The following is a 57671-nucleotide window of genomic DNA, read 5'->3' on the forward strand; positions in this document are numbered from 1 at the left end:
TTAATCTAGTAATGTACCCATTTTTTTTGTCCATACCAGTTAATAATTGTCAGCACTAACAAGAACAATAAGAGAAAAATGGATAGGGCTGCTGCATAAGCGGAGTTTAAGTTTAGAAATGCCCGCTCATAAATATAATAGACAAGAGTAGAAGTGGCATAATTAGGCCCTCCCCCTGTTAAAACAACGATTAACTCAAAGGACTTAAAACTTCCAATGATACCCATCATAAATAGAAAGAAGGATGTTGGGGTAATCATAGGAACGGTAATACGGCGGAATTTACCCCAGAAATTTGCCCCATCCATATCCGCTGCTTCGTATAACTCTTTAGGAATATTTTGTAATGCTGCTAAATAAATAATTAAATTAAACCCTAAACCGGTCCAGATTTGAATAATAATTATTGTTGCCAATGCCCATCTTGTGTCTGCTAACCAGCGTGGCGGATCAGAAATCCCCAACCACATTAAAAACTCATTAATAGGGCCAAAGGAAGGATGAAACAATAATTGAAATACAACTGCAATCGCAACAATACTCGAGATAAAAGGCATAAAATAGATCACTCGAAACAATGATTTAAAGTATACATATTTATTAATTATCGTAGCTAATAATAGAGCAATACCCATGGACACGGGGATGGCACATAATAATATAAGATTATTTACAAGTGACTTTATAAATTGAGCATCTGTCAGCATTCGGGTATAGTTCTTAAGCCCCGTAAAGGTCATCTCCCCCATACCCCTTATAAACACATAATCTGTAAAACTAACAATAAGTGCCATGAATATAGGAATAATAACTAAAATACTTGTTCCGATGATTAAAGGAGAAACAAATAGAATTCCAGCCCATGTTTCCTTTGTTTTGTCTTTCATTTTAGGTCTTTTCTTAACAACCGTAGACGTTTCTCCTATTTCTACTTTTCCAGCCATGGTATCACTCCCAACTTTTATCAAATTATTAGAAATTAAATGGATGCGAGAAAATGCGCACCCATTTAATTTTTTATATTTATCTTCTCAACAAACTAACTTTTAATTATTCTCATCAATAACCTGTTGCACACGCTGATGGACTTTTTCTATCGTTGTATCCATATCTTCTGACCCAAGTAAAAACTCATCCGTTAAATTTTGAACAACACTATCTAGCTCTGGTTGATATGGTACAATTAAAGGTCTCATAACATTGGTTACTTCAAGGGTATGAACAAGAGAGTCAATATCTACTTTTTCTGGTGCTGGCGAATCTTCTAATAATCGTTGAACTATATCTTTATAATCCGTTCCAGCAGTGGCTGGAATATATTTCCCTTGAAGGTGAATCCCTTTTGTCGTATACCAGTAAATAAACTCGAAAGCTTCATCTTTATGTTCTGAACCAGAATAGATACTTATCGTTTCTACGCCTCCGCCTGATGTTATAGGGTCACCCTTTACCGATGTAGGGATAGGGGCAAAGGCTGTTGTGAATTCAGACGGACTACCTGGTACACCGCCGGCTTCAGCAACCATAAAACTACCTGTAACAAGCATGGCGGCTCTTTGATTAAAATACTCTGTACGATAATTAAGACCTGCACCAATAACATCTGCGTGTGGCGTTGCCCATCCTTCTTGCTCTCCACGCTCACGAATTTCTAATGACTTCCTAAACATAGGATGATCCATATTCGATGTTTTTCCATCCGGTTTCACATATCCTGCATCCTCATGATTAGTTAGAGCAAGCGTTCGATAAAAAGGCCACCACTCAAAATAGGTTCCATAACGTTTATTAGATCCTTCCCCTTGTGTTAATGCAGCTGCATATTCCATAAATTCATCCCATGTCCACTCTTTCGGGATATCCAACCCAGCCTCATCAAGAGCATCTTTGTTCAACATGACAAACATCATTGAGTATTTGGCAGGAAGGGAATAATAAACACCGTCTATACTTTGATCAACGAGAAATGTCTCTTCCATGTTGAGCCCTACTTTTTCGATATAATCATTAAGTGGCTCAAACATACCATAGGCCACTCGTTGGTTTAAATCAGCCTCATTGGAAAGCATAATCACATCTAGCTTCCCACCAGAAGCAGCCGTAATGTCTACTTGCTCTCTATTCTCCTGTGAATTATTGTTACCTGTTGTGATTGTATTTACTTTTATATGGGGATGCTCTTCCTCAAAAGCTTCAATTACTGCATGCCAATTATCTTGTTCTTCATTGTACCAATGGTGGAGATTAATGGTGACAGGATCTTTATTACCTTCCCCTGCATTAGAGTCTCCTTCATTGCTTGCATCACTTGCCCCATTGTTACCGCAAGCTGCTAGTAACGCTATAAATCCGACAAATAACAATAGCAAAACAAGTTTCTTTTTCATATGACCCCTCCTGTTTTTTTAATAGTCTGAATATTTATTTCTCTTTTATTTTAGCAATTATAGTAAACGCTTACATAACACTATTTTGATGTCAAATGAAACTATTATGACTATTTATCCAGGAAGGGATTTTTTATATTTTTTCTGTTTTTAAAAGATTGCTCCTCCGATTACTCGTCGGATGAAATGATTTGTTGTTTTTAGTAAATTTTGATATAGCTTGGATACGCTACAGACGGCGAATTACACCTAAAGGCAGCCCACGTCCTGTGGGCAACGGCGTAATGTCACCGTCTTCCGTTGCTCCAAGCCCTTCCCAAAAAGCAACAAAGTTTGCGAAAACAGTCTATATTTTTTAAATTCTTTAATGTTTTTTTCTATACTTTACTGGTGTCATATGATAATACTTTTTAAAGATTTTTATAAAGTAGCTTGTACTATCATAGCCAAGTTTGACGGCAATATCCTCGATTGTTGCGTTAGATTTAGTTAAATGTTGAATCGCTTTATCCATTTTAAATCGGTTGACATATTCTATGAATGATTCTCCTGTTTCCTTTTTAAACAATCTGCTAAAATAACTTGGATTGAGATAAAGATGTTGAGATACCCCTTCTAAGGTTATTTTTTGATCGACGTTGTTCTCTACGTATTGGATGGCTTTCCATATACATTGTTTTTCTGTTTTTTTACGAGTTTCTTTACTTTGGATTAACTTTAATAGAAACCTATAAACATATTCCTGTAATTGCTCTATGGTTTGTGCCTCCATAATCTCTTGATGAATATTTTCAACCTTATCGGAGACTGAATTGTAGCTGTAATCAAGGTCAGTCATTACTTTATATATTAAAAATTTGATGGAGTCAGGATCATATTTTTTTAGGGACATAGAACCTCCCCAATGATTAATCCATTGGATGACTTTTTCTGTTTCCTCATTATCATCAATAAAGGTCTTTAGTGTATGAAAAGTGTTAGTATAATCTTCGTGTACCGGACTCGTTGTAAGGTTAGTGGACAATTCGTGATATCCTTTAACAGCCATTTCATCCATGTAGAACCACTCTTGCTTCAAACAGCATAGTTTTTGAGTTACTTTTTTCAAGTCGTGTATGTTTTGAACTGTTTTCTCATAAACAAATGCCATCTTAACATCGATATATTCAGTTAACGCAACCTGTAATTGAGAAAGTATTTTTTTAACTTCATCATACTGGTTGTTTTTTATTGAAGGTCGAATAGGGAAGAATAAAAAGAAACCGAATTCCTCATAAGCAAAACATTCCACTTTTTCTCCAGAAAGTTCGTTCGTAATATTATCTATGGCATACATTAATAGCTCCGGGGATTCAAACTGCTCCAAAGCTAATCGCAAGTTCATTACTCTCCCAAAGACCGGTATATAACTATAGGTTGATAAGTCAAATCCGTAATCGTTACACTTATCCATCCATACGTTTTCCTCCACCATTGGAGAATGCAACATGCTTTTAAACCATTGTTTTTTTATAGTAAATTTATTTTGTTCAATGATTGATTTCCATTGATTGATATCATTTAACTTACGGGATTCTTGCTTAATTTTATTGGATAACCTATCAATTGCATCCAGTAACGTATCCGGTTCAATGGATTCCTTTAACATATAATCATTTACTAACAAACGAACAGCTTGTTGAGCGTAATGAAAGTCATCATAACTGGATATAATCAGTGAATGAACCTCAGGATGTAATTCCTTTATCTTTCTAATAAGCTCCAAACCATTCATTCCTGGCATATCAATATCCGTAATCAAAATGTCTGGTTTTTTCTGGCGAACTACTTGTAATGCCTGCTCCCCATTTTCACACATTCCGATCACTCGTATATCACTTTTGGCCTCTTGAATACAATTGTTCATAAACTGGAGCATTTGATAATTATCATCCACAAGTAATACATTCATTTCAAATCCCTCCATTTTATATAGGAAATACCAATGTAATTTTCGTTCCCTTGTTAATTCCACTTTCGATGATCATATCCGCCTCTTCACCGTATGTTAAAATCATTCTTTCATAGACATTTTTGAGTCCAATACCAAACATATCGCTAGGATTTGTCTGAAATTGATTAACAATCATTTTTTTATTCATTTTAATACTCTCTTTCAAGGTTGAAAGTGTCTCCTCGTCCATTCCTATTCCGTTATCATAAATAGATAAATAGATGAAATCATTTTCTTTTTTAGATTCCATTGTGATCCGTCCATCACGTCCACGAAATCCATGCTTACAACTATTTTCTACAATTGGTTGAGTGATAAGACGAGGGATTTTTATATCAAAAGTTTCTGGAACAATAAGTTGTTTCATTTCAACCGGGTTTTTCCGCATGGCATTTACCAGATTTAAGTAAACAACTGTATCATTAACTTCTTCCTGAAGTGTGATCAGTTCCTTCCCCTGGTATATACTTCTCAAAAATTGTATGAAAGATTGTGTGATTTTCGCTGCTTCCATATCATGATTTTTTATAAATTGTAAACGTATTGTATTTAATAAATTAAAAATAAAATGAGGCTTAATTTTCGCTTGTAATGCTGCTATTTCCGCTTTCCTCTTTATTTTTTGCTCCATTTTAATTTCTTCAATCATACTTTCGATACGTTCTAACATTAGGTCAAACGCAATAGATAATCTACCAATCTCATCATTCCGTTTAATATTCGAACGAATTTCCAAATTTCCATGTTCAACCATACCTGCTACTTGCGCCAATTTTGTAATGGGCTGTGTAAATTTATTTATAAGATATAACAAGATTATAGCCATGAATATAAAGGCTACCACCTGTAAAAACACATTAAAGGTATACGCTTGATCAAGTTGTTCAGCAGCTTCTTGGTATGGAGTAACACTAACAAGTTTCCAATCGGAAATGGGCAGAGGACGATCCACCACGATATAGTTTTCCCCTTCATATTCCATGATTGGAGTTTCTTGTTCGGTGTTCTTCCAATAGTTATCTAGTAAACTCAATCTTTTATTATAAGGATGCGTGCTGAATATAATGTTATTACTCCCATTAACAAGTAAAAGTTCTCGACTTACGTTATATTCATCGCTACCTAAAATAGGTGTAATATTCCTTTCCGTAATACCTGCAAACATATAACCCGTTGTTTTACCACTGTAATTGGTTAATTTCCTTCCTACTACTATCATCTGTTCATTGATACCTTCAGGGGACCGTATCTCATGTAACAAATCGTCTTGGGAATCAAACCAGTGAATATAGAATGCTGGTTTCTCAGCTAAAACTGGAGTATGTTTTTGCAATTTTTGTATATCAAAGTAATTGTCATAATTTTTATTTGAAAAAAAATGATCATTATTTGGAATCATAATCATAATAAAAATATTATTATTTAGCGTAAATAGATTTAATCTAGCATTTATATCAACAAACATTTGTGGATTTGAATTTCCATGTAAATTCCGATTTAGAATGCTATTGATTTCATTATCAAAGAGGACTAAGTTCATAGTAGCGATTAACTCATATGCTCTGTTAGTAAAATATTGGTGGGACAAGTCAAGCATATATTTTTCATTCTTTACTGTCTGATTCTGTACGTATTGAATACTTGTATAACTCATGTTAGCGACACTGACCATCATGGGTATTACCATGAAAATGAGTACAACTAGAATTAATTTTTGTCTAAATGATAATTGTCTTGTTATATATTTCCTACTCTTCCTAAACCATCCCATAAATGTCACATCCTATAAGGTTTGTCTAGATTAACGGACAAGAAATTTACAATACCAAAAAAAACAAACACCATATATTATAAATATTATAAATTTTCGGACTATGGAAAGGGGATAGAATTAATTTGTTGGCGCAATATATTAATTCTAATATATTTCTTGTACTAATAATAGTCTATAAGTTTATAAAAGTGGATGGAAATAACCAGCGAATTACCCGCTGGTATTTATTGAATCCTCCTTTTTTGTAAGATACTCATTCCATCGCAAGACGTAGACGCCGATATTCCTTTGCTGTAACCCCGACTTTTTCACGAAAGTAACGACTAAAATGGGCAACACTTTCAAATCCGCATTCGTATGCAATATCTTTTAACGGTTTATCAGGCTCCATTTCAAGCAAATATTTTACTTGCGTTAATCGACATTTCATTAAATATTCCATCACTGTAAATCCTGTGATTTCCTTAAATACATGTGATAGATAGGATTTACTTACATTAAGCTCTTCTGCAATGAAATCTAAAGTTAATTTTTTCATATAATTCAATTGAATATAGCTGGCTATTTTTTCCGCTTGCTCTGTCTTAGCTTCTTTTTTATCAGGAATTTCCAAACGCGCTTCTTTAACTAATTGATTCACTATAATTAAAACTTGTAATAATAAGACCTTCCTTTCTGTCTCTACCTGTATATTGTTATCTTCGATGTTGAGTGTTGGGTTTGACAACTGAGAGAGACGTCTACAGACGTCTTCTAAATACTTTGATTTATCATTTTCATTGGTTCGAATTAAGCAATGTTGTAAATTCTGAAACGGATCTAATAAATACATACTTCCCATCTCTTGTAAGACACCTTTAATCCAAAGTGGTGAAAAATGAACAACACTACGGATATATTCATAATTTGGTTGAACATTCGGTCTATGAAGTGTCATACCATCCATTAACAAAATATCACCTGGCTTAAGGTCATAAATATGGTTATTTATTAAATATCGACAGGAACCGGAATGAAAGAAATAAATTTCATATTCTTGATGAGAGTGGTAATCAAACGAATAGTCACCTGTGCCTGATAAGCGATAAAAAGTAATTAAATTCTCATTCATCATTATCCATTCCCTATAATGATTCTTCTCCCGTTATGACTCTAAGTACATTAGGGTGTTTTTTAAAGGTTTTTGTTCCTGCTCCATAGCCTACACCAGTTACTCTCATAGAAGGCAGAGTACAAAATTCATTAGCAAGGACTGCTACAATAGCCGCTCCAGTTGGTGTAGCTAGTTCACCTTTTATGTCACTGTGCTGAACAGGCACTCCCTTTAAAATTTCTAGGGTAGCAGGTGCGGGAACAGGGTAAATACCATGATCAATATGAATTTTTCCTGACCCTACAGCCACTGGTGATGATTTAATATCTTTTATATTTAATTGGTGGAGTAATATGGCGGTACCAACAATATCAACGATGGAATCTACAGCCCCCACTTCATGAAAATGAACCTTATCTAAGGGCATTCCATGAATGTGACCTTCTGCTTCACCTATTTTCTTAAATATTCTAAGTGCAATATCTTTTACTTCATCATGAAATTCAGCCTCTTCAATCATCTTTACAATATCCTTATAAGAACGGTGAGAATGGTGATGATGATGATCGTGACTATGCGTATGTATGTGATCATGCTCATGATGATGATCATGCCCATGGTGGTGATCATGCTCATGATGATGATCATGCTCATGGTCGTGTCCATGGTCATGATGATGTGAGTGGTGTTCATGAGTGTTTAGTAGTACATCAAATTTAGTACTAGTAATTCCATTTTTTACAATTTTATTCCACCTTAGTTGGTACTCTTCCTCAATTTGGAGTTTCTTAAGTTCTTGCTCTAGATAAACAGGATCAGCTCCTAAATCAAGCAAAGCACCTATCACCATGTCACCACTAATTCCAGAAAAGCAATCAAAGTATAATGTTGTCATTTTTTACATCTCCTTTTATAAATACTCACTATCCGTTCTTCATGAAGTCAATGTAGCAGTTTAAGTTTTTACCTTTTGAAAAAAACCACACAATATAGTGGCTAGATACAGTTGTTAATTACAGGATATTGATTTATGATAATAAAGACAAGATTTAATTTGGGTACTTTACAAATTAATCTAACCTCTTTGACATGACCCCATTCTTGCTATTTTAGAAACTAATACTTAAAGAGCGTGTTCAAGTGGGAAAAATACCCCTTTGTGAACAGACTCTTAAAATATTTTTATCACACAAACAGGAGGATATTTATGATAACAGGTGATGGAGCTTATATAAAAAAATTAAATCGTAGCCTACTCCTTGAAAAAATTATCGAGCATGGAATGATATCCAGGGCAGAATTATCAAAGCTCACAGGATTAAATAAGGCTACCATTTCTGTACAAATTAATGATTTATTAGATGAAGAGTTGATTTACGAAACGAGACAAGAGCATCACAATATTGGTAGAAGACCAATTATGCTTTCTCTGAATCGAAAAACTGGGTTCGTACTAGGTATTGATTTAGATTATAAAGCTATAACTTATACCTTATCTGATTTATTAGGTTTCCCAGTGTATTCAAATACTTTTGAACTAACCACATCAGACTACGATGTAGTTGTAAAGGAATTAATTAAGCAAATCAAGGATTATGATGCTAAATCCTCCCATACCCGCTACGGTTTAGTAGGTGTAGTTATCGGTATCCATGGTACAGTAGGGAAAGATGAGGTCATTAATTTCGTTCCTCAACATCAGTGGCACAATAAAAAATTAAAAGAGGACCTCCAAAAAGAATTAGATATTAACATTTCCATTGATAATAATGCCAACTTAGTTGCTTTTGCGGAAAAAGTGTTTCAACACCACCATACTCAAAATCTGTTAAGTTTAACAATGTATTCAGGTATTGGTACAGGGTTAATTATGGACGGTACTATTCAGAAAGGCTTTCATGGTTACGCTGGTGAAATTGGCCACATGATTATTTACCCTGAAGGTAAGCAATGCAAATGTGGTAATAAAGGATGCTGGGAATTATATGCCTCAGAAGCGAAACTGTTTGAAGCCTTATCAGAGAAGAAGAAACTTCCTAATGTCAAGTATGAGGACTTAGAACAATGGATTGACACTGGTGACCCCGAAGCATATGAACTTCTAGAGGAATTCATTAAGTACATTTCTATCGGTCTAAATAACGTCATTAATTTATGTAACCCTGAAACCATTGTTCTGAATAGTAATGTGCTAAGGATCTATCCTAATGTTATTGAAAAAATTAAAGGTTATCTCACCTCATCCGTTACTCAATATGGTGAGCTTGTTATCTCACAATTAGGAACAAAAGCCTGTGTCATGGGTGCTTGTGCACACGCTTCCAAAAACTTCTTAGAAATCTCTGAAATAAGCTTAGAACTTACGGAAGAAAAAATCCCTTCCACAAAAGTGGATACGATCGTTTAACCTTGGATTCTTTAAGCATTTATAAATCTGTCATTTTTTTGAGGGTATGTCAACGTTCTATTTACAGCTGACACACCCTCATTCTATTTATTTAGAACCATTTTGTATGGAATATACCTTCTTTGTCTTTACGTTCATACGTATGGGCACCAAAGTAATCCCGTTGTGCTTGAATAAGGTTTGCTGGTAAATCTTCGGAGCGATAGCTATCATAGTAGGCAATAGCACTAGCGAAGGTAGGGACAGCAATACCATGTTTAATGGCTACAGATACTACTTCTCGTAAAGAAGCTTGATAGCCTTCCACAATCTCTTTAAAATAAGGATCTAGTAATAAATTCTCTAGTCCTGGATTATTATCATAAGCCTCTTTGATTTTTTGCAGGAATTGTGCACGAATAATACATCCTCCACGCCAAATCATAGCAATATCACCATATTGAAGGTCCCAACCTTCTTCCTCTGATGCTGCTCTCATTTGAGCAAAGCCTTGGGCGTAGGAACAAATTTTACTCATGTATAACGCCTTTCTAACTGCTTCAATTAACTCGCTTTTATCCCCTGTATATTGTTCCCCTTGAGGACCAGCTAACACCTTACTGGCTTTTACTCGCTCCTCTTTCATAGCAGAGATGAATCTAGCAAATACGGATTCAGTTATCAAAGGTAGGGGTACACCTAAATCTAATGCATTTTTACTTGTCCACTTTCCTGTACCTTTTTGACCAGCCTTATCTAAAATTACATCCACCAATGGTTTCCCTGTCTCATCATCTACTTTTGTAAAAATATCGGCTGTGATTTCAATGAGATAACTATCAAGTTCCCCTTTATTCCATTCCTTAAATATTTCATGAAGTTCCTCTACACCTATTCCTAAAACATGCTTCATAATAAAGTAGGCTTCTGAAATTAATTGCATATCTCCATACTCAATTCCGTTATGAACCATTTTAACAAAATGACCTGCTCCGTTAGGTCCAATATAGGTTACACATGGCTCCCCATCTACCTTTGCAGAAATGGCTTCAAAAATAGGTGCCACTAGCTCATAGGCTTCCTTTTGACCTCCTGGCATAATAGAAGGACCGTTTAAAGCACCTTCTTCTCCACCAGAAACTCCTGTACCAATGAAGTGAATCCCTGTTTCATCAAGCATTTTATTTCGTCGAATCGTATCTTCAAAAAGGGTATTTCCCCCATCAATAAGGATATCTCCCTCTTCTAAATAAGGCTGTAAGGATTCTATTGTTGCATCAGTTGGAGCTCCTGCTTTTACCATTAACAAAATCTTACGTGGTTTTTCTAATGAATTTACGAATTCTTCTATACTATATGTTCCTACAAAGTTCTTATCTACAGCTTCTGTTTTGAGAAACTCCTCTGTCTTTTCGGAAGACCGGTTAAACACAGAAACGGAATAACCTCGACTTTCTATATTTAGTGCCAAATTCTTCCCCATTACCGCTAGACCAACAACACCGATTTGTTGTTTTGACATATTTCCTAACCCCCTGTTATTTTTTAAGAGTACTGAACTAGTATATAATAAAATTGCTTTACCTTATAGATTAAAATAGCGCTTTGCATTGTAATAACAAATGTTAGATACGTATTTTTCTAATAAATTCATGTCTTTTGGTACCTTCCCCTGCTCTGCCCAACTTCCAATTAAATTACATAAAATTCTTCTAAAATACTCATGTCGAGAGAAGGAGAGGAAACTTCTAGAATCGGTTAACATCCCTATAAAGTTGCTAATTAGCCCTATATTTGCCAATGTCTTCATTTGGTCTTCCATACCATCAATCGTGTCATTAAACCACCAGGCTGTCCCAAATTGCACCTTTCCTGGTATCTCTGAGCTCTGGTAATTACCAGCCATAGCAGCAAGAACATTATTATCATTAGCATTCAAACTATATAATACGGTCTTGGGTAAATTCTCCCCTACCTCAAGTGCATCCAAGAACTTAGATAATTTATCAGCAATTAAGCGATCTCCTATGGAGTCAAAACCACTATCGGCTCCAAGCTTGTTAAACATTTTCGTATTGTTATTACGTAGTGCTCCAATATGAAGCTGCATAACCCAACCTTTGTGTTTATATAATTCACCTAGAGTTAGTAAGGTATACGTTTTAAATTTTTCTGCTTCTTCCGTTGTTAATGTTTGACCATTCATTCTCTTTTGAAAAATATCTGCTACTTCTCCTTTGGATGCTTCTTCAAAGAACATCACACTTATTCCATGATCTGCACTTTTACACCCATTTTCATGGAAGTAATCTACTCTACTGGAGATGGCTCCTAAGAATGCCTCGTAATCTTCAATTGGTCGATTGGATACTTGTGCTAATTTTTCAACCCAAGGAAGGAACTCTTCCTTCTCAATATTTAAACCTTTATCAGGTCGGAAGGAAGGAGAAACAGTTACGGAAAAGGTATCCTCTTCAGCCAATTTAATATGACTAGCTAAATCATCTGTCGGGTCATCCGTTGTACCTACAAATTCTACCTTATCCTTTTGTAAAATAGACCTAACAGACAATTGTGGTGAAGCTAGTTTAGCATTTGCCTCTTCCCAAATAGCTGGTGCTGTTTGTTCTTCTAGTAGATCTTCAATATCAAAATATCTCAGTAGCTCTAAATGGGTCCAGTGATATAAAGGATTCCCCAATGTATTAGGTACTGTTTTCGCCCATGCTAAAAACTTTTCGTAATCATCCTTTTCCCCTGTTATAAAATCTTCACTTATTCCATTCGCTCTCATGCCACGCCACTTATAGTGGTCACCAGCAAGCCAAATTTCCGATAAGTTGGAGTAATTTTTATTGGTTAATATATCTACCTGACTCAAATGGTTATGATAATCAATGATAGGTAATTTCTTAGCTGTGTTATGGTATAGCTCTTTTCCTGTCTCGTTGTATAATAGAAAGTCATCAGTAATAAATGATTTCACCTTAAATCTCACCTTTCTAATAAAATTGATAGAAGCTCTAAATAATCTAGTGCACGTATTCTCCTCGTAAGTAACATTCCTCCCCTATTTTATTTTAACATTTTAAATTAATAAATATTGTATTATAACTTCAATATTTTTATTTGTTTATCAAACAAACTATTTGTTGTATACTATGATATATGTAAAGGCTTTATATTTCAAGCATTCTTTTAAGAATAATTATTTCCTCCTCTGAAATGTGGTAGGTATACTGGGATGCTTGCACTTCTAGGAGGTATGAAATTTGAATACAGGTGACGCAAGTTATATAAAGAAGATGAACAGAAGGATTTTAATAGAAGAAACGATACAGAACGTTTCTTTATCAAGGAGTGATTTAGCTAGAATCACTGGATTGAATAAAGCAACCGTATCTACGCAGATTAGCGATCTATTAAATGATCATATCGTGACGGAAATAAGGGAAAGGGAATCCAATACCCGAGGCAGAAAACCCATTTTGCTTGAAATCAATGGACAAGCTGGTTATAGCATTGGTATTGATATTGATGATAATAGCATTAATGTTATTTTTATAAACCTCAAAGGAAATCCCATAAAAAAAATGCAGATACCAGTTATATCCAATAATCTAGAACAAGTTATAGATTCAATAATCAAGAGGTTATCCCCCTCTATTTTGAAGCATAATTCAATGTACCAACCTATTGGTCTAATAGGGATTGGAATAGGTATACATGGCATTGTTAATAATGATGATGAAATCATTTTTACACCAAAGCACAATTGGTCAAATGTAGAAATTACATCTAAATTAGAAAAGGCATTTCAAACGAAGGTATTTGTAGACAATAATGCTAACCTTTGCGCATTTGCCGAACAAGTATATGACGAACATATCCCCGATTTATTCTGTGTTACCTTATACTCTGGTATAGGATTAGGGATCATTAGTAAAAATGAAATTTATCGAGGATATCATGGGTTTGCAGGTGAAATTGGCCATATGATAGTTGAAACAGATGGTTTGCATTGTTCCTGTGGGAACAAAGGTTGTTGGGAATTGTACGCTTCAGAGAAGGCTCTAAAAAATAGAATCTCTAATAGTTTTCCTACCGCTACTTCTTGTAATGGATTTGAAGAACTTTTACGGGATCATAAATTTGATAGTATTATCGATCACTATATTCATTACTTAGCAGCAGGCTTAAATAATATAATAAATATTTTTAATCCTGAGGAACTTATATTAAATGGAACGATGATTAAGAGCGGTTCCCCAATTACGGAAAGAATTCATCAAAAACTCAAATCAAAGATAAATAATTATCGGGAAATTAGGGCCTCAAACATTCGAGGGAATGCCTGTGCCCTAGGTGGAGCAGTATTTGCCCTGAAGCAGTTTTTTCAGATCGATACAATGAACCTCGTACCTTACGATTATTTAAACTCTAAGGTATTAACTTAGTTAATGCCCTTAGATAAAGTAAGGGTGTCTCAAAAGGGGTACGAGGAGGCTGAAGCGTAAATCAACTCCTTACTTTTAATCTGTAAGCTTTAACCTATATGCTTTTACAATAATTCCATCATCAGCAGGTTCGAAATCGTACTGGGGCTGGCGCTCAAATCCAAACCGTTCATATAGTTTCAAAGCCCCTTTCATAAACTCGCCTGTATGTAAGCCAATGGAATCATAGCCTTTCTCTTTCGTTCGCCGAATACATTCAGTAATCAAGTGGGAAGCTACCCCTTTTCCTTGAGCAAAAGGTACAACGGCAAGCAGTCTAATTTCAGGATAATCCAACTCTTCCACATGGCCTTCATAGGCATCTGTTTTTGCAGGGAATAAAGCTACACTTCCCAAAAGATCCCCTTCCTCTTCTGCCACAATCAATTCCACACCAGGTAGATTGTCAGCCTCGGAAGTGATGACTTGTTTTAGTGCTTCCCAATGGGCTTCAGGTATTTTATCTGCATGCTCTTTGTAAGCATCCACCCTCTGCCTTCGTATTTCCTCTCTTTCTTCTTTTGATGCATCCCTAATCTTCATTTTTCCCCCTGCCCTTTTCATTATTTTGAATGAAAAAATACTGTAAAATCTTTAAATTCATAGTAACTGGCAACAAGGTATTACTCAAGTTTTCCAGCTTATAAAACGTCTATAGTAAATACTCTACAAATCTAGTAATCCATGATAACACTCTAGTACCTCCCCTTTTTACTAGGGAGACATCCTCTTCCACTACATAGAGACTTTCCTTATAGCTCCCGTCGCTCTTTACTTGGAGACTTCCTTCATTTTTAAGGGTATTGACTTTGTTTTTTAAATGACTGGCAAACGCTTCGCTGTCAATAACAACCATAACTTCCGTACTTAAGAAGGTACTCCTTGGATCTAGGTTAAAGGCACCAATGGCAGTAATTCGCTCGTCAAAAATATAGGTTTTCCCATGTAAGGATTCCGTTGGGCCTTGGAATTCATAAACATCTATCCCGGAACGAACTAATTCTTCACGGTATCTCATATATCCCGAATAAGCTAGAACATTAGGACTTGCTGCTAAGGAATTGGTCAAAACTTTTATTTCAGATGCAGTTACCTTGTCTTTATCTATAAATTGAACCATTTTATCCGTTGGAATAACATAAGGACTTTGGATAAAAATAGAGTCCTCCGCTTTTTCCATTAGACCGGTAAGCTCATACCAAACCCAAGGTTCCTTGTTCAATCGCTCAATGGGGTTATGAATAAAGGTTACTTTATTTGCAGGAAATGATTTTTCTAACCAATCATATTCATTCTGAAATAGATCCGAATGGGAAGCCTGGTATCCTTGAAAAAGCTCCCTTAAGTAATAAAGCTCTTCCTGAGCCCTTCTCTCCTGACGATTGGATAAGATTGTTGCAGGATTATGCGTGAACTCATGATCCCAAACATACTGGAAATAATTATTAATCTCTTCTATCACACTAGTATTTGTTTCCGGGGCATTCGTATTTATTACTAATACATCCCGATCGTTAGAAGCCCCTTCATACCCCTCGGGAGCATAATATTTGTCCCCAATATTTCTCCCCCCAATCATGGCCAGTTTATTATCCACCACAATCATTTTATCGTGGAGTCGGTTGTTCCATGTCCAAGGACGAAGGAAATCTAAAGGCTCGTAGAACTTCAAATCGATATTAGGATGATAGGAATAGGCATAGATAATATCCCTTAAATCCCCTCTTAAATTATGAAATATTCCATCTAAGAGAAAACGAACCTTTACTCCCCTATCAGCTGCATCTACAATACTTGAAAATAAAACATCACTTGCAATACCTTTATGGATCGTAAAGTAAGCTAAATCGATCGTTTCCTCTGCATTTTCTATTAAATTTATACGGACAAGTCCCGCTTCCATTCTATCTTCCACAAGGACAACCCTGTCAGAAACTTCCTTATCACCAAAAAAACGTTCCGGATCGTGAGCCTCTCGGTAATTACTGGAATCGGGTGTATGGAATTGAAATAACAAAACTCCGGCCAATAGAACATAGATAATGTAGGTACTTAATAAGAGGGTAATTATCTTTATTACATTTATTCCATGTTTTTTCAATGGTCACTCACCCTTTTCATCACTGACATTTCCATTAATTGTTCTTTTACTATAATTTATTAATATGAACAGGTGATGAATAGGTAGAACAAGGAATAAAAATTGTACGGGACCCGGTCCCTGAAATTTAAAATAGGACACGTAGGATAGCGATAATTAGTGCGACGCTACTGATGGTTGTACCTACTACCCATTTTAAGATGGTTATGTGCATTTCTTTTGTTATCGTCTTCACATCATTTTCTGTCATGTATCTTTTTTCATTTAGAATTTTATCAACTGTGACAATTGCCTCCTCCTCCGTCAGTACCTTTTTCAGTTTTGCGTATTCATCAAGCATAACCTTTACATCATTTTCTGTCGTTTTTGATTTTATATCAGATTCCAGTTGATCTAACTCGTGACGAATCTCATCTAGCTTAACTTCTAACTCCCTTAGTTTTTCTTCTTTCATCACTGTCACCCTTTCCAAGCAACCTTTTATATTCTATTTTTATTTCATTTAGAAGGTGTGGACGAAGGTCATTGGAGACTGTCATGTGATCTCCCCTATTTCTGACAGGGATGGAAATACTATATAATGAAAAGGGGAACAATAAATTGCAAATACGATTTAAACAAATGAGGTAATCAATATGAATAAAGGAAGCTTTCAGGCATTTCAACTAAGTAAAGAAATCAAATTAGCTCTTCATGACTTAAAATATATTCACCCAACTGAAGTTCAAAAAAGAGTCGTTCCCGTTGCACTAGAAAGGAAAGACCATATCGTAAAATCTCAGACAGGTAGTGGGAAAACGGCTGCCTTTTCTATCCCCATCTGTGAATTAATAGATTGGGAAGAAAACAAACCACAAGCCCTTATCCTTACTCCAACACGGGAGCTTGCTGCACAAATTAAAGACGATATTATCAATATTGGGAGATTTAAGCGGGTAAATGCAGAAGCCATTTATGGTAAACAATCCTTTGATAAACAAAAGCTAGCCTTAAAACAAAAGACACATGTGGTCGTAGGTACTCCTGGAAGAGTACTAGACCATATTCAAAAAGGAACTTTAAATGTAAGCCAAATAAATTATTTAGTCATAGACGAAGCTGATGAAATGTTTAATATGGGTTTTATCGATCAGGTGGAAGGGATCATTCAAAAACTCCCCACAGAAAACAGAGTTACTTCTCTTTTCTCTGCGACACTTCCTGTTGATGTGGAAAGTCTATGCCAAAAGTATATGAACACCCCTCAGGAAATTGAAATTGCAAGTACGGAATTTACTAAACCGAAAATAGAGCACTACTTGATAGAAGTATCGGAGGAAAAGAAATTTTCTCTCCTTAAAGATATTTCCATTGTTGAAAACCCTGACAGCTGTATTCTCTTTTGCGGAACTCAAGAAAAGGTAGATCAACTATACCGTAAAATAAAGGGTGCCAACTACTCCTGTGAAAAAATCCATGGCTCACTTGCTCAAAAGGATCGTTTTTCCGTCATGAATCGATTTAAGCGTGGAGAGTTTCGTTATTTAGTTGCAACAGATGTGGCAGCACGGGGAATTGATATTGAAAACATTAGCCTCGTCATAAATTATGACTTTCCTTTAGAAAAAGAAAGCTATGTACACCGTACTGGTCGAACTGGACGTGCAGGTAAAACAGGACAAGCTATTACCTTTATAACTCCTTATGAGAAAAAATATTTGGACGAATTAGAAGACTATTTAGGGTTTTCCATTACTAGAAAGGCCCCACCGTCCAAAGAAGACGTGGAAAAAGGAAAGAAAACCTTTGAAGAGAAAATGCAACGTAAAGCTGCTATTAAAAAAGATAAAGGGTCTCAACTAAATAAAAATATTATGAAGCTATATTTTAATGGGGGAAAGAAGAAGAAGCTTCGACCAGTTGATTTTGTTGGAACACTCACTAGTATCCAAGGAGTACAGGCAGAAGACATTGGTATCATCTCCATCGAAGAAAATTCCACCTATGTGGACATTCTAAATGGTAAAGGGTCCCTTGTGCTGCAAGAAATGAAAACAAAAACAATAAAAGGAAAACAACTAAAGGTTCATAAAGCGAGGTAAGTCAAAAGGTAAATATCCCCTTTTGACTTACCTCTTCTTTCCTCTCTCACAACATAAATCTATAAATTACCACGAACTCTTAGTAGCTAGCCATAAAAAACTATGTTAGTATATAAAACTATCATCACACTTTACTGCATTAACGCTTTTAACTAAAGTTGTAAAACAAAGGAGTATTTTTTATGTCAGAAAAAAATAGCAGCTCTCTTGAACCGAGAGAACAATGGGGAACACGATTAGGCTTCATGCTTGCTGCAGCAGGATCAGCCATTGGACTAGGGAATATATGGAGATTTCCCTTTGTTGTTGGAGAAGGTGGCGGAGCCGCCTTTGTACTTATTTATTTAGGATTTGTCCTGCTCATAGGATTGCCATTACTAATTGGTGAAATTAGTATTGGACGGAAAGGCCAAGCAAACGCCATGGACAGCTATAAAGCAATTCAACCTAGAACGAAGTGGTACTTAAACGGTTTTATTGGTATTCTTATCAGTTTTATGATTTTATCCTTTTATTCTGTTGTCTCTGGTTGGGCTTTTTATTACTTTATTCAAGCATTAACGGGACAGTTGATTGCCCCTAATAGGGATTACGGAAGTACTTTCGGTGGTTTTATCACAGATCCAATCATGCCAATCGTATTTCAAGTTCTTCTAATGACCATCGTTGTAATTATCGTGATGGGAGGAGTAAAGAAAGGTATTGAAAAGTGGAATAATATTTTAATGCCAACCCTTTTCCTTCTTCTCATTGTTTTAGTTGTTAGAAGCCTAAGTCTAGAAAACGCTCATATTGGTTTAAGCTTCTTTCTAAAACCTGATTTTTCTGTTATCGATTCTACTATTATTCTCGCAGCATTAGGGCAAGCTTTCTTTAGCTTAAGCTTGGCATCAGGGTTATATGTTACTTACGGCAGTTATATTAACAAAAAAAATAGCATCCCTGCCAATGCAGGTGGGATTGTATTTCTTGATTTATTAGTTGCCATAATGGCTGGGTTAATTATTTTTCCTGCAGTGTTTCACTATGGGATTGATCCTGGTAGGGGTCCGGACTTAGTGTTCGTTACATTTCCTACGATTTTTACAGATATGCCATTTGGTGCATTATTCGCCGTTCTTTTCTTCTTCTTTATTTTCGTGGCGGCATTAACTTCTGCTATTTCTCTACTGGAAGTGGTAGTGGCATTTATTAAAGAAAAATTCCATTTATCACGTAAGATAGCAGCACCTATTACTGGAGCGATTATTACCGTAGTGGGAATGTTCTGTGCCTTATCCTTTGGGTCATTATCACACGTTACCCTATTTGACCGTACCATTTTTGATATACTGGATTTTCTTACTGCAGAAATCCTCCTTCCATTTGCAGGACTTATTTTAAGTATTTTCTTAGGATGGATTTGGAAGCCTGCTGGTGTAAGGGAAGAAGTAGAGAAGGAAGGAAATTCCCTTCCCCTGTATTCTATTTGGAGCTTTTTAATTCGCTACGTTATACCAGTTGTCATCTTAATTGTTTTTATCGATTCCTTAGGAATTATTTAAATGTAATAAAGAGGATGTTTCACATGCTGTGACATCCTCTTTATTGTCCTATGCTCCTTTTTCTTTATTGGCTGCGGATATTAATCTTTTTTTGAAAAGATGTGTGTTTGAGCCTAAAAGGACGCCTGATAAAATAAAAAATCCACCTAGTATTTGGGTTAGTAGAAGTGTTTCTCCCCCAAATACAACGGCTAAAATAGTAGTAAACAGTACGATTAAATGGAGGTAGTTAGAGGCTTTCCCTGGTCCTACCTGCATCACACCCTCATTCCAGCAAAGGAAGGAAATAATACTTGGAAAAATTCCAAGATAAAGGACACCTAACAATGCTGGTAATGGTACCGTTCCTAAAGAAACAGCTTCATATGTCCTCTCAAATAATGCAAAGGGTATTAATACAAGAATAGCAATATACATCGTGATGATAAAGGTGGCTTTCTTCGGTAAATGAACACCAAATTTTTTCATTAAAACAGAATAGGCAGACCAAAACAGTACCGCAACTAGTACGATTAAGTCCCCAGGATTAACTGTTAACGTTAATAGTGTTTCTAGCCTCCCACCTGTAATTACAATGATTACCCCAACTAAGGATACTACTACCCCAAAATATTGGATACCAACAAGCTTTTCCCTTAGAAAGAAAACAGAAAGAAGAACAATTATCAATGGAGCCATGGAATTAACTAAGGACGCATTGATAGAAGTAGTGTACTGGATGGCTATGTAAAGGGTTGTATTGAAACCAGCTACTCCTGTTAACGCTAAAAGGAAAAGAGCTTTCCAATTCCTTTTCATACTATCAAAATTGTCCCTTAATTCTTTCCAAACAAACGGAAAAAAAACAAGACTCGCAATCGTCCACCTAAGTACCGAGAATTGAAAGGGGGGAATTTCTTCTACAATCATTCGGCTAAATACAAAATTTGTTCCCCAAAAAAAGGTGGCAAAAACAAGCAGCAAATAAGGAAAGCTTTGAAGCTTTTCTATCATTCTAGTCATCCTATCACCTACAAAAAATTACTAAATAATAATATTTTATTCCATTAATCATGAAAAAGAAAGGTTCCTGTTTCCCAGTACAGGAACAGGAACCTTGCCTAACATCTATAAATATATTGTAAATTTCGTTTCCTTTTTATTGGACTGACAGATGATATCCCCATTATGCTTCTGAATAATTTTTTTGCATACAAATAATCCAATCCCTGTCCCTAATTCCTTTGTAGTATAAAAAGGCTCAAAGATTGTTTCCTGAACACTTACAGGGATTTCAGGTCCATTATTTGTAATACTGACATTGATTTTCCCAGACTCCTCTATACAGCTTACATAAATTTCCCGAGAGTGATCATTATGCTTTACAGCATCAATAGAGTTAAAAAGAATATTCAAAAACACTTGCCTTAACTCTGATTCATTTGCATGAACTACAATGCTTGAATCAACATCAGTTAAAACGCTTACATCTTCATCTACAATGCTAGGATACAAGAATTTTAAAATATCTTCTAACAATTCACCTAGATTGACCTCAGTCACTTTATTGTCCATGACTTCCATTTTAGAAGTGTGCAAAAATTGAGTAATGCTGTAGCTTAATTGATCCAACTCATGATCAATTATATTTAAATAATTATGGTCCGGTAATTCTTTCCGTAATAATTTTGAAAAGCCAATTACCGAAGTTAATGGATTTCTAAATTCGTGGACAAAACTAGAAGAAATTTGCCCAAGAATGGATAATCGGTCTTTATGAGATTGTTGTATGAAATGGTTTTTTTCTTGAATTTCCTTTTCTTTTATTAACGTATATCTCGTAACAGCCTGATGACTGAAGTTGTCAAACTGTTTGTTTATTTTATCAATAATTTTCTCTAAGTCATCAATAGGGATGTTTGATTGAATGATATATTTTAAAATAATACTTCTTCCTAGATTAACATTATAGACCAAATCCCCAATGTTAGATTTAGCATCAATTCGTTCTTCCGCTAATTTAAATGCTAATTGTTTAATTCTCTCTTCATCTAAAAGATCTTTTAATGTTTGCAGAACGAGCTTGTACATTAGCAATCCATTTTCCTGAATACATTCCTTACTTACATTACCCTCCATAATAATTTTCTCTTCCCACGTTTGAATAAGATTAGTTTCGTTCCTCTCTAAAAACTCAATAACAGTATCAACTGATGACTGCATAACTTTCTCGGAAAACGACATAATTGACCCCCTAAAACACTTATACAAATATATATATGTAGTATGAATTTTCGGAATTTTAATCTGATTATGTATTTATATTACTCGTTTTATCTATTCGCTAAATATTTTAATTCTCCTTCTAAAAAGAACTAATTTAATAAGAATGAATATAAACATATTATAATTGGAAAGGCAGAAAACTTGAGACTATTGTTCAAACAAGGACATGGACCTAGCTTCATCATTACCTGCTCATAACCATGCACAACTGCATGATGCTAGACCCTAATTACATCCCCCCTTTTTAGATCTACATATAAGATAGTGAAACCTTCTCCCCCTCTTATCGTCTATTAAAATAAAAGGGAGGTATTTTTTTTATGAAAAAAATTTGTTTTTTAGGATTGATAATAGGCTTTAGTTTCTTATACAATACCACGGTGTTTTCTGAGGAAGGAGAAAAAGTCAGATTAGAAGAACGAATACTTGAGTGGGAAGAGGCTGGGATTGATCCTAACCATACAGAGACTATCGAAGAAATCCGCAGCTACCTGGAGAGACACATAGCACCTGGTATCTTCGCCAGCCTTCATATTGACCGTGATGAAAGGGATCTTGGAGTTATTGTTTTATCCTTTACAGAAGACATTTCAGGTGAAACAAAAAGGGAGATTGAAGCATTAGTGGAAGAGCCCTCTGAAGTGGCATTCCGAGTAGTAAAATTCACAGAGGAACAACTAAGGGAAAAACAACGGGAGATTGACTCCACAGTTTTTGAACAGAATGTTTTTGAAAGTGAAGGGATTACCGTCCACCATACTAGCCCTGATATTATAAACAGTAAAGTGGAAATCGGTATCTCTCCATTCAACGATGGAACTGCCCAGTTCGTGTACGATTACTTTGGTGACGAAATGATAAATGTAGTTCAAGGGTATGAAGTGCAGCTTCTAATAAGGGAAGGAAAACCTGCTGGAGATGCTGTTGAGACCGAGGAAGCAATGACGGTGACAGTAGCTGCTTCAAATGAAAGTACAGGATTTTTCACACGAATTTGGAATTGGTTCCTCGGATTATTCGGATAAACCCAATGTGTAAAAATTCCCACCAAGGACAATGAAAATTTTAGTCTGCATTGGAATGAGCGAAGGTCCACGACACTCCTGCGGAAGAACGAGCAAGCCAAGACCACACAGGGCAAAGCCCGTGGGGGCTTGACAGGTCGTCCGCGGAAAGGGAGTGGACCGTAGCGAATGACAACCAGATTCGAATGTTCAGGGGAGCCTTACTCCTATTTTCTTTGAAAAAAGCTTATATGCTTCCTTCCATACCATCTAGCACTAATTCCCTCAGTCGATTTTTCTTCGCATCTAAATAAGGTAAATCCATTTCATGGAGATGATTTACATCGAAATTTTCATAAATATATTTACTACAATCCCAGACTTTTTTTCGAATAGAAGGTCCGTTTTCTTCTGCAATGATGATAAGTGCTTCGTAAATAGCCAATAGTACGGAAATGTCCTTTCGCCCATAATGGCAGATTTGATAAAAAGTAGCATAGAGAACATCATCGAAGCACGATTGTACCGCAACGATCCTTCCTTTGTCATTATCATAGTAACTAATGTAATTCCCATCTAATTTACTAGCCTCAGCAAGAAGTTTTCCTAAATGAAAAATGCAATCAATTGCCGTATTGGGATCATTAATTCCCGGTGAAATGGCCCGTAGTGTGACCTCGACAATTTTTCGAACCCCAAATTCTACATCCTGTAGTATCGTTCGATCATTACCGATCTTAATATACTTTTTTGATTTAAATGGGGGGGCTGAATCACTTTCGTAGTATACAGTTATTAGAATATCACCGGGTTTCACAAAGGTACCGATAGGCATTTTAACCTCAATTACAAGATCCTTTTCCTTGGCCAGCTTAAACAAATGATGAAATTCAATTAGTTGGATGTAGCCAAGCTCCTTATTCTTCACATGAAAAAAAGCAGTTTTGCCTGCTGGAAAATTTGGTTTTTCTGAAGTGATTTTAATTTCTTCCCCTTTTTTAGCGGTAATTCTATCCTTCACTGTTTTCAAAGTAGTCATGGTTACATCATTAATTAGGGTACTAACCTGTATATTTGTTGCCACATGATGAATGAAGTAAGCGAAAAAGGCAAGACAGATAATCGCTATCAAAACACCAATCGGCCCAGCAATTACTTCATGAGTTAAATCCTCCCGCATGAAAAGCAAGGTAAGAATGGAATACATGATGCCACCCATATAAACCCCTAGCACTCGCATCGTTACTTTGTTGGAAATGAAATCAGATAATGTTCGAGGTGAAAACTGGGTGGAGTATGTTGTTAGAACGACCATGATCGTAGAGAATGTAATGGTAATCATCGTCAATAATGCTGCTGCAATAGTCCCCAAAATGGTTTGAGCCAAATCCACACTGATGAGAATAATGGCTGGAATAATGTCCACAATCGTTTCCCCGTGAACCGTATCTAAATAAATCACCCCAAAAGCCAATAGGGATGCTGCAACACAATATAAACTAGGGACTAACCATATATTTTGCTTAATTTGTAGAAGATAATATTTCACTGATGATCACCCTTGTTAATAAGATGCTACCTACCAAGTATTGCCTTATGAAATGCTTTTTAAAAGAGCAGCACAAAAAAAACACCTGACCCAACGTTTGATAGATAGTTGGATAGGTGCTTTTTTTAATGGCTCTATTAAAGGATATTGTTGATATTTAAACAAAGTTGATTGAAGTGGAAGATGCGAGAACTGTCTCTTCCTCTGCAAGCATTGCTCTGGAGCATTATGCGTCGAGACAAATCGAAGATTATTCGACGAAGCAACGCTCTTTCCTACGGGAAAAGCAACGGCTGAAGCGAAAATCAACATCAAAGTTTAACAGAGCTTTTAAAATAGAATCATCCCTAGCTTCCTATTCTTTTTCTAAATGCCATAACATTGCTAGTGTTCCTTCTCCTGCGTGTACTGCTAAGGAGGAGCTTATTTCTCCTACAACGATATCCAACTCAGGAATGGCTTCCTGAATTTTTTCCTTTAATGCATTGGCCTTTTCCGGCACATTTCCGTGCATAATTTGAACTTCCTTCACGTTATTCTCTGCACACGATTGTTTTAATAAGTCCACTATTCTATTGGTAGCCTTTTTTTCTGAACGAACTCGCTCCGAAAGTCCGAGTTCCCCTTCCGAATTGATTGTTAAAATGGGTTTGATTTGCAGCACATTCCCTAATAAGAATTGAGCACCCGACATTCTTCCACCTTTATACAACTGCTCTAAGCTGCCCAGTAAAATTAAATTTCTGGATCTAGTGGCTTCGTCTCTTAATTCATTTGCGATTTCCTTTACATCGACACCTTTTTCCGCCATTGAAAGCCCTTTTTTCATTAATGTTGTTATGGCATAAGAAAGGGATAAGGAGTCCACTACTTCTACATCAAACTCTGCTTGATCCTTACCTGTTGTTGAACTAGAGATGGTACCACTTAATTTATTTGAAACGTGGATGGCCACTGCAGCATCATAATTTTGTTTTAGTTCTTCGTATAATTCTGTAAACTTTCCTACGGAAGGCTGCGACGTTTTCGGAACCTCTTTACTGTTACGGATCATGTCATATAATTGCTCCGACGATAGATCGATTCCATCCTCGTATTCCTTCTCCTCCGAAATAACCACAATCGGCACGACATAAACATCTGGGTGCCCCTTTAATTCCTCTGTAATAAATGCAGTACTATCGGTAACAAACGCAATTTTCTTCTTTGACATAATCATCATCATCCTTCCATGATAAGATTCTTGTTAGTATAATTATACTTTGAAACAAAAACATTACCAAGTGTTAATATGAGGTACTAACTACTTATTTCTAGGTATTTCAATTTATTTACAATTCTATCAACCTACATTATAATTACTAGAAAATGAGGTGATGGAGTTGGCGATCGTTACAGTGGATTTTGACGGAACACTATATCAAGGAAATTCCTTTAAAATTATGTTCCAAATGGGAAAGAAAAACTTTGGGGTAAAGGAATGGATTGTTGTTTTTACCGGAATTGCAAAGGCATTAGCTGTTGGGGTGGTAAGGGGCAAAGCCGCACTACGACTACAATTTTTTAGAGCCTTTGCCAAAACCTTTAATGGAAAAACAAAAGAAGAGTTGGACGTATTTTTTCAGCAGTTAGTAAATATCGGAAAGAAGGATTTTAATCATGATCTCATACATAAGCTACGTGAACATCAAGAAAAAGGGGATACAGTGATTATACTGTCCGGTGCCCTTCAGCCATTCTTAGAAGCCTTTACGAAAGAAGTCCAGCTAGATGTTCACGTTATTAGCACAGAATTACAATTAAATGAACAGGGTCTTTGCACGGGGGATGTTGGAGAAATCATTAACGGTGAAGAGAAGGTAAGAAAAGTACAAGAGTGGGTTAAAAGATCTGGCCGTGGCTCAACTGAAATCTGGGCTTATGCAGACAGTGAAAGTGATATTCCATTATTTCACTATGTAAAATATCCCATCGTTGTTAACCCAGATTCTGATATGAAAAAAATTGCCCATAAAAACAAATGGCCTATCTTTGCCGCCGAAAAAAATAGAGGCAGCACCCACTTTATTTAGAGGGTACCGCCTTTAATTTTTTCTTTGAAACTCTATATTTCGTTTCACATCTCCCTTAAATCTCTCCAGAATTTTCGAGGCACTGTCCCGGGAGTTATCGTTAAAAAAGTCATACTCCTGAAGCAACTGGTAAAACTCCTGATTTTCAGAATGCTTTGTTTTAATATACAATAGACTAATTTCATATTGGGATAATTGAGCCTTTAAAATCTGTATATATTCCTTCCGTTCATGCTTTTCAAGGATACCTTTATGTTTTGTAACCCATCTTACAAGTTGATAAAGATTTCTATAATAATGTAGTAAATGATCCCCTTCTTTTTCTTCCATTATAAAATATGAAGCTCTTTGCAGATCCTCCATTGACACCGGCTCTCCTGTTCTTTGCTCCACATATGTTTTAACTAAGTCCCGATATACTTTACGAAAATACCCTCTCCCCTTTACCACTCTCTCCTCCATACTATTTAGTTCATATTCTAAACTGTTCACAATTTCATGGTGCATGTTAAGAAGCTGAAAAAAAATATTTTCGATTCGTTTCTTCTCATTTTCTAACCCCTTTTGCTTATACGTAAAAAAGGCAACAATAAAGGCAGACAAGGCAATGATTGGACTTGCTATTGTAATAAGAAAATCTCCAGTATTTTCAGAAGAATGGAAAGTAAAATTGCTGTTTAATAAAATGTGAAATATAATCACTGCCGTTAAACTAATTATAAAAAGGATGATAAACAAACTACTAGTGATCATCTTGATAAACCTATTCCCCCATGACTGCAGTCTCCCCTTCTTTGACATCATGTTCCCCCCCTCCAGTGTGAATGCACATTTCTGTTAGGAATCGACAAAACAATATATTCCACCAGAGCTTGGTTTATAACATAAGTAAAGCACCCTGATGATTTCATCAGGGTGCTCGTGTAAAGAGGTGAACAATAGAGGTGATTCTGTTGTTATGCAGTTGTTTCAATAGCTGATTTGCTCTTGAACAGCTTTGCGCGAAGGTAAGGAATTACCCAGCGGTCGCCACCATAGCGTCCAGCGTTGTGTCCTGCAGCTAAGATGAAGATGGTCAATAAAATCATCCATGGATTAGAAGATACGGTACCTGCAAACATAAATGCGAAATTCATCATGATGCCAAAGAATGCGGCAGCTGTTGTTAATACACCAAGAAGTAATCCAATCCCCACTAATAGTTCTCCCCAAGCGACCATAAAGCTAAATACTCCAGCGTTCGGTAAGGCAAAGCTTTCAATAAATGCGTGATATGTTGGGTATTGCTCCATAACGAATTCGTTATTTACCACACCGTTTAAATACCCTGCAGCACTAAACGGTTCCCCTGTGACTTTTCCCCAACCAGCAGTCATCCAAGACCAACCTAGATATACACGTAAAATCGTTAAGATACCAGCAGCAATTTTGTTGTTTCTAATGAATTCCATGAACATGATCCATTCCTCCTAAGAATGATTTAATTGACTGTTTTTTTAAGTAGTTGGCTTGGCTACGCTACAGGCGGACGCTTTCCGTGGGCAACGCTGGAGTCGCCGCCTTCCGTTAATCCAAGCTATTAGCAACAAAATGTAACAGCCTTTAATAATTAAAAAGATAATGGCTTTTGCAACTTGTTAAATTTTTTAATTGATGAAGTTTATGTTGTTTAGTGATCACTAACTCTTTCTTCACTATCAGTATATAACGAAAAACCACGTTACGAATGGGGGAACTGTGAACACTCCGTTGCAAAACGGTGACTAAAATGTGACTAAATTCACACTCGTAGTAAAAGGGTCTTTCTATTTCCGCACGTTTAGTAATACGAAATTCCTCCTAGTACTTTAGCTCCATTCTTTACAATGTTTCAAATGGATGAATATGGGAATTAATAAGAATAATAATAAGATCATTCATGTGGATGAAGATGTACATCTTGGGAGGTGGGACAGGATGAACCGCAAAGAGCCAGAGTACATAGCAGAATCAAAGGAACGCTACAGAGAAAAAGGAATGGATCCCAACGTAATCCCTGCTCCAAAAAAGTTTTTGACAGAAGAAGAACTTAGTAAAAAAAGAAAATCATATAGGGAGATATTATCCGTAGTAAGCTTTTTCTCCAATAAGCTTTTGGATTCATTAAAGGGAACCCCCATCCTAGTGGTAATATCCGATTCAGATGGGTACTTATTAGATTTAGTGGGCGACGAAACCATTAAATCTACTGTAGAAAACTTTGGAATTAAAGTTGGAAGTCTTTTTACACAAGAAGATACAGGAACAAATGTAGTAAGCTTAGCATTACAGCATAAAGAACCAATCAGTTTGATAGGAGAAAACCATTACCACACCTTTCTCCATGAAGTCGCTTGTTACGGGGCAGCCTTTCATTACACCGATGAGGATAATTTGCTAGGAAGCATCTGCTTAATGCTGCCTATCACCTTTGAAAACTCATTATTTTTAACAATGCTATCACAGGTTGTAGATTCCATTGAAAGAGAGCTGTTATTAAGAAAACAAAATAAGAAATTGAACATCCTAAATCAAATCATGTTGAGTAAAACAAGAAATGGCATTATCATCACAGATAAAAACGGGATCACAATCGAATTTAATGGAGTAGCTCAAAAAATTCTTAATCAGAGTAGAAGATCGATTATTGGAAAGAAAATTTTTAATTCACATACGACCGGAGATTACTTCAAGCTAGTTCTCGAAAAACAAGTTAAATTTGAAAATGAGGAATTAAAGTTTACCAACGATCGTGGAGAGCAGATAGTCTGTTTATTTGACGCCCAGCCTATTTATGAAGAGGGTGTTTTAATAGGTGCCTTTGGTCAATTTAGGGATATAACAGAAAGGTTTTTAATGGAAGAAAAGTATAACTATTTAGCCTACCATGATGATTTAACGGATTTACCAAACAGACGTTATATAAAGAAAGAAATGGAAACAATCATTAAGTCCAACAAAGTTGGCAATAAAAGAAACGTAGCTATCTTGCTATTAGACTTAGATAGATTCAAAGTAATTAACGATACGTTCGGTCATTCGAAAGCAGACTTACTTCTTGTGGAAGTAACGAAAAGATTACTTGCTTGCCTTGGAAAAAACGATAAGCTAGCTCGTATTGGCGGAGATGAATTCATTTTCTTATTGAAAGATTACCATGATAATGACTATGTAACGGAAGTGGCAAATCGAATTTTGGCACAATTTAAGCTGCCGTTCACTGTAGATGCCCATGAGTTTCATACAACTGTTAGTATCGGTATTGCTGTTTATCCAGATCAAATACTTTCTGTTGAGAGCTTTATGATTCAAGCGGATAACGCCATGTACGAAGCCAAAACCAAAGGTAAGAATCGATACGCTTTCTATTCACTAGATAAGTTGAATCATTCCATTGAGTCCTGGAAAATGGAAACCGATTTAAGAAATGCACTGGAAAAAGACGAATTTATCTTACATTATCAACCTCAATTTTGTAATAAATCCGGGTCAATCATTGGTGTCGAGGCATTGATTCGCTGGAATCATCCGAAGCATGGATTAATTTATCCAGATAAGTTTATTAGGATTTCAGAAGAAACGGGGTTAATCACGGAAATAGGAGAATGGGTCATTAAGCAAGCCTGTATACAAAATAAACAATGGCAGGATGAAGGTGGCAAACCTATAAAGGTGGCCGTAAATCTTTCCACACAACAATTTTTCAGACCGAATTTAGTAGTTTTTTTAAAAGAAGTACTGGAACAAACCAAGTTAGATCCTGAATACCTCGTTCTAGAAATTACAGAATCAATGGCCGTCGATTTTGATTATTCTATTAAAGTCTTGAGGGAGTTAAAAGACCTTGGTATTGGAATAAGTATAGACGATTTCGGTACAGGTTACAGCTCTTTAAATTATCTTAAAAAATTCCCCCTTGATTACTTGAAGATCGATCGAACATTCGTTAGAGATATTATGAACGACGATAATGCCGTAAACATTGTAAAGACAATCATCACATTAGCACATAATTTAAATCTAAAGGTAATTGGAGAAGGAGTAGAAACAGAGGAACAATTAAAATTATTAAAGGAATATAACTGTGATAATATCCAAGGCTTTCTATTCAGTAAACCCGTTCCAGCAGAAGAGTTTAGGGAAAATCTCCGTTCCCTTTTTTAAAGCATCGAGGGTGTCTCAAAAGGAGACACCCTCACATTGTTATTTATCATCAGACTCTCTATTTTTTATCATTCTCGTTCTATTTTCCCGCTCCAGAAACTCCACGAAGATTTTAAACATATCCCTCGGTTTATCTTGAATTTTTTTCAAGTAATCTTCTTTATAATGAATATCCATGTACTCACTTTCCCTAATCCTCTTCTTTATATAATCTCTACTCGCTTCCTTCATTTCTTTATTTTTGTGGAATGCTTCCCTTAGTAAAGCAAAACTAAAGGCACCTGTTAGGGAAAAAAGAATCACTGGTAAGGTAATAACATCAACTCCAAACTCGAACACCAGGTAATATAAACTCATAAAAGAAAAGGAAAATAGTGGAGCAGAAATAACCGAATAAAGTAAACATTTCATTAATAAGGGCTTAAGTTCCTTATGCATATTCTCAAACTCTTTTTTTATAAGGTCCGAAGTACTCTCCGTACGGGAAGAACGCATATCCGTGTCACTCCTTTAAAAAAATAATGGATATGTCCAAATTCCTGACTGTGCCATATTATATGTATACTTCAAATGGAGTAACTTTGTTCCAAAAAAAGTATAGAAAAGAAGGGGAACGGGAGTTGGAGCGGGGTTGGTTAGATTAAAATAATTATTGTTCGATAGATTATTGAGGATTTCGATAGATTATCCCCATATTTCGATAGATTATTAGCTCAAATCGATAGATTACACTGTGATTTCGATAGATTATCCATTTCACTGGAAACAAAAGGCCCTCATTCATAGAAAAAACAAATGTTTTTTCAGAAAAAGCAGGTTTCAATCCACAATGGGGTGGTGGATATTCATTTTCCCATTAAAAAACTCTATAATAATAGCACAAAATGTTTTAAAGGAGTGGAAAAGTTGATACATAAAATTGATCTAGATTCGAAAAACCTCCACGGTTCATTTAGTCGCGACTATGAGCCAATCTTAACAGTGGATTCTGGAGACTCCATTCAATTAAAGACCCTCGACATTCAATGGGGATATTCGGATTCAGACGGAACGGAAAGGACTATTTTTGAATCGAGGGAGAAAGAGGACAAGCCAGGGCATCCCATTTTCGGTCCAATCGCCATTAATAATGCTAAACCTGGAATGGTATTAGAAGTCAGGGTAAATGACCTTGTACCTGGATGGTATGGTCGAAACTGGGCAGGAGGCAATTCAAGCTGGCAAAATGAGAAACTTGGTTTGGTAGGAAGTGAAAGGGTTCAATTAGATTGGAAGCTTAACCATTCCACGATGACAGGGACTTGCCAAATTGGAGCGCGGGAATTTCGCGTTGGCCTCTCCCCATTTATGGGATTAATGGGAGTAGCACCTGGGGAACCTGGAATCCATCCAACTGCCCCGCCAAGATATTGCGGCGGAAACATTGACTGTAAGGAGTTAGTAAGGGGAAGCAGTCTCTTTCTTCCAATCTCTGTGGAAGGGGCGTTGTTTTCCATAGGTGATGGGCATGCTGTACAAGGGGACGGAGAAAGCTCCGGAACGGCTATTGAATGCCCAATGGATTTAGTGGACATCACTTTGATCGTTCATGAAAATATGTCCCTTTCCATGCCACGGGCAAACACGCCTGCCGGTTGGGTTACCTTTGGGTTTAACGAGGACCTAAATCAAGCAACGGCAGTAGCCTTAGATGAAATGGTTCAACTCATGGAGCAATTCTACGGAATTAATAAAACCCAAGCAACAGCCCTTGCCAGTGTCGCTGTAGATTTACGAGTGACTCAAGTAGTGAATGGAGTAAAAGGGGTTCATGCAATTTTGCCACATGGAGCTGTGAGATAAAGAAATCGGAGGGCCGGTTTCTGGCATAGCATGGGAACCGCCCCTCCTAGTAAAATATAGGAATTTATTAAAACCTATTGTTATTTGAAACTTTTCTTGGCTAAACTAATTGGTAAATACTTTTTCTAATGGAGTACAAATCAAATGGATATGTATATTCAGCTAAAACAAGCAAATGAGGAGATTCATAGGTTAAGAAATGAAAACGCTCGGTTAAAAGAAGAGCTGAAGCAATTGAAATCATTAAATTTTTCACCTCTTCCTATAATTAATACTGACAGTCAAACGGTAACGAAACATTCTACCTCTAAAGAAAAGTTGGATTTATATGTAAATTTATTTCGTGGTAGGATGGATGTTTTTGCGAAAAGATGGGGTGACAAAAATGGTCGATCAGGATACTCACCTGTTTGTACAAATGAATGGATAATCACCTTTGTCGTAAACCTCAAATTAAGTGTCAAGATTGTAATCACCGTTCCCTTGCACCTATAACTTCACAAGTGATCTCTGATCATATTAAAGGAAAACATATTATTGGTATTTACCCTCTCTTAGAAGATAATTCATGCTATTTTTTAGCGGTTGATTTTGACAAAAAACAATGGAAAGAAGACGTCCGGGCTTTTGTACAAACGTGCAAGGAATGGAAAATTCCTTTTCATATTGAACGATCACGTTCGGGTGAGGGCGCTCACGTTTGGTTCTTTTTCGAAAAAGCCATTAAAGCCACTTTAGCAAGAAAATTTGGTTTATCTCTACTAGAAAAAACCAATGAAAAACGTTTAGAAATCGGTTTAGATTCATTTGACCGTCTATTTCCAAACCAAGATTTTTTACCAAGGGGTGGAATGGGTAACTTAATAGCTTTGCCATTTCAAAACGAAGCTAGGCTAAAGGGGAACAGTGTTTTTGTTAATGAAGCTTTTGAAGAATATGAAGATCAATGGGCTTATTTATCATCTATTAAAAAACTTAGGGATAAGGAAATCTAATCATTCCTTAATATGGTATTAACTGAGGTACCACTAGTACTAAAAGAAGGTTCAATTTCTGATATCCCTCTACCAGATGCAATAGAAATTGAATTAAAGAATGGATTTCATATACCTAAATCTAAGCTTCCAAGTAAAGTTCTGTATGAGCTAAAAAAACTCGCTACTTTCGGAAATCCCGAATTTTATAAAGCTCAAGCAAAACGTTTTTCTACACACCGAATCCCGAAAATGATAGATTGTTCTGAGTTAAGGGATGGCTCTCTTGTTTTACCAAGATGCTGCGTTAATTGCAAAGCACCAAGTGAATTCGTTAATTATTGTCCACAGAACCCAACTAATTGATCAATGGAAAGAACCACCACATCTCTGCACTAAGCTTCGAGAAAGTATTGAAGGCTGTTCGAACGAAAAAGGTGTATAAAATCAGTTGAAATAATTTCCCATATAATTTGTTCATCAATTCCAAAATACTCATGAATTAGAATATTTCTAAGTCCTACAATACTTTTCCAAGGGAAATTGGTGTACTTTAATCTTATATTTTCTGGAAATATGTTTTGCAGCTTCTCCAATTACTTCTAAATTCCTAATAACTGCATCGATGATTAATTTATTTTGTTCAAATTGATCAAAAGTCATGTCAGAGGTGTAATTTTCTATTTTATTCATACATTCAAGTATGTCTTCGAGATAAAATACCCCTTCCCTTTTCATGAGTATATTACCTCTTTAAGAATAGTCTTCCTTAGTTTTGGTTTCAATGCATTTACCGTAACTAGGTCCACTTCTTTACCTAATTTATCTTCAAGGTATTCCTTAAGTTCAACGAATTCTAAACCTATAGGCTGAGAAAACTCAACCAATATATCTATATCACTATCCTCCGTTTGTTCACCACGAGCATAGGAACCAAAATAACCGACTTTACTTACTTTATATTTCTCTTGTAAATAGGGTTTTATTAACTTCAGACGCTGATCAATGTTATTTTCATTTGCCATACATCAACACGCCCTTTCACTTTTAAGTCTTTATGTTTTTTATATTATATAGTAAAAAAGACAAAACAAACATAAACAACTCCTATTTTTAACAAATAAGGTTGTAAAAGTTATATTTCCACTACGAAAAGAAGCATGGGAACCCCATGCTTCTTGCTACCTTATTAGTTCCCCTCCAATAACTCTCTTGTTGCCTCTAAAATTTCTTGGTCTTTGAGGCGGAATTTGAATTCCACCCTTCGAGATGCTTCGGCACTGTAATTTCCTTCTTCATCGGTTCGTCCATCAGTATAAGATCGACCGTTTACCGTTAACTTTTCCTTTAAATGATCTTGGATGTTTTGGTAAGGGAAATCCTCACTTAACACATATTCCGCTACACTAAATGCTCTTTCCTGGGAGAGCTCTAAGTTGTACAAATAGCTTCCAACGTTATCCGCATGGCCTTCAATGATGATCTCAGAAATATATTCCTCATATCCGCCCTTCAACAAAATATCTAAATAAGCAGGAACAAATTCATCTAAAAAGGAAAATCCTTCTGGCTTTAGTTCTGCCTCATCAAATTCAAACAAAATATCCGTCTCAAAAATCATGGCACCCGTTTGTTCATCAATCTCTATTCCCGTTCCACCAAACTCTTCATTTAGGTCCTCTATGAGATTAACTCGGACACCCATGATCTGGTCAATGGTACGTTTCATCTCTTCAATTTGAAAAGATTTTATCACCATCATTACGATAAAAATGAGGACAAAACAGAGTAGGATCGCAGTCAATAAATCTGTAAAGGACGGCCAAAAGTGCCCCTCGTCCTGTTCCCCTTTAAATAATCGTTTATATTTATTAATCATTGCTGCCAATCCTTACTCTGCCATTTCCAGGTTGTCTCATAGGATCTGGAGAAACTCTTTGCCTTGCCACCTCTTGAATAAAGGATTGCAACTGACGATTGAGATTTTGGAACTCCTGGGCCAAATCATTCATCATCTGCTGGGTATGACGAGCACTCCTTTGTTGATGATCCTCCGTAATATCCCCAATTTGCTTAAATTCTTTTTTAATGGCATCATTCATATCCACTACGTAATCACCAATGTTACGGCCTACTTTATCTAAACGATCTCCTAGTGTCCCTTCCAAGCTAGCTACATAACGAGATAACGTGTCTTTTAGAACGCCTACACTAGATTCCAATTGATTTTCCCTATGGTTGAAGGAGTCTGTCATTTGGGAAACCGTTCGGTTAATCTCTTGCAATAGCTGACCATTTTTCATGGCTATCTGCTCATAGGATCTCGTTGCATCACTTAAATGCTTTTCCAATGCATTCGACTCCGCCACATGATTTTTCAAATGGCTGTTAAAGTCTTTGTTAAACTCTCGGAGCTCTTCAAAGCGATCGGAAAACATATTTCGATACTCCCCTTGGGCAATATTAATGGCTTCTAATGCATCTGGTAATCGCACCACTGAATTCCCTAGTTTATCGAAATCATGTCGCAGTTCCTTAAGGTAGGAATTAATATTACCGATTCGGGCACTGAGGTCGTCACCAAATATTCCCCTGAACTGTTTGTTGTTTTCCTTCATAATTTTTACCAAATTATCACTTTGACTGATCATTCTCTCAAAGGAGCCATGAATGGCCTCCTGTCGATCAGAAATTCCATTAATATACTCTCGCCAATCCTCCACTGCCTCTTGGAAGTTGTTTAATGTTTCCATCTGTGAAGAAGTCAGCTCTTCAATTCTCTTATACGTCTCCTGGAAGGCATTCGTCATCCGCTCATTCCGTTTGTCCATTTTATTAAAATAGGAAAAAAGCTGATCGAAATTCTTATTCAGTTTTGTTACGGATCCGTCTAAGCCATCGGTCACCTTTTGGATATTAGTAAAAAGAGAGGTGAAATCCTTTAAATTGGCAGACAGCCCTTCGTTGAATTTAGCCAAATCCTTGGCGGACTGCTGCAATCCCACCGTATACTCTTGAAAACCATGGAAGGCCTTTTCAATGTTTTGCAGTGACTTTTGATTTGTTTCCCTCAATTCAACGATGGAGCCATTAATGTTTTTCGATACATCGATGAGTTTTGCCATGGCATCTTGTTCATTTTCCTCCAGATACGATTCCGTTTTTAACATAATGTCCGTTAACATGTATTCCGTATTGGCCACTTTGGTTACCAAAGTCATGATGAGAGATAATCCCATCCCGGCAATACTTGTAAAGAAAGCCACATCAAGACCTGCTAGAACACTTGCTACATTTTCCACAAGCTGATCCCCTGTTCCATCAATGCTGCCAAGGGACATGGCAAGTCCAATGAACGTACCTAACACTCCAATTAAAATGAGGATAGAAACGGTCATCTGAATCATCTTAATCAAGCTGACCACCGGTACATTAACTACTCGCCAACTGGAGAACTTCTTTTGTACAAAGGTCTCCACTTTTAAGGATTCCTGCTCCTTCTTCTCATCAAATTCCGCTTTGAATTTGTTCAATGGATCAATGTCTAAAGAATTGGTTACATTCAAATGGTTCCGTATTCTACTTAACCTTCCATACAAGATAAAATGGGCAATAATTGCCACTGTAAAAATGAAAAACAGCACCATGAAAATAAATTCAATAAATGGATTAGATAAAATGGACTGAGCTTGTTGCTCACTAATAAAAAAACGTAGGATAGTTTCTACCATTGGACTTCCCCCTAGAAAAATCAAATTCACACATTCAAGCAGCTTGTCACTTTAGCCCTTTTAATTCATTGCTATTCATAAGTGGGACAAAACATGCATGGAGGTCTGTTTCTAGATAATAATTATTCTAGTTCGATAGATTATGGATCGAATTCGATAGATTATTACCTCCATTCGATAGATTATAGTCCAATTTCGATAGATTATTACCTCCATCCGATAGATTCCATCCCGATTTCGATAAATTTTTCCACTTAATCGAGAGGTTAGCCAATTTACTGAAATATCACAAATATTAAATCCCTATAATCACTAAAAATCTTCTTTTTTCAAACCAAAAAACACGATGAGTCACGATATTACTAAATGAATCTCCATGTTTCTACTTCATTTTATAAATTTCATTAGGTATTTTCGACTAAACGTGTTATGCTGTATGTAACCATTTAACACCTGTACCATGTTTGGCCGAAGCTGACTAAAATGTTGAAATCCAAGTATCTGAAGTACAATACCTTTTTACAAAAGGGACCTGTACTATTAGAAGGATAATACATTTATTAGTCAGCTTTTTTATTGCATCGAAAAAATAAATGACTCCGTTCAGTTCAAGTTAACAGAACCTCTCATTGTGTTCCTTTAAACTGTTCTAGGAACGCGTTCATCCTTTCTCTCACCTCGCCTAATTGCATTCCTTAAATCTTTCTATACCGTTGCAGCCAAAAAAAAAAGAAGCATGGAAATCCATGCTTCTTTCAATAATTATGCTTTGTTTACGTTAGTAGCTTGTGGTCCACGTTGACCTTGCTCTACGTCGAAAGTTACTGCTTGACCTTCTTCTAAAGTTTTGAAGCCTTCGCCTTGGATAGCTGAGAAATGTACGAATACATCGTCTCCACCTTCAACTTCGATGAATCCGAAACCTTTTTCTGAGTTAAACCATTTTACTGTACCTTGTTGCATGTTTGTTTCCTCCTGTGTGGACTTTTTTCCACTTTTTATTACTATAGTTGCTCATTAGATATCAAAGGCGAAAAGTTCAACACTTATTCTTTCCTGACATACCGAACAAATATAATTCTATTTAACTGTAACAGATTACATAAATAAAAGCAAATTTTATTTTTGAGACCTTTCCATGTTGGCATCCTATTCTTATAAAATAGAGAAAAGCGTGGTGATAGTTTATCCCACGCTTTTCATAAGGGCATTGGCAGTTCAGGAACTGCACCGACGTTCATTTACCATCTTGGCTTACCAGGATACGGACAACGTTTCTCTTTAAACAGTGCTCGGTAGGAAACAATTTCTCCTGAGTGCTGACAGGTCGTTCCGTATTGCAACGCTGGGCATTCCATACAAACAGCTAACCGCTCATCGTAAATGTCATCAGATACAGACTTCTCTTCATCAATCATTAATTCATCCATATCCACATGAACATTGATCCCACAGCTTTTACATTCTTTTATTCTGGTCATCCTATTATCCAATCGTTAGCATAGCTACAGACGTTGCAGGTAACTTTACTGTTAATACATCATTTTCCACAGTAAAGCTTTCAAGAGCTACTGGTTTTACGTTCTCTGGATTATCAAAAGTATTGTGTGCATTTAATTCATCGGCAGTTAAAAGCCTTCCAGAAACTTGACCAACTTGCTCTTTTAAACCACGGAGCTCAATCGTAATTGTGGACTCTTCTTTATGGTTTAAGTTACATAAACTGATGTTAATGTTACCTTCTTTATCTTTGGAAGCGGAAGCACTAACAGAAGGTAACTTTTCACCATTAAGTTCATAATCCGCGCTAGTAATGTCAATGTCTAACTTGGTTGCATCTTGGTGTACTTTAAACATTTCAAATACGTGATAAGTAGGAGTTAGAATCATCTTCTCTCCTTCTGTTAATATCATTGCTTGAAGTACATTAATCGTTTGTGCAATGTTTGCCATTTGGACACGATCACTATGATCATGGAAAATGTGGAAATGTAAGCCCGCAACTAGTGCATCACGAATCGTGTTTTGTTGATATAGGAATCCTGGATTTGTACCTGGCTCCACATCAAACCAAGTACCCCACTCATCAATAATCATTCCAATACGTTTTTCTGGATCGTATTTGTCCATAATCGTAGAGTGCTTCGTAATTAACTCATTAATATGAAGAGCTTTTTTCATTGTAATGAACCACTCTTCTTCACGAGGGTCTAGAGCGGAACCTTTCCCCTTCCAGAAGTCACCAGGAATTGTATAATAATGAAGACTTAAACCATCCATTAACCAATGTGCTTCACGCATCAGTACTTCTGTCCAACGATAGTCATCTACGTTTGCTCCACCAGCAATTTTGTAGATTTTATTATCTCCATAGCTTCTTACATACGTTTGAAAACGACGGTATAGATCTGCATAGTATTCAGGGCGCATATTTCCACCACAGCCCCAGTTTTCATTACCTACACCAAAGTACTTTAATTTCCATGGCTCTTCTCTACCATTTTCCTGTCTCCAGTTAGCCATTGGGGATTCCCCGTCAAATGTCATATACTCTACCCATTCGGACATTTCTTGAACCGTACCACTACCTACGTTACCGCAAATATATGGCTCTGTTTCAAGCATTTCACAAAGCATCATAAATTCATGCGTTCCGAAGTGGTTATTTTCCACAACACCGCCCCAATGTGTGTTGACCATTCGTTTACGACTTTCACGTGGTCCAACACCATCTTTCCAGTGGTACTCATCAGCAAAGCACCCACCTGGCCAACGTAAAACAGGAATATTAATGTTTTTTAAAGCGGCTACAGTATCATTACGGATACCGTTAGTGTTAGGAATTGGAGAATCCTCCCCAACCCAAAAGCCTTCATAAATACATCTTCCTAAATGCTCTGAGAAGTGACCATAGATATTCTTATTAATCGTACCTTTTTCAATGTCTGCATTTACAACAACTTTATTTGTCATAAATATCTGACCTCCTAGTATTTAGATTTTTTCCTTTCATAACTTAACAGATGCTAGCAGTTGTTCTACGTTTGCTACAACATTTTCTACACTAAATCCGTATTCCTTTAATACTACATTTCCAGGAGCTGATGCACCGAACGTTTGGATACCGATTACTTTACCGTGGTCTCCCACATAACGCTCCCAGCCTAATGGATAAGCCATTTCGATACCAACTCTAGCTTTGATGCTTGAAGGTAGAACGGACTCTTTATATTCCTCAGACTGCTGTTCAAATAATTCCCAGCTTGGCATACTTACAACACGAACTGCTGTACCTTGCTTTGTAAGTTCTTCTTTCGCTGCCATAGCAAGACTTACTTCAGATCCAGTAGCTAATAAGATAACATCCGTTTCTTTTTCTGAATCGGAAAGTACATAAGCACCTTTTCTTACTCCTTCACGAGCTTTTTCTTTAGAACCTTCCAGTACTGGCAGTGCTTGGCGAGTAAGTACCATTGCTATTGGAGATTCCTTTTGTTCAAAGGCATAGCGATAGGCTTCTGTTGTTTCATTTCCATCGGCAGGACGCAGCACTGTTAAGCCAGGAATCACACGTAATGATGGCAGTTGCTCTACAGGTTCATGTGTTGGACCGTCTTCCCCAACAGCAATACTGTCGTGAGTTAGTACATAAACAACAGGTTGGTTCATCATTGCCGCTAATCGAATGGATGGACGTAAGTAATCAGAGAATACAAAGAATGTTCCCCCGTATGGACGTACACCACCATGAAGGGCTAATCCATTTAACGCAGCTCCCATAGCATGCTCCCTTACTCCGAACCAAACATTCCTTCCAGCATAATTTTCTTTACTAAAGATCGGTAAACCTTTTAATGTTGTATTATTGGATCCTGCTAAGTCAGCAGAACCACCAAATACTGTAGGTAAATTTTGTGCAATGGCATTTAATGCAGCACCAGAAGATTGACGAGTTGCCATTTTGGAAGATCCTACTTCATAAAGAGGCAAGTCCTCATCCCATCCGTCTGGTAATTCACCACTAATAGCTTTCTCAAACTGAGTTGCTAGTTCTGGATATGCTTCTTTATATTGCCCTAACATAGTGTTCCATTCTGCTTCTTGTTCTTGCCCTTTTTCCACCACTTGTTTGAAGTGGTCACGAACATCTACTGGAACCTCAAAAGGCTCATGCTCCCATCCGTATGCTTGCTTCGTAAGCGTTACCTCATCCGGACCTAGTGGGGAGCCATGGGAAGCTGATTTCCCCGACTTATTCGGGCTTCCGAAACCAATTACTGTACGTACTTCAATTAAAGTTGGACGATTAGTTTCAGCTTTTGCTGCTTGAATGGCTTCTCCAATCGCTTTTAAGTCTTGGCCATCTTCTACTCGAATGTAGTGCCATCCATAGGATCCAAAACGTTTCTCAACGTTTTCCGTAAAGGACATGTGAAGATCTCCATCTAGGGAAATATCATTTGAATCATATAGTACAATAAGTTTTCCAAGACCCATGTGACCAGCCATTGATGCTGCTTCCGATGCAATACCTTCCATTAAATCGCCATCACCACAAATGGTATACGTATAATGATCGACAAGTTGGAAGTTTTCTCGGTTATATGTAGCCGCTAAATGAGCTTCTGCCATTGCCATCCCAACTGCTGTTGAAATCCCTTGACCTAAAGGACCTGTTGTCGCCTCTACACCAACTGTATGACCAAACTCTGGATGACCTGGTGTTTTACTTCCCCATTGTCTAAAATTCTTTAATTCCTCTAAAGGTAGATCGTATCCTGTTAGGTGAAGTAAGCTATATAGTAATGCAGATCCATGCCCCGCAGATAATACGAAACGGTCACGGTCAAAGAAGCTAGGATTCAATGGGTTGTGCTTCATATGATTCGTCCATAATTCATAGGCCATCGGTGCCGCTCCCATCGGCATTCCAGGATGTCCCGAGTTTGCTTTTTCAACCATATCAATAGATAGTGTACGTATACTATTTACAGCTAGTTGTTCAATAGAAGTTTGTACTTTTGTCATTGTTTTATTCCTCCTCAAAGGGTAATTCATTCTAGAACTCAAGAGGCAAATGAACCCTCTTTGATCTACTTCGGTACTATTTCCCAATCTTTTAAGAATTGCTCAATTCCCTTGTCTGTTAATGGATGCTTCCATAGCTTAGGTAATAACGATCCTGGAATAGTGGCGATATCTGCACCTGCAACAGCCGTTTTCTCTACATGCTCAATGTTACGGATACTAGCTGCAATAATCTCTGTTTCAAAACCATAGTTTGCTAGGATCGTTTTTAAATCTCTAACTAAAGCCATTCCTTCTGTCCCAATATCGTCTAATCTTCCTACAAATGGACTTATGTAAGTTGCTCCTGCTTTCGCTGCCATTAGACCTTGTGCTGCGGAGAATACTAAAGTTACGTTTGTTTTAATGCCTCTTTTTGTTAATTCATAAGTAGCTTCAAGACCTTCTTCTGTCATTGGTAGTTTAATAACTACATTTGGTGCCCAACTAGCTAATTCCTCAGCTTCCTTTACCATCTCTTCTACAGTTAAACCAATTACCTCTGCACTTACTGGACCATCTACCACTTCACAAATTTCTTTAATAATATCTTTAAAAGGGCGACCTTCCTTTGCAATTAATGTAGGGTTGGTTGTAACACCGTCTACTAATCCTAACTTTGCAATTCTTTTAATCTCATCAATATTACCAGTGTCTAAGAAAAACTTCATCGTTCCATCTCCTTGTATTTATTATAGAGTCTGTTCAAAAAGGTCGGTTTCTGAGTTTTTGAACTCGCTTTTATTAGTATTCAGGCAACAAATTGTACGTCCGTGTAATTGCCATTGCATTAATAAGCAATTATTTGTACGTACAATTTAATTTTAAACTGAGTTATTTTTTTTTACAAGTACAATAATGAAAAAAATAAAAAGGAAATTAAAAAGAATATATCCCTTTAATTTCCTTTCCTTCTTACGGCTCTATTTTGTTTGAAATTATATTATATAGTATTAAATGCTGCTAGTAGATTTACGGATCACCAATTCCGGTTCATATACAACCGTTTCGAACGTTTCATTATTACCTTGGTTCATTTTTTCTACTATGCTAACAATTAATTTTGCAGCAGCTTCTCCCATTTCATTTTTAGGATGTTTGATAGTTGTCAGCTTTACTTCAGATGCTTCAGCCAGAAATGAATCATCGTATCCTACAATAGAAATATCATTAGGTACTTTCAGATTTTTATTACGTAGTACATCAAGAAGCAACAGTGCCAACTCATCATTATAGCAGACTAGTCCAGTTGGTAGATCTGTTTGGTCAGAAAGAAGGCTCTCTAGCTCCTTCATGGGCTTTGTTCGCTTTTCCTCCGAGTAGTAACTAATAATATTTTTTGGATTGATAGGAATACGGTGTTTTCGATGTGCTTTAATATAACCCTTCATCCGTTTTACACCTTGAATATCGTCGGTCTTAAAAAAGCCTACAATATTTTTATGACCATTTTGAATTAAATGCTCCGTTTGGATAAATCCACCCTTTTCATCATCCATAATTAAACATAAGGGCTCTAACTCATCGTAAAAAGCATTGATCATAATATAAGGGATATTTGTACGCTCAAGATTAAAATAGTAATTAATATTTGGGTTAGTAAAGGCACTTTTTGTTGGTTCAATAATAACGCCATCAATTTGCTGGGTTAAGATACTTTCTAATATACGCTTTTCATTTTCAATGTCATTATTTGTACTGTAAAGACTTACTTGATATCCTTGTTGACTCAAATACGATTCTGCACCTCGAATAATAGAAGGAAAAATATAATCGGATATATAGGTAGTAATAATTGCAATATTTTTTTTACTTTGCTGTTTTCTTGATTCTTGGGTGGTTCGGTCGGCACAAAAGGTTCCTGCACCTTGTTCACGATAAAGCCAGCCCTCATTAACTAATTCACCAATAGCAACACGAATAGTATGACGACTAACTTCAAATTCTTTCATTAACTCATTTTCGGAGCTTATTTTTTGATGGGGTACGTAAGTCCCATCTAAAATTCGCGATTTAATAGCTTGTTTTACTTTGCTGTATTTCGTTTGCATGTTACATTACCTCAATTCCAATGGGCAGGTCGTTGTTTTTTATTATACTATTAGGTTTACCAATTTATTTTAACAATAAAAGTGTATATAATCTAACTTTTGTATAGAAACAAGTTTAATTTAAAAATACGGAGCTTTCCTTTTTGGAAGCTCCGTATTTTTTACTTAATATTCATCATGCACCTACATAGCATTAAATATTAAAATTTACGAGCAATTTCATTCCATTTTAATTCATTTTGGAACTGCATAACTTTGGTTGATTCGTTAATGAATACACACTCAATATCCACCATGTTAGACCAGTCGTATAACTGCTCAGGTGTTACTTTGAAGGAGAATACGGTATGGTGTGCTCCTCCAGCATGAATCCATGCTTCTGCTGATTCACTTAGGGATGGCTGCGGCTTCCATAGAACTTGAGCAACTGGAAGCTTTGGCATTTCCTTTATTGGTTTTACTGCATCCACTTCATTTACAACAAGGCGGAAGCGATTACCTAAATCAATGATAGAAGCATTTAATGCACGACCTTCGTCACCATCGAATACCATTCGAGCAGGGTCCTCTTTACCACCAATTCCTAATGGATGCACTTGAATTTTTGGACGTGTTCCTGCAACAGTAGGACATACTTCAAGCATATGAGATCCTAATACAAGCTCATTGCCCGGTTCTAAATGGTAAGTATAATCTTCCATGAAGGAAGTTCCTTTACCATCAGCAATAATTTTCATCATTCTTAAGAGAGCAGCTGTTTTCCAGTCTCCTTCACCACCGAAACCGTAGCCTTGCTCCATTAATCGTTGAACTGCTAAACCTGGAAGTTGCTTCATGCCGTGAAGATCTTCAAAGTTTGTTGTAAAGGCGCTGAAGCCGCCTTCTTCTAAGAATGCTTTCATTCCTAACTCAATTCGAGCTTGTTCTAGAATAGAATTACGATAATCGTCTGAGCTGTTTGCTTGTGGGTCAATATCATATAATTCATTATATTCTTCATAAAGAGCTTTCACTTCTGCATCAGAAACATCTCTCATACGTTGAACGAGATCTCCGATACCGAAAGCTGAAATAGACCAGCCAAATTTAATTTGAGCTTCTACTTTATCTCCTTCTGTAACAGCAACTTCACGCATATTATCACCGAAGCGAGCTACTTTAAGGTTTTTCCCGTCAGTGAAGGCAATAGCCGTTCTCATCCAATCAGCCGTACGGCTTCTTACTGTAGCATCTTCCCAATGACCTACTACTACTTTTCTTGCGATCTTCATTCGTGCACCAATAAACCCATATTCACGGTCACCGTGTGCAGACTGATTTAAGTTCATGAAATCCATATCAATTTCATCCCAAGGGATGTCACGATTAAATTGTGTATGAAGATGTAGAAGCGGTTTACTTAGTTCTGATAAACCAGCAATCCACATTTTTGCAGGTGAAAATGTGTGCATCCATGTAATAATCCCTGCACAATTTTCATCTGTATTTGCTTCAATACAAAGTTTGCGAATAGCATCTGGAGTTGTTAAAACTGGCTTGATTTCAATTTCAAATGGAATGGTATCATCGCTATTTAAGCCCGCAACAATTTGGCGAGAATGTTCTTGAACTTGTTCAATTGCTTCTGGTCCGTATAGGTGCTGACTCCCTGTAACAAACCAAAATTTATACTCTTTTGTTTTTAACATTGTTAATATCCTCCCGTAAGTAACTAAACGTTTGATTTAATAGACTTTTAACCGCTTAAATAATCTTTTTAACCACGACCAAAGTAATTATTAATTTTATTGCTTACTTGATAATAGCTTCCCATATACTACTGGGTTTATTTTATCCTGTATTTATTTTCTTATTACTTTTGACCGTAGTATGCATTTGCACCGTGTTTACGTAAATAATGACGGTCTAGAAGAGTTTGATCCATCGGTGGCGTTTCAGGGTTAATTGTAAGCGTTTTCCAAGCCATCGTTGCCACTTGCTCTAATACTACCGCATTATGAACCGCATCATTAGCATCCTTTCCCCACGCAAATGGAGCGTGTGAATACACAAGGGCACCTGGTACTTGGTTAGGATCAATATTTAAAGATTTGAATGTTTCAACAATGACATTTCCTGTTTCAAGCTCATACTCCCCTTTTATTTCTTCCTCTGTCATTGGCCGTGTACAAGGAATTTCTCCATAGAAATAATCCGCTTGTGTTGTGCCGAATGCTGGAATAGGTTTACCAGCTTGAGCCCAGCTTGTTGCAACAGTGGAATGGGTGTGGACAATACCACCTATTTCAGGAAATTGTTTATATAAAACTAAATGAGTAGCTGTATCGGAGGAAGGTTTCAAATCTCCTTCAACCACATTCCCGTCTAGGTCAACAACCACCATATCTCTACTTCTCATTTCAAAATACTCAACACCACTAGGCTTTATCACAACCAGCCCTTTTTCACGGTCGATTCCGCTCACATTCCCCCATGTAAATGTAACTAGTCCATGTTTCGGTAATGCAAGATTTGCTTTGAACACATCTTCCTTTAATTGCTCTAACATGTGATCAGCTCCTTCCTAGCTAATTTCAAATCTAATTTAGATTATACACTTGTACGGACATTTTGCATATACTTTTTATTAACAAAATGAATTTTTCATAACGAATTTGTTCTTCCGAGTTAATTTAATAAGAATTCTTTATAGAACGGAAAGTTGTATGTACATATAACTTTCCGTTTTAATAAGATTATTCACTCGAATCCGCTTCAGGCGGACCAATTATTCTTAAAGGCAGCCCACGTCCTGCTCCTGCGATTACACGTCGCTGGAGTCACCGCCTTTCACTCCTTCGATTAAAAAATAACAAATCTATGCGAAAAGAACCTTTTATTTATTTTTATTAAATGAATAAGTGGTTTCGCTTTTATATGTTTTTCCTTTTTCCAATACAATAGACGGGAAGTTAGGCTGGTTAATGGCATCTGGGTGCTTTTGTGTTTCTAAGCAGAGTCCCAAATATTTCTTGGACTTTACACCACTAATTTCGAAGTCCTCTGTTAATTGATTTCCAGTATATAGAACGACACATGGCTCATCGGTTTCAATAACAAGGTTACGTCCACTTTCTCGGTCTTCTAAGACAATTTCCCTATCATGATTGCTATTTAATACAAAAGGATGGTCGTACCCTTGTCCAGCAAGAATATTTTGCTTGTAAGTGGATGTTGTACCATCTTGAATTACCCTGCCATCCCGGAAATCAAAGACCGTATCTTGTACATCTAGCAATTCACCAGTTGGGATAAGTTCATCATTTAACTCAATAAACCTGTCACTTTTCATTGTAAGAACATGTTTTAAAATGTCTCTTTTTAAATTTCCACTTAGATTAAAATATGTATGGTTGGTAAGGTTTAAGAGCGTGTTTTTGTCCGAATTACCCTCATAGGCTATTTTAAATACATTGTCATTATTAAGGGTGTACGTTACTTTCACGTTTAAATTTCCAGGATAGCCTTCTTCTCCATCTGGACTAAAATAAGTAAATTCTAAACCAACATAATCCTTCTCCTCAATCACTTTTGTATCCCAAATAACTCGATCAAACCCTTTGTGCCCCCCATGAAGATGATTATTTCCATCATTTACAGGCAATTCATAAGTTTCTCCATCTAATTGAAAGGTTGCACCCCCGATTCTTCCTGCAACACGACCTATGGTTGCACCGAAGTAAGGAGAATACTTTTCATATTCCTCTATGGAATCTAAACCTAATACAACATTTTCTACTGTCCCTTTTGCATCTGGTACTAACATTTTTGTAATAATGCAACCATAATCTATACTCGTTAATTCAAACCCAGCATCATTCTTTAATGTAAAAGCAGTAATGGTTTCACCGTTTAATTCCCCAAATTTTTCTTTTGAAACTTGCATCATAACATCTCCTTTAAAAAATAGTATCTATTTTGAAATGATAATTACGAATAACCTTGTATGATTCCAATGTAGACTTCGGTTCTCTATTTCGATAGTTATACCAGATGGCGTTCCAGCCCGCTTTCGAGGATGAAACAACATCATTTGCCCAGGAGTCTCCTAAATAATAGCAATCCTTTGGATGAATACCTAAACGTTCATTCACATGCAAAAAAAGTTTAGGGTCTGGTTTGGCAATCCCTACTCCATCTGAAACAAATATATGTTGACTATCTATTTCTTTTTTTAATTCAAGGTTTGTTATTTTTCTCCATTGGTGTTTCACAGGACCATTTGTTATTATTCCAATAACGAATTTTCTTTCCTTTAGTTCAGATATGAATGGTTTAACTCCATGAAATAATTCAATGGAATGCTGTCTCTCTTCATACTTCTCTTGGATTTCCCTTGCTGCACCTTCTGTTAAAGGAAAGCCTGCAAATGTAAAGGCCCGGACCAACCTTTCCACTCGTAATTGTTCGAGACTTAATTTTCCTAATTTATATTCTGTCCAAAGGACATCACTATACTCTCGTGACTTCTTAAAAATCTGTTCAAACGGAAAACCTTCCTTACATTTATAGGAAGACAAAACTGCTTCTTTAAAGGGTAATAACTGATCATATAATGTATCATCTAAGTCAAAAAAGAAGGCTCTCTTATTTTTATAATTATCCATCGTTTTTTCCTTTGCCTTTTGTCCTAAAGAGTTTTTTAATAAAGGCTCTGTTAAATTTTGATGTTGATTTTCGCTTCAGATACTCCAATTACGCCTAAAAGCAGCCCACGTCCTGTGGGCAACGGCGTAATGTTACCGTCCTGGTCCGCGGGCAACGCTTCAGCCTCCTCGTCCCTGCGGGGTCTTCAGCCGTTGCTTTTCGAGGCCACTGAAAAAGGACGTTTTTTCCCTTTTTCAGTGGTCTCGAAGCAATCAGCGAAGCCGTTGCAAGTTTTTAAAGCCTGCTATGAGTGGTTTTTTCATAGCAGGCGCGCAACGCGCGGAGCGATTGCTATTTTCTCAGCGAAAAATATATGACTTTTTCAGTGGCCTCTTGCTTTTCCCGCAGGAAAGAGCGTTGCCTCGTCGAATACACATCGATTTGTCTCGACGGATACGCTACAGAGCAATGCTTGTAGAGGAAGAGACAGTCTCGTATCTTACGCTTCAATCAACTATGTTAAAAAATCAACATTATCCTTTAACAGAGCTTTAATTAAATATATTATGCTTGGATGCGCTACAGGCGGACGTCTTCCGCTCCTCCAAGCTTTATAACAAAGGAACCAAGCTTACTAAAGTAGCCTTTCCTTTAATTTTATTTATCGTATATATTCATTATAGAATTTTAAGAGAGTAAATCTGTCACGTATTAGATGAGCTTCTTGAAAGCTTCTTTGAAGTAGATTGTCAGTAATCCCGAGTTCCTCAGGTTCTGTTTCTCCCCCTAGTTCTTGGACCATTTCTTTTAATTCTGTAGAGTTAGGTATGCTATTTATAATTTCTAATATGGCCTCTTTCTGCTCTATTACTTTAGTAACCTTTTCACTATCAGTATGTTCATTTCCTAATGATAAAGTGTTGATAGCGTCTTTAACTTTGTTTTTATATAAATCAGCTATTAAATAACAGGAAATACTTACTTTAGCTCCGTGTAATACTTGTGGCTGTTTATTACGCATAAAATCCATTTCCCAATAATGAGAGATATGATGCTCTGCACCAGAAGCGGGATGGGATTGTCCCATTATTAACATGGCTAGTCCTGAATTAATTAACGACTCCATCAATACTTTTATCCCTTCCTCACTCCCCAACGCAATCTGAGAACGATTATTTATACAGGATTGTAAAGCCTCTTTTGTAATTTGATACACAAGGGGACAAAAGGGTTCTCCTCCTATAAGAGAACTAAATTTCCAATCAGCAAGGGACGTGCTTTTCCCCAGCATATCTCCAAACCCAGCGGCAATCATTTTTTGTGGGGCATCTTCTAATATGTTGATATCTGCAAAAACAGCAATGGGGGCTTGTGTTTGGTAAGTCTTCTTTATTCCTTTTATAACGAGTGGAGCCCCCATGGAGTTGAATCCGTCTACAGATGGTGCAGTAGGTATGGATATAAAAGGCAGTCCCATTTTGTAGCTTACTACTCTAGTAATATCATGAAGTGTTCCGGCACCAACAGATAGAAGTACATCCGTTTTAGGAGGCACAGCCAATAATAATTGCACAATAGATTCTTCATTAGCAACTACATCATTTAACCTATCTGGTTCTATAAAGCACACTTCGACATGAATACCTTTTTCACTTAATAGCTTGTAAAGTTTATTCCCGGCTACTTCATATGTATTAGTGTCTGCAACAAGGACGATATTCTTTAATGACTTCTTTTCTAAAAATAAAACTGCATCTTCCAGTGCCCGGTTGTTAATAACAATTTTCTCAATGCTTAATTCATGATGTTGATTACCACATTGACATCGTTCTGCCTGCTTTGAAATCTCCAATAAACTATTGTCCATATTTCTTTTCTACTCCCCTACTAGTAGCTAAGGTATTGCGTAAATTAAGAAACAGCTTCTTTAACTATTAAACAGTTGTACGTATAAGTTACTCTTCTAATTATAAATTAATCCATCTTTAATTGACAAGCTAATAAAAGAAAAACTTATTATTCTACCCTGAAAATACGAATCTGGATGTCATTCGCTACGGTCCGTAACCGCAGGAACGAGTGTTTACATCACGACTATGCTTCGAGTTGCCTCGACGCATAGGCTACTAAGCATAAGCTTGTAGAGGAAGAGACAGACGGCTTCTAGTGGACTTCCACTTACACCAACTTCAATAAAAACTTGTATTTTCATTCTCCATGGTGCTAAATTACTATTGCATGGAGGTATACCCCGAAAATACAAATGCTTTTAACTAATTTTAAAAAAGAGACCCGTTATGAAATTTTCATAGACGGGCTATCGTTCGTAATATTTCTATTTATTTGTCTTTACAATTCTTACACCGTAAACGCCGCCAGCTAGCTTTCCTTCTTCATTCGAAGTAAACTTAACTTCCACTTTGTTCTTTCCTTCTAGTAGTTCTTGAGGAATTTCGTAGCGAACATCTATGGTGCTTACAGGAGATCCAAGTCCATCTAATTTTTGATTGGCGATCACTGTACCGTCAACCAATATATCGAAATATCGCTCATATTTTTTTTCATCTTCAATAATGGTACGGTCCCCTCCAAAATAGGTAACTTCTAAGCTTAGCTTTTTATCCGATTCTACCGCCATATCATAGCTAAAGAAGCCACCATCACGAGCATCACGCCATCCCTTTTGAACTAGATTTAAATAACCACTTTGAGAATTATGTGACTTAAAATTGTGTTCTACTTCAGGTTGCTGTTCACCAGGCTGTACAAAATCAATAGTTATAGCTCTTAGTTTTTCACGTTCCTCTTTTTCTGTATCTACAAATGTCTTAAAGGCTTCTTTATCCATCAAGTTCCAATATAACGTATAGCGCTCATGATGAAGATCATAAAATGGAACAAGTGTAACTTTTACATCCCCTGGTTGTCCAACAGCATCTGTTTCAAAGGTTAGCTTAGAAGTATCCACGCTTGTGATCCATTCATCAAGCCTATTCTTATCCGCAACTAGTGTTGGTACATCAATTAATGGATGATTATTTAGCTTTAAATGATCCGCAAGTATATCCGTTTCAGGGAAATTCTCTCTACCTAACGCTCCTGCTAATACAATTGGTCCGTACATAATCCCAACCTTATTGTCGTCATCTTTAGCAGTGTAGCTGTGAAGATCCATTGGTAGTTGAACTTCAACAACATCTCCTTCTGTCCATTCTCTTCCGATGGTTAAATATCCATTATCGGAACTAGAAAATGTTTCTACTCCATTAACAACAGCCGTTACCGCTCCTTTAACCCAATATGGAACACGAATATGAAGGTTTAAAAACTCATTATCTGCCTGTTCAAAAATAAGTTTTGTTCTGTCCGTTTTCGGGAAATCCGTCACTTGTATTACTTTGAGTTTTTTATCAGCTAATCCAAGCTCTGACGCAATAAATAAATTTACATAAAAATCTTTATTATTAGTGTAGTAAATACTTCTAGTGTAGCGAGCCGGATTTTCCATCCCTGTGCCAGTACAACACCAGAAGGAGTTATCTGGTGAACAGTATACTTTAAAATGACCTGGCTGTGAGGAAACAAAATATGTTTTCATTCCTGACTCTGGGTCCTGTGATGCAAGGATATGATTGTATAATGCCCTTTCATAGAAATCCATTTGTTCTGACTCACGAAACCAATCAAACATAAGCTCCGTTAACTTTAGCATATTGTACGTATTACATGTTTCAGTCGTTTGTACACCAAGTTTTTCACTGTTTTCCGGACCGAAATGTTCGTTAATACTATTGCCACCAATAATATAGGAACGGGATCTTGTTACTTGATTCCAAAAGAATATAGCCATCTTCTTAAACTTTTCATCGCCCGTAATATTGTATAGCTTTGCCGCCCCAACTACCTTTGGAATTTGCGTATTGGCATGTTTTCCTTCTAGCTCATCTACTCCATTGGCTAGGGGATCCAAGACTGCCTTATGGCAAAAACGAATGGCAAGATCTAGATACTCTTTATTTCCTGTAATTGTATAAAGATCGGCCATTGCTTCATTCATCCCACCATGCTCACAAGTTAACATTTTTTGAAACTGCTCGTCCGTTAAATATTCTGTCCCTTTTTTTGCCCAATCAGCAAGCTTGATGACTACCTCTAGTGCCTTTTCATTTCCCATTAGTGTATAAATGTCGATAAGTCCAGCATAAATCTTGTGAATACTATACCAAGGCACCCACTGACCAGCTAAATTAAAATGCTCTACCTCAAAGTCTCCTGTAAAGGTCTTGTCAAAACAAGCTCTTGGAAAACCACTAACATAACCATCTTTGTCATAGCTTTGTATAAGGGCAAGCTCATCCACTGCATACTCTACTTTTTCCTTCAATTTCTCATCCTTTGTTAGCGTATACATTTGTGCTGCTGCAGAAAGCCAATGTCCAATGGAATGACCGCTAATGCCTGTTGACTCCCATCCCCCATATCTTGGCTTTTTCGGAGATTTTGAAACAGCCTCATAGCATGGGGCCATTAACCGATCAACATCCAGATAAATTAAATATTCCTTTCCCTTTTCTTGAGACTCTTTGAATATACCATCTAGTAGTCCAACGTTTTGCAATGGTGTTACCTCCCTGTATATATTTTTACATTACATGAATCTACAATTAATCCCCTTGTGCTTCTATCTTTTGAATAACATTATGGGTAAGCCACATAATAGCAAATGCTAAGAGACTCCCTGAATAAAATAATGACATTCCCGGAAAAATTAATAATGCATAGTAAAGGATAATAGTACAAATGGCGATTCCAATAGTGGTGATCGGCTTCGTAATACCAATAAAAATTGCAAATTTAAAATACTGAAATAGGGTGAATTGATAATGTACAAATAAAGGAAAAATATAAAATAAAATAATAACAAACAAAACACTACCGAAAATTAACAAGGAAGTTAGAATAGTAGCTAGCCAACCATCTACAGTTGCTAAAAATAGAAAATCAACATAAATAATAACCCCGATGATAAGAATGAATAAACCTATTAAGTTAATTTTGAAGAATTCCTTACGATAGTACTCCCAAAAAGTCTTAAATACAGGGATTTCAGACTCTCCCTTTATCCATTTCCGAATGACTGCAAACATTGCTGCCGTAGCAGGAAAAAATCCAAATACAAATAACCCTACGATGGTGAAAAGGATCCATAACACATTTACATAAGCCAAACGCATGACCCATTCAAATATTCCCATTATTCCAGCCCATGCATTACCATTCATAGTACTGCCTCCTCTTACAGCTTCAGAGCTGTCAACTTTGAATTAACTGCCCTTTCTATTATAAGCACCTTAATTACTCCTCCGGTTTTGCTGGTTTAGCCGTGGAATTCCGCATAATTAATTTCGGTTTAAAAGTATAAGGGTCCCCATTAAATTCACTTTTACCTTCAATCACATCCAATAATAAGTGTGCTGCTTTTTCCCCTAATTCCTTTTTAGGATGTTCTACCGTCGTTAGATTTATTTCCGTTGCTTCTGCTAAATGGGAATTATCATACCCTACAATGGAAATATCCTCAGGTACCTTATAATTAAGCTTTCTCAACACCTTAAGTACATCTAATGCAATTAAATCATTATAGCAGAATATAGCTGTAGGCTTATCCCTTAATGTTTGCAACAGCTACTCTACTCTACTATTTAATGTACTGCCTACTTCCTCTGTTGTGAAGGAAACCAGCATACCCGGAAATGGTGTTAAACCATATTCCCTGTGGGCTCTAATATATCCTTTCATACGTTTTACTCCTTGTAAATCGTCACCCTTGAATATCCCAAGAATTTTTTCATGACCTAATTGAATTAAATGTTCTGTAGCAATAAACCCTCCTGTTTTCTTTTAGTGAGCAAAAAACAACAATCTATACGAAAAAGCTTTCCTAATTTATTCAATTGATAAAAATGTGCAGGGGTTAGCCTGCACATTTGAATGAATTATGGTATACCTTTAGTATAGGGATTTACCACTGTAGATGAATTGGATACACAAAGCTAAATTATCGTTTTTATTCAAGATCCACTTCGCTTTTCTTTCCCCAAACAGATACGCCATCTTGGTCTAGCCCTGTAAAATATAATGTAGGCTGATCGTTGCGCCAATCCCATCCTGGAAGTACAGTTACTGTTTCCACTTGTGTTCCCTGATCTGTTTCCCAAGTGAGTACAAGTGTATTGTCAGCTTCAAATGTCCAATTATGTTCTCCATCATTGGAAGCAACAACGCCATTAGACAAAATCTCAATGGTTTGAGAATCTACATTCACTTGATCTCTTTCATGCCTTAAGTGCTCCCATTCACCAACAAGCATCAAATCAGGAATAGGTTGTAGGGTTTCTCCCGCATAGCGAGATGGTGAAACTACTGGCCAACCATCTTCCGTCCAAACTATTTTACGAATGTGTAAATAGGACCAATTTGGATCCGCTTGTGCCCTTGCATGATGAGCCATAAAGTAATTATCCCCATCTCGGAGTACTGTATTATGACCAGGTGCTACCCAACCATGTTCATTGCCAAGTTGATATCCACCAAACAGTTTCGTACCTGCTTCGTAATGTGGTCTAACGGATAGGTCAGTTAATTCATTCCCATTAAAATCCACGTACGGCCCCGTTATTTCATCTGAACGTCCAACTCTAACATTATAATCAGAATTTAGGGAACCATATGAAGTAAACAAGTAGTACATGTCCAATTCAGGATTATATACAATATTCGGGCCTTCTATCGCTCTGTCAGCCATAAAATCCCTTACGGCTAATTGAGTTCCGAACCCTTCTTCTACTGGTTTTCCTGTATCAGGGTCAATCTCTAGAAGGTGAATACCCTCCCAAAAGGATCCGTATACCATCCATGGAACTCCATGACGATCAAATGTAATATTAGGGTCGATAGCATTTACAGGATCAGACCCTGTCGTTTTAATTACTTCCCCTTGATGTTCCCACGGACCTTCAATAGAATCACTTGTAGCTAAGCCTATATAGGATCTATTTACTCCAAATCTAGATGCGGTGTAATACAAATAATACGTATCATTCATTTTAACCACGTCGGGTGCCCATAGATTTTCAGGATTCGCCCATTCCATTACCTCCTCAGGAACATCGTCAAGGGCTTGTCCAATATATTCCCAATCAATGAGATCCTGAGACCTTCTAACCATGATTCCGAATGGATATGGACCTCCAACCATATAATCTGTAGAAAATATATAATACGTATCCCCGTCTTTAACAAGTGCAGGATCATGAGTATTCATAATCCCCCATCTGTCTGTATTGTGTATATGTGCAGGATTAACTAGACCATACTCAGGTGGTGCCGTTGGAAATTCTGGAACAGGAATAGAAACACTCTCTTCCTGTCCCCAAAACACCACCGCAAGGAGAATACCCACAGCCACCGCACATGTTAATACCCAAGTTTTTTTCATCATAAAGCAGTACACTCCTAAGGTGTTTATTAAACAGTCGAGCTTATCCCTTTACTCCAGCATAGTTCATTGATTCCACAAAATAACGCTGGAATGCAAAGAATACAACTAGAAGAGGTATCATGGAAACTAATGACGCTGCCATAATTAACGGGAAATCGTTCTGAATTTCGTAAAAAGCATTAAAATTAGCAATCATCAGTGGCAATGTTTGATTCCTTGGTGAATGTAAATAGATTAATGGACCTACATAATCATTCCAAATACCCATAAACCACAGAATAACTTGAGCTGCGATAGCTGGCTTAATCATCGGTAACATAATCTTCCAAAATATACCAAAATATCCACTACCGTCAATTTTTGCCGCTTCAATAATTTCATCTGAAATTCCATTCATAAATTGTCTTAGGAAGAACATCATAAATACATTTCCTAACATAGCTGGAACAATTAAAGGTAATAAGGAGTCTATCCAACCTAAATTAACGAATAAAATATAATGCGGAATCATTAAGGCTGGAAATGGAATCATCATCGTCCCTAGTAAGCCTAAAAAGATCTTTTCCCTACCAGGGAAATTTAATTTAGAAAATGCAAAAGCACCTAATGCCGTAAAAAATGTTCCAAAGGCTAGTACAACAATTGCATAAATGGAACTATTCATAAACCCTGTTAATAACGGCGCCTTTTCCCATATTTCAACATACTTTGTCCAAACAATTGGATCAGGTATCCATTCTGGGGTACTTGTCCGGGTTTGTATTGGTGTCTTCAAAGAAGTGGAGATCATCCAGACAAAGGGAAGCACCATAGTAATTGAAAAAATCGAAAGTAGAGTAAATATGGTCACATCAGCTATCTTCTTTGATGTTGATTTGTAAAGGGTCCTTCTTGGACCAGAACTTTTGTTACTCCCTTTATTTACTTCTTCTTTAACATTTGTTGTATCATT

The 57671-nt window shown here is 36.7% G+C and carries 46 protein-coding genes and 2 pseudogenes (1 of these 48 only partly in view); 10 read left to right on the forward strand and 38 right to left on the reverse strand.

The features are described from left to right. Nucleotides 1-5: 5 nt before the first annotated feature. From J2S74_RS20260 to larC, 6 genes are all read right to left on the reverse strand, one after another. Complete coding sequence (locus tag J2S74_RS20260; RefSeq protein ID WP_307329338.1) at nucleotides 6-944, reverse strand: carbohydrate ABC transporter permease; 939 nt, start codon at nucleotides 942-944, stop codon at nucleotides 6-8. 102 nt (nucleotides 945-1046) lie between these two features. Beyond that, nucleotides 1047-2387 carry an ABC transporter substrate-binding protein gene (locus J2S74_RS20265; protein WP_307329341.1) on the reverse strand — a complete coding sequence of 447 codons (1341 nt, stop codon included), beginning with the start codon at nucleotides 2385-2387 and terminating at the stop codon, nucleotides 1047-1049. A 364-nt stretch (nucleotides 2388-2751) separates the two neighbouring features. After that, nucleotides 2752-4338 carry a response regulator transcription factor gene (locus J2S74_RS20270; protein ID WP_307329344.1) on the reverse strand — a complete coding sequence of 529 codons (1587 nt, stop codon included), beginning with the start codon at nucleotides 4336-4338 and terminating at the stop codon, nucleotides 2752-2754. 16 nt (nucleotides 4339-4354) lie between these two features. Continuing rightward, complete coding sequence (locus tag J2S74_RS20275; RefSeq protein WP_307329346.1) at nucleotides 4355-6151, reverse strand: sensor histidine kinase; 1797 nt, start codon at nucleotides 6149-6151, stop codon at nucleotides 4355-4357. A gap of 256 nt (nucleotides 6152-6407) precedes the next feature. After that, nucleotides 6408-7268 carry a helix-turn-helix transcriptional regulator gene (locus J2S74_RS20280; protein WP_307329350.1) on the reverse strand — a complete coding sequence of 287 codons (861 nt, stop codon included), beginning with the start codon at nucleotides 7266-7268 and terminating at the stop codon, nucleotides 6408-6410. A gap of 10 nt (nucleotides 7269-7278) precedes the next feature. Then, nucleotides 7279-8142, reverse strand: coding sequence for a nickel pincer cofactor biosynthesis protein LarC (gene larC / locus J2S74_RS20285; RefSeq protein WP_307329352.1), 864 nt, complete (start codon nucleotides 8140-8142; stop codon nucleotides 7279-7281). 312 nt (nucleotides 8143-8454) lie between these two features. On the opposite strand from larC, the gene J2S74_RS20290 reads away from it, so the two are divergent. Further along, nucleotides 8455-9654: an ROK family transcriptional regulator gene (locus J2S74_RS20290; protein WP_307329355.1), complete on the forward strand. Its 1200-nt coding sequence runs from the start codon at nucleotides 8455-8457 to the stop codon at nucleotides 9652-9654. 91 nt (nucleotides 9655-9745) lie between these two features. On the opposite strand, the gene gnd is transcribed toward J2S74_RS20290, so the two are convergent. Next, entirely contained in the window at nucleotides 9746-11155 is a 1410-nt protein-coding gene (gene gnd, locus J2S74_RS20295) for an NADP-dependent phosphogluconate dehydrogenase (RefSeq protein WP_307329358.1), read from the reverse strand. 63 nt (nucleotides 11156-11218) lie between these two features. Continuing rightward, nucleotides 11219-12619: a glucuronate isomerase gene (gene uxaC / locus J2S74_RS20300; protein WP_307329361.1), complete on the reverse strand. Its 1401-nt coding sequence runs from the start codon at nucleotides 12617-12619 to the stop codon at nucleotides 11219-11221. A gap of 286 nt (nucleotides 12620-12905) precedes the next feature. On the opposite strand from uxaC, the gene J2S74_RS20305 reads away from it, so the two are divergent. Continuing rightward, nucleotides 12906-14090, forward strand: coding sequence for an ROK family transcriptional regulator (locus J2S74_RS20305; protein ID WP_307329363.1), 1185 nt, complete (start codon nucleotides 12906-12908; stop codon nucleotides 14088-14090). 75 nt (nucleotides 14091-14165) lie between these two features. On the opposite strand, the gene J2S74_RS20310 is transcribed toward J2S74_RS20305, so the two are convergent. From J2S74_RS20310 to J2S74_RS20320, 3 genes are all read right to left on the reverse strand, one after another. After that, the gene (locus tag J2S74_RS20310; protein WP_307329366.1) at nucleotides 14166-14672 is read right to left on the reverse strand and encodes a GNAT family N-acetyltransferase; all 507 of its coding nucleotides are present in this window, start codon (nucleotides 14670-14672) and stop codon (nucleotides 14166-14168) included. Nucleotides 14673-14781: 109 nt separating this feature from the next. Further along, on the reverse strand, nucleotides 14782-16230 hold the full coding sequence (locus tag J2S74_RS20315) for a phospholipase D family protein (protein ID WP_307329369.1): 1449 nt from the start codon (nucleotides 16228-16230) through the stop codon (nucleotides 14782-14784). Nucleotides 16231-16357: 127 nt separating this feature from the next. Then, on the reverse strand, nucleotides 16358-16684 hold the full coding sequence (locus J2S74_RS20320; protein ID WP_307329371.1) for a hypothetical protein: 327 nt from the start codon (nucleotides 16682-16684) through the stop codon (nucleotides 16358-16360). A 181-nt stretch (nucleotides 16685-16865) separates the two neighbouring features. On the opposite strand from J2S74_RS20320, the gene J2S74_RS20325 reads away from it, so the two are divergent. After that, the gene (locus J2S74_RS20325; protein ID WP_307329374.1) at nucleotides 16866-18311 is read left to right on the forward strand and encodes a DEAD/DEAH box helicase; all 1446 of its coding nucleotides are present in this window, start codon (nucleotides 16866-16868) and stop codon (nucleotides 18309-18311) included. A gap of 182 nt (nucleotides 18312-18493) precedes the next feature. Beyond that, entirely contained in the window at nucleotides 18494-19855 is a 1362-nt protein-coding gene (locus J2S74_RS20330; protein ID WP_307329377.1) for a sodium-dependent transporter, read from the forward strand. Nucleotides 19856-19903: 48 nt separating this feature from the next. Here J2S74_RS20330 and J2S74_RS20335 read toward each other — a convergent pair whose 3' ends face one another. Next, on the reverse strand, nucleotides 19904-20848 hold the full coding sequence (locus J2S74_RS20335; protein ID WP_307329380.1) for a DMT family transporter: 945 nt from the start codon (nucleotides 20846-20848) through the stop codon (nucleotides 19904-19906). Between the two features lie 114 nt (nucleotides 20849-20962). Next, nucleotides 20963-22078 carry a histidine kinase N-terminal domain-containing protein gene (locus J2S74_RS20340; RefSeq protein WP_307329382.1) on the reverse strand — a complete coding sequence of 372 codons (1116 nt, stop codon included), beginning with the start codon at nucleotides 22076-22078 and terminating at the stop codon, nucleotides 20963-20965. 362 nt (nucleotides 22079-22440) lie between these two features. Between J2S74_RS20340 and J2S74_RS20345 the strand changes: the two genes are divergently transcribed. Continuing rightward, nucleotides 22441-23145, forward strand: coding sequence for a hypothetical protein (locus tag J2S74_RS20345; RefSeq protein WP_307329385.1), 705 nt, complete (start codon nucleotides 22441-22443; stop codon nucleotides 23143-23145). 226 nt (nucleotides 23146-23371) lie between these two features. Here the strand turns inward: J2S74_RS20345 and J2S74_RS20350 are convergent, their stop codons facing one another. Both J2S74_RS20350 and J2S74_RS20355 read right to left on the reverse strand, forming a co-directional pair. Then, on the reverse strand, nucleotides 23372-24673 hold the full coding sequence (locus J2S74_RS20350) for a DUF2254 domain-containing protein (RefSeq protein ID WP_307329387.1): 1302 nt from the start codon (nucleotides 24671-24673) through the stop codon (nucleotides 23372-23374). Nucleotides 24674-25028: 355 nt separating this feature from the next. Continuing rightward, nucleotides 25029-25886, reverse strand: a complete 858-nt coding sequence (locus J2S74_RS20355) for a DegV family protein (RefSeq protein WP_307329390.1) — start codon at nucleotides 25884-25886, stop codon at nucleotides 25029-25031. A gap of 169 nt (nucleotides 25887-26055) precedes the next feature. On the opposite strand from J2S74_RS20355, the gene J2S74_RS20360 reads away from it, so the two are divergent. Then, on the forward strand, nucleotides 26056-26745 hold the full coding sequence (locus tag J2S74_RS20360) for an HAD family hydrolase (RefSeq protein ID WP_307329393.1): 690 nt from the start codon (nucleotides 26056-26058) through the stop codon (nucleotides 26743-26745). 12 nt (nucleotides 26746-26757) lie between these two features. Here J2S74_RS20360 and J2S74_RS20365 read toward each other — a convergent pair whose 3' ends face one another. Together J2S74_RS20365 and J2S74_RS20370 are read right to left on the reverse strand one after the other, a co-directional pair. Further along, entirely contained in the window at nucleotides 26758-27549 is a 792-nt protein-coding gene (locus J2S74_RS20365) for a putative phage abortive infection protein (protein WP_307329395.1), read from the reverse strand. Between the two features lie 152 nt (nucleotides 27550-27701). After that, nucleotides 27702-28202, reverse strand: a complete 501-nt coding sequence (locus J2S74_RS20370) for a DoxX family membrane protein (RefSeq protein ID WP_307329398.1) — start codon at nucleotides 28200-28202, stop codon at nucleotides 27702-27704. A 499-nt stretch (nucleotides 28203-28701) separates the two neighbouring features. On the opposite strand from J2S74_RS20370, the gene J2S74_RS20375 reads away from it, so the two are divergent. Further along, nucleotides 28702-30927, forward strand: coding sequence for an EAL domain-containing protein (locus J2S74_RS20375; protein ID WP_307329401.1), 2226 nt, complete (start codon nucleotides 28702-28704; stop codon nucleotides 30925-30927). Between the two features lie 39 nt (nucleotides 30928-30966). Here J2S74_RS20375 and J2S74_RS20380 read toward each other — a convergent pair whose 3' ends face one another. Beyond that, on the reverse strand, nucleotides 30967-31422 hold the full coding sequence (locus J2S74_RS20380) for a DUF5392 family protein (RefSeq protein ID WP_307329404.1): 456 nt from the start codon (nucleotides 31420-31422) through the stop codon (nucleotides 30967-30969). A 411-nt stretch (nucleotides 31423-31833) separates the two neighbouring features. Between J2S74_RS20380 and J2S74_RS20385 the strand changes: the two genes are divergently transcribed. The 3 genes and pseudogenes from J2S74_RS20385 to J2S74_RS20400 all read left to right on the forward strand — a co-directional run bounded on the left by J2S74_RS20385 (nucleotide 31834) and on the right by J2S74_RS20400 (nucleotide 34109). After that, complete coding sequence (locus tag J2S74_RS20385; RefSeq protein ID WP_307329407.1) at nucleotides 31834-32769, forward strand: acetamidase/formamidase family protein; 936 nt, start codon at nucleotides 31834-31836, stop codon at nucleotides 32767-32769. A gap of 351 nt (nucleotides 32770-33120) precedes the next feature. Further along, nucleotides 33121-33764 (forward strand): annotated as a pseudogene (locus J2S74_RS20395) (TOTE conflict system archaeo-eukaryotic primase domain-containing protein). Between the two features lie 12 nt (nucleotides 33765-33776). Then, nucleotides 33777-34109, forward strand: a complete 333-nt coding sequence (locus J2S74_RS20400) for a hypothetical protein (RefSeq protein WP_307329416.1) — start codon at nucleotides 33777-33779, stop codon at nucleotides 34107-34109. Nucleotides 34110-34138: 29 nt separating this feature from the next. Here the strand turns inward: J2S74_RS20400 and J2S74_RS20405 are convergent. From J2S74_RS20405 to J2S74_RS20500, 20 genes and pseudogenes are all read right to left on the reverse strand, one after another. Continuing rightward, nucleotides 34139-34481, reverse strand: a pseudogene (locus J2S74_RS20405) (HepT-like ribonuclease domain-containing protein). Next, nucleotides 34478-34768, reverse strand: a complete 291-nt coding sequence (gene mntA, locus J2S74_RS20410) for a type VII toxin-antitoxin system MntA family adenylyltransferase antitoxin (protein WP_307329419.1) — start codon at nucleotides 34766-34768, stop codon at nucleotides 34478-34480. Before mntA ends, J2S74_RS20405 begins: the two are co-directional and overlap by 4 nt. Nucleotides 34769-34932: 164 nt before the next feature. Beyond that, nucleotides 34933-35622 carry an OmpA family protein gene (locus J2S74_RS20415; RefSeq protein ID WP_307329422.1) on the reverse strand — a complete coding sequence of 230 codons (690 nt, stop codon included), beginning with the start codon at nucleotides 35620-35622 and terminating at the stop codon, nucleotides 34933-34935. Next, nucleotides 35615-37474 (reverse strand): MotA/TolQ/ExbB proton channel family protein, encoded by a 1860-nt coding sequence (locus tag J2S74_RS20420; protein ID WP_307329426.1) that lies wholly within the window; start codon nucleotides 37472-37474, stop codon nucleotides 35615-35617. The genes J2S74_RS20415 and J2S74_RS20420 overlap by 8 nt, the downstream gene beginning before the upstream one ends. A gap of 762 nt (nucleotides 37475-38236) precedes the next feature. Next, a complete protein-coding gene (locus tag J2S74_RS20425) occupies nucleotides 38237-38437 on the reverse strand; it encodes a cold-shock protein (RefSeq protein ID WP_307329428.1) in 201 nt (66 codons plus the stop codon). A 278-nt stretch (nucleotides 38438-38715) separates the two neighbouring features. Then, nucleotides 38716-38955 carry a DUF6171 family protein gene (locus J2S74_RS20430; RefSeq protein ID WP_503128593.1) on the reverse strand — a complete coding sequence of 80 codons (240 nt, stop codon included), beginning with the start codon at nucleotides 38953-38955 and terminating at the stop codon, nucleotides 38716-38718. A gap of 4 nt (nucleotides 38956-38959) precedes the next feature. Further along, nucleotides 38960-40447: an alpha-N-arabinofuranosidase gene (locus J2S74_RS20435; RefSeq protein ID WP_307329434.1), complete on the reverse strand. Its 1488-nt coding sequence runs from the start codon at nucleotides 40445-40447 to the stop codon at nucleotides 38960-38962. A 36-nt stretch (nucleotides 40448-40483) separates the two neighbouring features. Beyond that, nucleotides 40484-42502 (reverse strand): transketolase, encoded by a 2019-nt coding sequence (tkt, locus tag J2S74_RS20440; protein ID WP_307329436.1) that lies wholly within the window; start codon nucleotides 42500-42502, stop codon nucleotides 40484-40486. Between the two features lie 65 nt (nucleotides 42503-42567). Next, nucleotides 42568-43212, reverse strand: a complete 645-nt coding sequence (fsa, locus tag J2S74_RS20445) for a fructose-6-phosphate aldolase (RefSeq protein WP_307329439.1) — start codon at nucleotides 43210-43212, stop codon at nucleotides 42568-42570. A 282-nt stretch (nucleotides 43213-43494) separates the two neighbouring features. After that, a complete protein-coding gene (locus J2S74_RS20450) occupies nucleotides 43495-44592 on the reverse strand; it encodes a GntR family transcriptional regulator (protein ID WP_307329442.1) in 1098 nt (365 codons plus the stop codon). 200 nt (nucleotides 44593-44792) lie between these two features. After that, nucleotides 44793-46280, reverse strand: a complete 1488-nt coding sequence (gene araA, locus J2S74_RS20455) for an L-arabinose isomerase (RefSeq protein ID WP_307329444.1) — start codon at nucleotides 46278-46280, stop codon at nucleotides 44793-44795. A gap of 164 nt (nucleotides 46281-46444) precedes the next feature. Then, nucleotides 46445-47140: an L-ribulose-5-phosphate 4-epimerase gene (gene araD / locus J2S74_RS20460; RefSeq protein WP_307329446.1), complete on the reverse strand. Its 696-nt coding sequence runs from the start codon at nucleotides 47138-47140 to the stop codon at nucleotides 46445-46447. Nucleotides 47141-47467: 327 nt separating this feature from the next. Continuing rightward, entirely contained in the window at nucleotides 47468-48517 is a 1050-nt protein-coding gene (locus J2S74_RS20465; RefSeq protein ID WP_307329449.1) for an aldose epimerase family protein, read from the reverse strand. A 13-nt stretch (nucleotides 48518-48530) separates the two neighbouring features. After that, nucleotides 48531-49238, reverse strand: coding sequence for an HAD family hydrolase (locus J2S74_RS20470; protein ID WP_307329450.1), 708 nt, complete (start codon nucleotides 49236-49238; stop codon nucleotides 48531-48533). A 641-nt stretch (nucleotides 49239-49879) separates the two neighbouring features. Further along, the gene (locus tag J2S74_RS20475; protein ID WP_307329452.1) at nucleotides 49880-51085 is read right to left on the reverse strand and encodes a sn-glycerol-1-phosphate dehydrogenase; all 1206 of its coding nucleotides are present in this window, start codon (nucleotides 51083-51085) and stop codon (nucleotides 49880-49882) included. A 468-nt stretch (nucleotides 51086-51553) separates the two neighbouring features. Further along, on the reverse strand, nucleotides 51554-53836 hold the full coding sequence (locus J2S74_RS20480; RefSeq protein ID WP_307329454.1) for a glycoside hydrolase family 127 protein: 2283 nt from the start codon (nucleotides 53834-53836) through the stop codon (nucleotides 51554-51556). Nucleotides 53837-53882: 46 nt separating this feature from the next. Further along, nucleotides 53883-54500: a YesL family protein gene (locus tag J2S74_RS20485; RefSeq protein ID WP_307329456.1), complete on the reverse strand. Its 618-nt coding sequence runs from the start codon at nucleotides 54498-54500 to the stop codon at nucleotides 53883-53885. 73 nt (nucleotides 54501-54573) lie between these two features. Further along, complete coding sequence (locus J2S74_RS20490; RefSeq protein ID WP_307329458.1) at nucleotides 54574-54900, reverse strand: substrate-binding domain-containing protein; 327 nt, start codon at nucleotides 54898-54900, stop codon at nucleotides 54574-54576. Between the two features lie 385 nt (nucleotides 54901-55285). Next, nucleotides 55286-56719: an arabinan endo-1,5-alpha-L-arabinosidase gene (locus tag J2S74_RS20495; protein ID WP_307329459.1), complete on the reverse strand. Its 1434-nt coding sequence runs from the start codon at nucleotides 56717-56719 to the stop codon at nucleotides 55286-55288. Between the two features lie 40 nt (nucleotides 56720-56759). Beyond that, nucleotides 56760-57671 carry the 3' portion of a carbohydrate ABC transporter permease gene (locus J2S74_RS20500; RefSeq protein WP_307329463.1) on the reverse strand. 6 nt of this gene lie beyond the right edge of the window, so 912 of the gene's 918 nt are visible here — the last part of the coding sequence; its start codon lies beyond the right edge, outside the window — the gene reads right to left on this strand; it ends in the stop codon at nucleotides 56760-56762.

This window comes from Evansella vedderi, assembly GCF_030813435.1.
In the GTDB taxonomy this organism is placed as follows: domain Bacteria; phylum Bacillota; class Bacilli; order Bacillales; family Salisediminibacteriaceae; genus Evansella; species Evansella vedderi.

Bases quoted from the DNA above. Each gene is read 5' to 3' on its own strand.
- J2S74_RS20260 (WP_307329338.1), bottom strand. From the start codon at position 944: ATGGCTGGAAAAGTAGAAATAGGAGAAACGTCTACGGTTGTTAAGAAA.
- J2S74_RS20265 (WP_307329341.1), bottom strand. From the start codon at position 2,387: ATGAAAAAGAAACTTGTTTTGCTATTGTTATTTGTCGGATTTATAGCG.
- J2S74_RS20270 (WP_307329344.1), bottom strand. From the start codon at position 4,338: ATGAATGTATTACTTGTGGATGATAATTATCAAATGCTCCAGTTTATG.
- J2S74_RS20275 (WP_307329346.1), bottom strand. From the start codon at position 6,151: ATGGGATGGTTTAGGAAGAGTAGGAAATATATAACAAGACAATTATCA.
- J2S74_RS20280 (WP_307329350.1), bottom strand. From the start codon at position 7,268: ATGATGAATGAGAATTTAATTACTTTTTATCGCTTATCAGGCACAGGT.
- larC (WP_307329352.1), bottom strand. From the start codon at position 8,142: ATGACAACATTATACTTTGATTGCTTTTCTGGAATTAGTGGTGACATG.
- J2S74_RS20290 (WP_307329355.1), top strand. From the start codon at position 8,455: ATGATAACAGGTGATGGAGCTTATATAAAAAAATTAAATCGTAGCCTA.
- gnd (WP_307329358.1), bottom strand. From the start codon at position 11,155: ATGTCAAAACAACAAATCGGTGTTGTTGGTCTAGCGGTAATGGGGAAG.
- J2S74_RS20310 (WP_307329366.1), bottom strand. From the start codon at position 14,672: ATGAAGATTAGGGATGCATCAAAAGAAGAAAGAGAGGAAATACGAAGG.
- J2S74_RS20320 (WP_307329371.1), bottom strand. From the start codon at position 16,684: ATGAAAGAAGAAAAACTAAGGGAGTTAGAAGTTAAGCTAGATGAGATT.
- J2S74_RS20325 (WP_307329374.1), top strand. From the start codon at position 16,866: ATGAATAAAGGAAGCTTTCAGGCATTTCAACTAAGTAAAGAAATCAAA.
- J2S74_RS20330 (WP_307329377.1), top strand. From the start codon at position 18,494: ATGTCAGAAAAAAATAGCAGCTCTCTTGAACCGAGAGAACAATGGGGA.
- J2S74_RS20335 (WP_307329380.1), bottom strand. From the start codon at position 20,848: ATGATAGAAAAGCTTCAAAGCTTTCCTTATTTGCTGCTTGTTTTTGCC.
- J2S74_RS20340 (WP_307329382.1), bottom strand. From the start codon at position 22,078: ATGTCGTTTTCCGAGAAAGTTATGCAGTCATCAGTTGATACTGTTATT.
- J2S74_RS20345 (WP_307329385.1), top strand. From the start codon at position 22,441: ATGAAAAAAATTTGTTTTTTAGGATTGATAATAGGCTTTAGTTTCTTA.
- J2S74_RS20355 (WP_307329390.1), bottom strand. From the start codon at position 25,886: ATGTCAAAGAAGAAAATTGCGTTTGTTACCGATAGTACTGCATTTATT.
- J2S74_RS20365 (WP_307329395.1), bottom strand. From the start codon at position 27,549: ATGATGTCAAAGAAGGGGAGACTGCAGTCATGGGGGAATAGGTTTATC.
- J2S74_RS20370 (WP_307329398.1), bottom strand. From the start codon at position 28,202: ATGTTCATGGAATTCATTAGAAACAACAAAATTGCTGCTGGTATCTTA.
- J2S74_RS20375 (WP_307329401.1), top strand. From the start codon at position 28,702: ATGAACCGCAAAGAGCCAGAGTACATAGCAGAATCAAAGGAACGCTAC.
- J2S74_RS20380 (WP_307329404.1), bottom strand. From the start codon at position 31,422: ATGCGTTCTTCCCGTACGGAGAGTACTTCGGACCTTATAAAAAAAGAG.
- J2S74_RS20400 (WP_307329416.1), top strand. From the start codon at position 33,777: ATGGTATTAACTGAGGTACCACTAGTACTAAAAGAAGGTTCAATTTCT.
- mntA (WP_307329419.1), bottom strand. From the start codon at position 34,768: ATGGCAAATGAAAATAACATTGATCAGCGTCTGAAGTTAATAAAACCC.
- J2S74_RS20415 (WP_307329422.1), bottom strand. From the start codon at position 35,622: ATGATTAATAAATATAAACGATTATTTAAAGGGGAACAGGACGAGGGG.
- J2S74_RS20420 (WP_307329426.1), bottom strand. From the start codon at position 37,474: ATGGTAGAAACTATCCTACGTTTTTTTATTAGTGAGCAACAAGCTCAG.
- J2S74_RS20425 (WP_307329428.1), bottom strand. From the start codon at position 38,437: ATGCAACAAGGTACAGTAAAATGGTTTAACTCAGAAAAAGGTTTCGGA.
- J2S74_RS20430 (WP_503128593.1), bottom strand. From the start codon at position 38,955: ATGACCAGAATAAAAGAATGTAAAAGCTGTGGGATCAATGTTCATGTG.
- J2S74_RS20435 (WP_307329434.1), bottom strand. From the start codon at position 40,447: ATGACAAATAAAGTTGTTGTAAATGCAGACATTGAAAAAGGTACGATT.
- tkt (WP_307329436.1), bottom strand. From the start codon at position 42,502: ATGACAAAAGTACAAACTTCTATTGAACAACTAGCTGTAAATAGTATA.
- fsa (WP_307329439.1), bottom strand. From the start codon at position 43,212: ATGAAGTTTTTCTTAGACACTGGTAATATTGATGAGATTAAAAGAATT.
- J2S74_RS20450 (WP_307329442.1), bottom strand. From the start codon at position 44,592: ATGCAAACGAAATACAGCAAAGTAAAACAAGCTATTAAATCGCGAATT.
- araA (WP_307329444.1), bottom strand. From the start codon at position 46,280: ATGTTAAAAACAAAAGAGTATAAATTTTGGTTTGTTACAGGGAGTCAG.
- araD (WP_307329446.1), bottom strand. From the start codon at position 47,140: ATGTTAGAGCAATTAAAGGAAGATGTGTTCAAAGCAAATCTTGCATTA.
- J2S74_RS20465 (WP_307329449.1), bottom strand. From the start codon at position 48,517: ATGCAAGTTTCAAAAGAAAAATTTGGGGAATTAAACGGTGAAACCATT.
- J2S74_RS20470 (WP_307329450.1), bottom strand. From the start codon at position 49,238: ATGGATAATTATAAAAATAAGAGAGCCTTCTTTTTTGACTTAGATGAT.
- J2S74_RS20475 (WP_307329452.1), bottom strand. From the start codon at position 51,085: ATGGACAATAGTTTATTGGAGATTTCAAAGCAGGCAGAACGATGTCAA.
- J2S74_RS20485 (WP_307329456.1), bottom strand. From the start codon at position 54,500: ATGAATGGTAATGCATGGGCTGGAATAATGGGAATATTTGAATGGGTC.
- J2S74_RS20495 (WP_307329459.1), bottom strand. From the start codon at position 56,719: ATGATGAAAAAAACTTGGGTATTAACATGTGCGGTGGCTGTGGGTATT.